Genomic DNA, 57671 nt, shown 5'->3' on the forward strand with positions numbered 1-57671 from the left:
TTAAATTATAATATCTTTTATCTCCCCACTTTTTGTCCATAAATAAAACTCCATTTCTGCTATATAGTAAAATACCCATAAACATTATAGTCTACGGGCATTTTTCTTTCAACTTTTATACTTTTTTAACTTTAAACTCCTTTAAATCAATTTGCCATCTACCTATATATTTACCAATACTTTTATCCGATGCTTCTTTAGGGAGAACCTCAAAATTTAATATTTCTTTATCAAAAGATGAGAATACTATATCAACCTTATCTATAGGGTAGTTTTGTTCAAATACATATGGGATTATATTTCCACCCTCCGTATTATAAACTCTTATACATCTACTTTTATTATTCTTTTTATATTGAACTAAAATAAATTTTTCATCCTGGGAAAATGTCATATATTCTATTTTAGAATTTTTTATTAAATCAAGGCTTACAATCTCTTTACCTACTGGTTTTTCTTTTATATTCATTTCCCCTTGATCTTGACTTCCTCCTCCATCACTTGGTTGCTGTTGTTCATTTTGATCTTCCCCTTGTACTGCCATACTTTCATCAATTTTAACAATTCCAGCAAAAGCATCTTGATTATAAGTACTTATAGCTAGATTATATCCACTATATGAAAAAATCATAGCTCCAAACTCTTTTTTAGGTACAGGCAATTTATTTGTATTAGTTTTATCATCTTTTGAGAATATATAGCTAGGAATTCCATTAGTGTCTATAACTAAATTTGTATCCGCATTATTTTTAGACTTCATTCTTATTTGATTCTTTTTTGGGAATGCCTCCCTATCTACTACATTATTAACATCACTTAATTTGTAATCCACCCCTTCTTTTTCTACCTTAATTGAGTATTCATCTAAAGAAGTGAAGGATTGGTTCATATTAACTCTAGTCACCTTTATTTTAAACAAACCAGATCTCCCTACTTCATTTATTTCGCTTATATTAAAACCTTTTATTTTAAGTGGTTGTTCTTGTATCTTAGGAGAATTTTTTGATAATTTAGTAGAATATAATTTATTGGCATTTTCATAATCTTCTTGCATTAAATATTGCATATAACTTGTGATTACATTTTCCGCTGCCTTTATGTCAAATCCTTTTTCAATTTCATTTTCAGCGGTTAACTTTTGCTCTGATTTTTTACAACCAGTAAATGAAAAAACTAAAATTGCAATTAAAATATATAATAAAAAACTTTTTTTTCTTTTCAATATCTTCTCCTCCATTCTCTATTTATATTTATTTTGCCTCAAAATCAAAATTTTAATTTGTAAAATCATTATTTTATAAATTCTTTATATATTTATATAGAATAGACTTTTATTAAATAATAGGAGGAGAATAACTTTGATAAAAAAAATAAAATTTATATTACAAATTTCTGCTGTTTTTATAGGTACAATTGTAGGTGCTGGACTTGCCTCTGGTCAAGAAATTACCCAGTTTTTTTCTACATATGGCTACAACAGTTTTGGAGGGATACTAATATGCTGTGTTCTATATATACTTACAGCATATACTATAGTTTCTATAAGTATAAAATATAAATTAAATTCTTATAATGAATTAATAAGATTAGTTAGCCCCGGTTTTCTTGGCAAAGTAACAGATGTACTTACCAGCTTATTTCTCATAAGTGGTTCAGCTATTATACTAGCTGGTAGTGGAGCTTTAATTCATCAATATTTTAAAATCAATAAATGGTTTGGAATTTTAGCTATGGCCCTAATTTCTATTTTTGTATTATTAAGAGATACAAAAGGCTTAATAGAAATAAATTCTTTTATTGTTCCTACTCTTACTATAGTCATTTTAACGATATTTATACTGTATCTGTTTTTCTGTGAAAATATGAGTATTTCATATGTAAAAGCTGTACCCTATTATAAAAAGAATTGGTTGTTGTCTGGTATTTTATATGGAAGTTTCAATATTTTATGCTGTAGCGGTGTACTTGTGCCATTTAGCAATGAGGTAAAAGATAAAAAATCTATGGTTAGTGGTATAATAATTGGTGCAATAGTATTAACCATTTTATCTTCAATAATAAACCTATTACTAATTTTAAACATTCCATATATATTTGAATACGAAATTCCTCTTTTATATGTATCAAACAGATTTGGAACAATAATTCAAATAATGCTCTTAATAATAATATGGTGTGAAATGTTTTCTACAGAAGTATCCGATATATATAGTGTGAGTAAAACTTTTGAACAAATTTTTAAGATTTCTTATAATAAATGCTGTGTTATAATCCTTATTATTGCAATTCCAATATCTCAAATTGGTTTTGTAAACTTAATTACATTTTTATATCCAGCCTTTGGATTAATAAGTCTTATTTTTATAATACAATGCTTTATTTTTTATATAAAAGATAAAAAGTAAGGTAATCTACAAATGAGGTGTTATTTTGTTACAGACATTAAAAGAATGTACTCTATGTCCTAAAAATTGCAAAACTAATAGATTAAATAATAATTTAGGTGTATGCAAATCCGGTAATAATGTTAAAATATCCCTAGTATCACTACATCAATGGGAAGAACCTTGTATATCTGGTACTAAGGGGTCAGGAACCATTTTCTTCTCTAACTGTAATTTGTCTTGTGTATTTTGTCAGAATCATTTTATAAGTCAAGAATCTAATGGAAAAGAGATTTCTATTAAAAGATTAAGCCAAATCTTTATGGAACAGCAACAAAGGGAAGCTCATAATATAAACTTGGTTACACCAACACATTATGTACCTCAAATTATAGAAGCTTTAAAGTTAGCAAAACAAAATGGGTTAACTATCCCAATTGTATATAATACTAATAGTTATGAAAATATTGAAACTTTAAAATCACTAAGGGGTTATGTAGATATTTATTTACCAGACTTAAAGTATTTTAGTAATAAATATAGCGAAAAGTATTCAAATGCAAAAGATTATTTTAAATACGCATCTTTAGCAATAAAAGAAATGGTAGATCAAATTGGCCCTCCTGTGTTCGATAATGAAAGCGGACTTATGAAAAGAGGAGTTATAATTAGACATATGATGCTTCCAGGGCTTTTATTTGATTCAAAGAAAATAGTAGATTTTATATATAATACTTTTGGAAATTCAGTTTATTTAAGCATAATGAACCAATATACACCTTTAAATAAATCTAACTTGTTTCCTGAAATAAATATGCCTCTTAGCAAAAAACATTATGACTCTCTTATAAACTATTGTATATCTCTAGGTATAGAAAATGCCTTTATTCAGGAAGATGGTACCGTAAACGAAAGTTTTATTCCCAATTTTGATTTTAAAGGCGTATAAAAAGCTAACCCTATTAATAATTGGGTTAGCTTTTTATAAATATTATATTTTATATTTCCCCAAATCTCCTTTAAAATACTCCGTCATGTTTTTAAACTCATGTATATTGTTTACTAATTTTTTCAATTCATTAGTATAGTTTGTTACATTGGCACTTACTTCCTCAGATGAAGCAGAATTTTCCTCTGCTATGGCTGCCAGAGATTCTATATTCTCAAATATACTTGAAATAGAATCAGCCTCATTATTTAAATCATTTATAGTTTTTATCATAGAAGATGCAACAGATTGTACTGATGTTGTTGCTTCATAACTAATATCCCTAACATTTTCTAAATTCTTAGTTTCCCCTTCTAACACATTATACTGAGTATCTATTTTATCAGATAAAATCTTGGTTTCTTGTGCAAAAGTTACTAGATTTAAATTAATTTCTTCAACTGCACTTTTAGTTTGTTCTGCAAGTTTTCTAACTTCTTCTGCTACTACTGCAAAACCCTTTCCCTGCTCACCTGCACGTGCTGCTTCTATGGAAGCATTTAATGCAAGTAAATTGGTTTGTTCTGATATTTGAGAAACTATTGATACTATGTTAGTTATATCTTTAGCCTTATTTTGAAGATCCAAACCTTTATCCCTTACTTCTTGGAATTTTTCTAAAGTATTTACTATGTTTTTACTTGTACCATTAACATTTTCATAGCTATTATTGATTTTATTTAGAGCAGTTTCTAATTCTGACTTATTACTATTTTCACTATCCACTATATTTTTTAAGTTTTCTATATTATCATTTAAAACCGCTACAGCATGTTCAGTATTTTCAGCTTGATTAACAGCACAATTTGCCACTTGCTCAACAACACCAGATATGTCCTCAGAAGTATGACTCATCGAATTAGAAATGTTATTTATGTTATCAACAAAAGTATTCATTTCGTCTGTTATACCTTTAAATCCAACAAAATCAGTTCTAATATTACTCTTATATTTTTTTATCAACTTGAATAAATCTTCAAAAAAGTCATTGGTAACAATCTCACCATCCTCTAAATACTTATTATCTATTATTTTCTCTATCTCTGATTCTATAATACGTTTAGGCATCATAAGTAAGTGAGCTGATATATATGCCGCTACTGTAGGTAATATAGTACACACCGTAAGTTTAACTATACTGCCTGTCCCTATTGTAAATAAATTAGTTATTAAGGATACTAAAAATACTAATGATGTTATTTTTCCTCCAATGCCCTTAATAAACCCAAAAGATAATAATTTATTAAAGGTAAATACCTTTTTATAATATATTTCTTTTTCAAAAGTTAATTTCAACTTCAATGAATTATCCGTTCTTTCTAATTGGTCTACCTGTATATTTTCTTTAAAATGACTTATACTTCCCTCCGTTAAACCTAGAAAATAATCAAACATTCCTCTATCAGATTTATAATTAAAGATTGCTTCTTTACTAGATATGGGTTCAATTGTTAACAATGGTGGTTTTGCTCCTGGAAATTTTTTAGTCATAACAACATGTACGTCAAACATAGATTTATAAAATGAGTATAAATTCTCATGTTCGAAGAAAGCAGGGTAATCATTGAAAAATGTAATTATATTATCTTTACCTATTTCTTTCCATAAATCTTTAACATCAATGTTTTTTATTTTAGCAATATTGGCTACAACATTTTTAACCTCTTTATCATCTATATTTTCTATAGGAGTAAATATTTTATTACAATCCCACCCTATATCTTCCATAGCTTTGTCTACTACTTCATCATCATAAAGTTTTCTGCATGTTTTCATCCATGTAGAAACTACTGTTCCCTTCATATTTTATCCCCCTTTATTAGTATTGATTTTATTAAAACGTTAAGTTCATTCCACTTAAAATAAAATTGTTATTAATATATAAATTATACCTTATAAGAAATGTTTTTACAAAATATAAATGTTATAATTTACTTAAAATGTAAATATGTTTAAAGTAGTATTAGTTTTCCCTGGAGGTTATATATGAAAAAACATATCTTAATAATTAATATTCTTGTTTTAATTTTATTAAGTATTTTATTCCTTCCTAGAAGAGTAGAACATGCAGTAATATATGGCCATAATTCTAAATATACAAATATATATATTAAAGACAAAGCAGAACAAATTAAACTTCCTACAAAATGTAAAGTAGGCACCGTTATAAATTACAAATATAATTTTTTTAAGATATTAGATTTTAGTGAAGTAAAACCTATAAAAGAAAGAGTTCTCATAAAAAATAAAAATTTTTATGATTTAGAAAAAACGGGTAAAATATTATTGTCAAAATCACCTACTTATTATTATTTAAAAGATAATACTATTTCGGTATGTACTGCCAAAAACTTAATCCTTGGGAAATATAATGTTAAAAATTATTTAGATGAAAAAAATAATTTAAATACTTTTATTATTACTCCAGAAGATTATTCTTACATGAGAGTTGGAATATCAAATTCCAATTTTAAATCCATATATCATAATAAAATTCAACTTACCACCTTAGATGAGTGCTCTTTATATAGTTTAAAAGATAATTTTTACCTTAATATCCCTAAAAATTGTAAAATAGATATATTCAATACTACTACTTCGATAAATGTAAAAATAAATAATACCACAAAATCTTTTAAAAATCGTATTTATATAAAAGGCAACCGTATAAAAACAAATAGTATATCTAGAGGTAACCCAAAGTTCACTCCAATATATTCAGGAATTTTAGAACTATACCAAATGTCTAATGGTATTGTTTTGATAAATGAAGTAAGTTTAGAGGATTATATATCAAAAGTTGTTCCCTCTGAGATGCCTTCATTTGGAGGTGTAGAAGCTTTAAAATGTCAAGCCATAGCTGCTAGAACTTATGCCATTTCAGATATGTTGGCAAATAGATTTTCACATTTAGGTTTTTACGTAGATGATAGTACACAAAGTCAAGTTTATAATAATACGGAAACAAATTCCTTAAGTGAAGAAGCCGTAAACTCAACAAAAGGATTAATAATGACGTATAAGAACATACCTATAGATGCTAAATATTATTCCTCATCGGCTGGGACTGCTGCCTCCTATAAAGATATTTGGTTTAAAAGCGATGGTTCCAGTGATAATAAACCCTATTATTATAAAGGTAGTTATATAAAATCTTTAAATACATTACCAAATACAGAAAAAAGCTGGTTAGAGTTTTATAAAAACACTGATCTAGAAAGTATAGATAAAAGTTCACCCTATTTTAGATGGAATATTGAGTTTCCTAAAAATGTGCTAGAAAAAAGTTTAAAAAAATCTTTATATAATAATTATGAAAAAAGAAAGGACTTTATAAGTATATCCCATAATAAAAAAACAAATAGTATGCCTGAATTAAAAACTCTTAAAGATATACAAGTTAAAAAAAGAGGTGCCGCCGGGAATGTAATAGAAATATCTTTCATCTTTAGTAATGCTACAATTAATGTAAAAGGTGACTTAAATATTAGAAGTTCAATAATATGTAGTAAAGATTTTACTGGTGTAATAATACCTATATTAAGATACAAAAAGGAACCACTTATTAATAATAAATTTCTGCCATCTTCCTTTTTTTCTATAGAAAAAATCCATAATAAATTTAAAATTTGGGGTGGTGGATATGGTCATGGAGTAGGAATGAGTCAATTCGGCGCTATGGAGTTATCAAAACAAGGCATTAAATACACTGACATATTGAAAACTTTTTATAAAGACATAAAAATTAAAAATATTTACTAAAATAAATGGAGCATGTAGAATAATATACTACATGCCCTTTTATTTAAATTATAATATATCATCAATGTAATTAGTGGTAGGCATTGGTCCATCCCTTAGTATACTAGGAACAGGAGGGATAAAAACCTTATAATTTTCTTCATTATCATCTTCAAATGATCTTAATTCAGCAATTTGAGTTACTGCAACATAAATATCTGATATCCTATACCATGTAGCATAATCTATATTTCCCGTTTGAGGCAAGGAAAAAACTGACTGAAATACTTTTACTGATTTTTGAGTGTCCTCCCCATATATACCATCTACGGCCATCTTTGGTATTGCCGGATAATTTACAGATATTCTATTTAAGTATGTTTGAGCCGTTCTTACATCTGGTCCTCTACTTCCAACTGTTAATGTATATCCAGGATATGATTTTGGTATACCAGATACCTTTCTTGCAGTATTTAAACTTAAATCAGGGCCATAAAAATTTGTTAAAATTTCATAAGGAGTTTTGCCTTGATCACCCAAATATTTGCTTCCCCATTGAGTTAGCCAACCAGGACATTGGACCTTTACCCCATCACAATATTGAGTAAGTAGTGGTTGTTTTCTATCTGATCTTTTTACATATGTTGAAAAAATATCATCAACTATTCTACTTATATTATCATATATATTTCTTCCAAAAACAAAAGCATGATCGTAAGCAGTAGAGTTAGTTATATCAAAATTTTTACCCTTCCCTCTGTACCACTCTGTGTAGATCCTATTTAACGTAAATGATATTATACAAAACACATTTGCCCTTATAGTGGTTTCTGGCCATGTTGAAAATATCTCAGAGGAAGCAACATTTTTTACATAGTCTTTATATGGTATTGTGTAATTTGGTGCTGATGGATTATCTGGTAACCCCGTATGCACCACTATAAACTGAGGAACCACTGGTTCTGGCAATACTACAAGGCCACTTGGTATTGGAGGATCTTTCTTATTAGGGTCCTCAGGTATTTTGGGTGGAAAATTACCAACCAGTCTATTAGGTTTTATATCTATTACCTCTTCTGTCTGCCTTACGTTACTAAGATTTAAATTACACTGTTGAAGTGCCACCTGGTCAGGATATACCTGACATCCATTTACCTTTATGGGTGTATACCCTGGTGCTTCTATTAATAAATCATAAAGACTATATGGAAGTTTATCACTAGGCTGTTGAGAAATAGCTAACGATGGCGCACTTAATTCCACTTCTTTAGTTAATCCAGATGAATCCGTTGTTAATGTCCCACTAGATTGTCTAGTGCTTGTATCCTTGGAGGTTGATATAGTTACTTTGGCGTTTTCCACTGGTATATAAGAATTACCTTTAAATACTTGAACTTTTAATCTGCCTTCTGGCATATTAATTCTCCTTAATAATTTATTCATTATTATAAATATGATTATAAATTAAAATGGTTACTTTTATTTAGACTGTTTTTTCATATACTTAGGTAATCTTATATATAATCTACTATTTTCTAAATATCTGATATTTTCAAAAACACCCATTAAATTTAAAATACCATATCCCCACTCTCTATTAGGATAAGCATCACCTGGTCTCTTAGTTGCACCTCTAATTAGATAAGTTTTAATTTTAGGAGCATACAAAGTCTTATCATTTCCATCAACTATTCCCCATTGAAATAATAATGCCACGGCACCTGCTAATACAGCCGCTGCTGCACTACTTCCTGAGATTACTTGGGTGCCGCCACCTACTGCAGTTGTTAATACACTTACTCCTCCTGCAGCTATATCAGGCTTTATTCTTTCATCTCTAGTGTATCCTCTTCCCGATGCAGCTACTATCCTATTATTATTTTGGTCATAAAAAGCAGAAGATAATATTTGTCTTCCTGTTGAAGGTATCGTAAGAGTGGTATATTGATTTGGATTTAAAAATCTCGTTCCTTCTCTTATTAAAGCCCTTTGTGGTAACCAAGCATCATATCTACCATCTACCACTAAATCACCTATCAATTTAAATTGCCATATTCCCTCTCTAACATTATTAATCAATATATTTATTAATTCATCCCCAGTACTCTCTTCAGGAATAAAATACTGAATGGTTAAAAAACTACCTTCAAATACAAATTGGATTACTTCAACTTCCTTAAGTTTTGCAGATATTTTCTCAATTACTTCTCCAGAAGGTGATACTATACTTAAAGAAAACTTATCAGGCTTATTACCCCAAATTTGAAAACTAATATTTTTTTCATTCTCTGCTACCTTAAGCTCAATAGTTTTTTCGTCACCAGTCTTACCTAACCTACCAGATGTATGTGTATCACTATCACCCTCATTACCACAACCCGTAACTACACAAACTCCTCTAGTCTTTGAAATCTCATCAACATACCTTTCTAAAATAGAGTTGCCATCATGACTTCCCATATTAGTCCCTAAAGGTATTAATAAAACTAAAGGTCTTTTATTTTTCTTTGCTAAATTATATAAATACTTTATTCCAAGTATAACTTCCGTTATATTATAAGATGCACAACTAGAAGATGTTACTCCCTTTAGAGCTAATGTATTCTTCTTTGCCTCTTTTAATTTTACTATTCCGAATTCACAATCCGGAGCGGCCCCTACTATCTCAGGGTTTTTCCCCCTGGCTCCTACAATACCTGCCATAGCTGTGCCATGACCTATAGTATCTTTACTAGGAACTATAGAATAAGGATCACCTCCTGATTTTGATAATTGAATTGCTTTATTTATAACCTCTCGTGAATATTCTGTACCAAGTTCAAATTCCTCTGGACTTTTGCCAGTATTAACTGTTTGATCCCATATTGAAACTATTCTTGTTTTATCGTTCTCATATATAAACTCTGTATTTAGGTAATCTATACCACTATCAATTATACCTATAATCACCCCTTGACCTGTAAGATTAAGAAATTTATTCTGGTGAAATTGTGATATATTTGCAGCATCAATAGGAGATATATTACAATTAGTAAATAGTGTTGGCATTTCTACATAGACTATCTCTTTAGTATTTTTTAATAATTCATTTAATTTATCAGATCTTACTGTTATTATTGCATAATTATCATCTAGTATATTTATACATGCAAAATCTAACTTATCAATCACAGCCAATATATCCCCATTGTATTCAACAAGAATATTATAATAATTTTCATCTATATATTTTTCTTTACAATCATTTTGTCTATAATATCTTATATACTCCTCTATATCCTTAAAACTATTATTTCTCATATAAGAAATCTCAGCTATATCAATAGAGTTTCTCAAACATAACGTCCCATAACCCCAAGTATTATTGGGATACTGTATATTCTCCCTCCCCCTTTTCGCTCCTTTTAAAAGAAAATATTTCAACCTCTCACCATACATAAACCCATCTCTATAATATTTATATGCCCACTGAATCATTAATGCACAAGCACCGGCAACATGCGGTGCAGCCATAGATGTTCCAGTAAGTGCATCTATTATTCCTCCAGGTATAAATCCTTCTATTTGCTCTCCTGGAGCTACTATATTAGGCTTGTTAGAATCTTTGGCACCTCTTCCCGAAAAACTAGAAATAGAATTATTATTATAATTATAACTTCCAACAGATATAACATTATCAACTGTAGCTGGTATCCCCAATGTATTTGCAACATTAGGCTGTAAAAATTTTGTATCTCTACTTAATCCTTCTGATATTGGCATCCAAATATTATATCTTCCTGGTTCACTGCTTGAATTATATAAAGTGATTTTCCATTGACCAGATAATAAAAAATTTGCAGTAGGAATAAAAGCTATAACTATCTCTCCATTTATACTAATAGGCTTAGGCCCACTATTATATATATAATATTTATCCCTTCCTATATTCCCTTCCTTATATCCAGCTTCCAAATTAATTTTTCCAGTAGTAATTCCACTGGAATTTACTATTTCAATACTTATGTCACTTAATATATTCCTATATAATTGAAGAATTAATGATTTTTCTCCCCCTGCTATGTTAAAATTAATATTTTGTGTTGGTCTAAGTGGTCCTCCTACATGGTGGGCCATATCACCCTCGTTTCCTGATGCCACAACAAAAGTAATTTTTTCAAGATTACAAATAGTATAGATATACTGTTCTAATAAACTACTACCATCATGGGCGCCATCATTAGTACTGAAGCTTAAATTTATGACCAAAGGCATATTTAACTCCCTAGCCTTATCTACAATAAATTTTACTCCTCTCATAATCTGGGTACTTTTTGAAAAGTTTAGACCTCCTTCAGATGCTAATTTTACCATTATTATTCTACTTTCATAAGCTACCCCATAATATTGTTTATTTATATCCCCTCCTGCACAAGCTATTGATGCCACATGGGTACCATGACCTGCATTATCCATATGTGGCACTATATCATAAGGATTAGAAGATTTTAATGCTCTATTTATATCATTTTTATCCCACACTTTATTATTTATCCCTAATTCACATATATATTCTATTCGTGTTTCTCCATTTTCACTTATAAATGCTGGCACTTTATAGTCTATACCTGAATCTATAAACCCTACTAAAACCCCCTTTCCAGAAACTCCATATACATCCTGAGCTTCCTTTATGCATGCTGCCTTATTACTTTCTAAAGATGATAAATATACATCCTTAGGCAATTCTAGATACTGTATTCCCGTAATACTAGAAACCTGTTTAATTTTATCTATTGGTATAGTAACTATGCCAAATCCATATGATAAATCTTCAAAATTTCCTCCTAATTGTTCCACACCGCTTCTTACCTGCTTCACATTTTGACCACACAAAACTACTAGTTCAATTTTAGCTTGTTGCCCAATTTCTTCTTGAGCCAAAGAAATTACTTTGTACTTTACACTATCTGGTAAGTTTAATAATAGATTTATAGAAGTATCTAAATTGTCCAAAAAATCACCTCAAAAAAAACATCTCTGTTACATATATTATGCATCAGAGATGTTTTTGTACCCCTTATTTATAGCTTAATTTCTAATTTATCAAGTTTTGCTATAGCCTTTATATTTTTTATTTCTACTGTCTCAGTTAATAAGCTACCTGAATTACTCACAAGAAGTACTTTATTATTATCCAATTTTTTAATTTGTCTTATCTTTCTCTCACCTTTATATTCTATCAAACATATTGCATTATTTTCTATTTCATGGATTATATGCGCAAAAGCTAAATCTCCCTTACAAATTCTAAATCCTGTCATATCATCATTTTCTACTTCTATGTAAAAAACTTTATCTTGAGGATATCCCTCTATTTTATTTGAAACTATTGGTAACTGTTTATTTCCTATAGGTTTATTTAAATCGTATTTATAAATGCATATACTTTTTAATACAGAACCAAATGCCTCATTCCAAACATCATTTGTTTTTTGTTTTTTAGGTTCATAACTAAATTTTTGTTCTTCTTTATACACTTCTTCCTCAAATGACATCGTTAAATCATTTAAATCCTTACCTAAAATTTTAGATATCCTATCTATTAAATTTTGATTTATTATTTTTTTCCCAGTTTCTACTTCATTAATGAATGTTTCTGATACTCCTAACTTTTTCCCCAATTGTTTTTGAGAAAAACCAGCTTCATTTCTTAATTGTTTTAATTTAACCCCTATTCTACTCATTTCATCCACCTCTTAAGTACTTAGTTTTATTTCCCTTGATTTCTAAACCATTCTCTTTCTTCTATTAAGTGTTTTAGTAAATCTTTAAATATCCATTCAATTGATATATCCGTTACCACTGCTAATATTGGCATTGGCTTTATAAACATCTTTATTAAAGTTATAGCCTTATCTAACTCTTTATCTGGTAAATTATTGAATAAAATAACTTTTTCATTTATTACATCAGTATTTAATATAGGCAATTTAATACGATTTAAAATATCCTTTACTTTCATATTAACCATATCATTTTCTATAGTTAGATAATTAGGAAGATTATTCTGTTTTATTAAATTTTGTAATATCTTTTTTTCATCCCCATTGAAACCATATATCAATATTACTTTATCATTTTCCACTCTCAAAACACTCCCTTCCCTTTCATTTATTACCTTCAACTATATAATTATACATCATTCTTTATCAAAAATAAAAATTATTCCTCAGCTTCTCTTTTACTATTATTACTATTTAGCTTATCTATCTCCTGTACAAATTCATTAATCTCTAATTTCCCATTTCTATATTGATTTAATATATCTGATACCTCATTTGTGTTAAAGCTTATATTAAATTTCTTCTTAAAAAATGTCTGTAAAAGTGCTATAGCTATTATTTGCAATAAAGCTGAAATTTGCCCTGCAATTTTAGTAACTCTTCCAGATTCCTCACTTAAATCTGCAGTTTTTTCCACTAACAATGTCCATTGCCCAATATCTAATAAAAAGTAGCATCCATAAACATCTTTTCCCATATAATTTTTATAAGTATTGCTATTAGAATAATCTATACTTAATTTTATGTTTTTTAAATCTACAGCCTTATTTCCAACTGCATCCGGAATAAACTTAGATTCTGTTATAAATTTCCCTTCTTTATCTACCACATAACATTCAGTACCCTCATCTACTCTCATATTCTTCATCATATCATTTAATTTAGAAAGTAGTAGTCTAAAAGATATTATTCCTATTTGCTTGTTTGATTTATTTTTTATAGGACATGCTATATCTATATAATAACTATCCCCTATATTTATAGCCTCTGAAGTAGTCAACTGACCTGCAAAGGCCTCTTTTATATAACTCTTTTCCAAAAGAGCTTCTAAATTTTCTGAGAACCCATATATGATTTTTTTATTATTATCTAATACTAATACACTTGTATATCTATCCTTATATGCCCTAATAAAGCTTAACCGATCACTTATTCTGGTTTTATCCAAACTTACAACTTCTTCCATGGAACTGTATAATTTTATTTCATATTTTATATCCTCCAAAGCTTCTGATATACTATTTTTCTGTCTTTTCCCCAATACATACAGATTATCAAGTAAACTTCTATTATTATTTTTAAAATTAACACTATAAATAGTTATATAAGATGGTATCATTATTATCAACGATACCAACATTAATGCTATAGTATTAATGGTATGCACAGAATTAACCTTTTTCATAATTCCAACCTATCTATACTTAATTCTCTAATAATTTATTCATTATAAGTAAGAAAGGTGAATTAATTTAGATGTATAAATCCACTTGCTCCAAATCCCATGAATATCACAGCTATAAAATTATAAATTATATGTTGTATACTCCATATTGTTATATCCTCTGTCTTAATATAAATTATATATGGTATAGTGAACATGAAAGCTTGACATACTAAAAATGTCCAAGTATTTACAACAGGTGTTGGCATAAATTCACTCCAAAATAACATATGTATTAATCCAGTATAGATAAAGGATGCTATAAATCCATTAATCTTTATCTTGCTCCCTGCCAAATCAAATATATTTATCCAAACTAAATGTTCAAAAGTTCCATTAAGAATAGCAAATAAAAATATATTAATAGCCATATCCTTAAGGTTTGTATGTTGTGGTACTGAATTATTTACATATAAATATCCACATAATATAGTAGATAAAAATAAAATTATTGTCTCTTTTTTAACCTTTTTCCACTGTGGTTTAAAATATGGTAACTTTCCTCCAATAGTAAATCTTAATAGAATTCCACATACAATCCAATAGGCTAATGCTGCTAAGAATGGACTTTTAGTTAATTCCATTATTTCTCTAACTGCTAGTGGGAAAGTAAAAGTTATAAACCACCCTAAATATTGTTTTACCCTTACATTTTGTTTTACAGGATTAATTGGTTTATTCATTTCCATCACTCTCTAAATCTATTTTATTTAATTACTTCAAATAAATTATACCTTATTTTTAAAAAAATAATAGTATAAAATATATATTATATAAAAAACCCATATAATTTTATCTCATTTAAGTTCTATTTTTTATTGACAACAAAGTTTATTAATTATAAAATCAAGCATATATATTTTAAAAAATTTCTACATTCTAAATAGACATATTTTATATGTTCTATTATTATTTATAAGGAGGTTTAATATGGTAAAAGACTTAATTTACTCAATACCAACAAAACAGCATTCAGAAAATGCTATACATTCACTACTCCTCTCTCATCCAGAAATAAAATTTGTATCTTTTATCGGTGTAGATTTATCTGGAAATGATACAGATGAAAAAATACCAGTTTCACTTTTTATAGAAGATATATCTACCTTTCTAAAAGGTTCTGTACAAACAGACGGTTCTTCTGTGTACTTTCCTGGTATCGCAACATTAAATAATGCTAAGGTAGATATGATTGCGGATTTAGATTCTAACTGGTTCGTAGATTATAATTATGAACATATAGATTCTGAAACTAAAAAACCTATAGGAACTTTACGTATTCCTTGTTTTTTATATCATGAAAATAAACCTATTGACTCAAGACATATTTTAAAAAATTCCATTGACCACTTTAAATCCTCTCTTCACAAACTATTTAAATCCAATCCATCTTATTTGTCACATTTTAATTTAAATTATGATGATATATCCCATTTAGAAGTTACCTCTGCAACTGAATTAGAGTTCTGGGTAAAAACCCCAAATGATAAAGCGGAAATTGAGGAATTATCAACCTCTCAAGTTTTACATGAACAATATTGGACTAGAACTAAAGGTGTAGTTAGAACCTCTCTAGAACAATCTCTTTTAGTTTTAGAATATTATGGTCTTAAACCTGAGATGGGTCATAAAGAAGTTGGGGGAGTTAAAGCCAAATTAGATGATACAGGTAAATTAACTCATATAATGGAGCAGCTTGAAATAGATTGGAAATATTCAACTCCCCTTCAGGCCGCTGATAATGAACTACTTGCTAGAAACATTATAAAAGAAACTTTTAGAAGGAATGGGTTAGATGTTACATTTTTAGCAAAGCCCGTAGATGAAGTTGCAGGTAGTGGGAAACATATTCATATAGGTATTGCCGCAAAATTAAAAAACGGTGAAAAAGTTAATTTATTTTCTACAAATAAAAAACATTTTTTAAGTACATTAGGTTATGCTTCACTTATGGGTGTACTTAAAAATTATGAAGTTATAAATCCCTTTATAGCTTCTTCAAACGATTCTCTTAGAAGACTAAAGCCTGGATTTGAAGCTCCTGTTTGTATAGTAACATCAATCGGGCATTCAGTAGAAGTCCCATCTAGAAATAGGACTGTATTAGTTGGAGTAATAAGGGATTTACAAAATCCTTTAGGGACTAGATTTGAATTAAGATCTCCAAGTCCTCATACTAATACTTATTTAGCTATATCCACATTGTATCTAACTATGCTAGATGGTATAAAATATGCTATTTTAAATAATAAATCTGAGGATGATCTTCTTGCTGAATTATCTAAAAAACCTAATGAATCATATGATTATTTAGAAAAAAATAGAGCTTATAGAACAGAGGCAGATGTCTTTGAAGATTTCACAGAGAAAGAACGAGAATGTTTCTTTGGAAAAGCACCTGCAACAGTATATGAAAATATAATTGCATTTGATAAATATCCTGAAAAACTAAAAACATTACAAGATGGTAACATATTAACAGATAAAATTATTAATAGTTATAAACTTACTACAATAGATAGATGGGTTACAGAAATAACAACAAGACTATTAAATAATTATTCCGAAGAAATAAGAAGTTTTAAAATGCTTCATTCAATAGACAGAGCATTAGACTTAGATATATCAAATTGGATGTTAATAAACGATCTAAGACAATATATTATGAAAGATACTTATAATAGAAAAAGTTTATTTACTAAAATCAAGGAATCTGCAGATACAAAAAATTATTCTAAGTTATCTAATCTTCAATTAGAGTTAGATGAAAAAATGCAAAATCTAAGGAAACTTTATTCAACCTATAAAAAAAATCTTTTAGATATTTAAAATAAAGGGAACTGCTTTAGCAGTTCCCTTTATTTTTTCCTTTTTATAATAAATAAACTGGCAGAGCTTACTACCAGTTAAAAATCTCTTAATGGGAAACTCTTAACTACCATTTCCTTTTTATTATTAATAGGTTTCCAAAGTTCTATCGCCTTTATTGTTGCCATTCTATTTATACATTCTCTCTTCATCCATTGGCATGCAGCAACATATTCTCTATTACTCCATTCTCTAGCTGCATAATTGGTATTAGCTAAAGAAACATGTAAATCCCAATTCTCTATATTATCTCTTACTTTAAAACCTCTTGATTTTAAATTATCATTTATGTTTCTTGATAACCTTGTTATATATCCTTTATTTGATATTTTTAAATTAACAGACTTATATGGTGGATCAAAACAAATTGTTCCATCTAACATAACTTTAAATCTTTTATAAGGCTTTATGATGTCTGTAACAATTTTTGATAATTCATGTATATTAGGATCATCTATTACCTCTAAAGTTATATGTAACATAGGAAGATTTCTATATGTTCTATATCTTTTACAAATCTTCCTTTGTATATTTTCTATATAAGAATAAGATTTATCATCAAATAAAGCAACCAAATAATACTTCATTTCTATCCCCCAAATTCCTATTTACTTTTTTCAATAAAATTACTAGAATATATAAATTTATTTGTGGAAAAATAAAAATGTTCATAAACAAATATATATGATAAATTACAGGAGGGATTATTTATGAAACATAATAATAGTATAGCATGTACAGTTGATGAGTGCAAATATCATTGTAAAGAAGATAACTATTGTACCCTTGAAAAAATTCAAGTAGCAAAACATGAATCTGTAGCACATTCAGTAGAGTGTACAGATTGTAATAGCTTCGAAAAAGAAAATTAATTCCAAAAAATCCAAATGGGTGAAAAATTCCCTTTGGATTTTTTATTTATTTTTAACTCTACCTATTCACATTTTAAAATTTAATGTTAAAATAGTATGGAATTATGTTATAATAAGGTTTGTAAATATTCAGATTTAGAATTAATTCCAGAAAACAACAAATATTATATATATAAATCTATAGATAAGGATGGATGCGGGGAATGGATAAGTTAGTTATAAATGGTGGTAAATCCCTACATGGTAATGTAGATATCAGTGGAGCAAAAAATGCTGCTGTAGCTATACTTCCAGCAGCTTTAATGGCTAGTAAAGATGTTTGTATTATAGATAATATTCCTGACATAGAAGATGTTCATTGTCTTGAAAGAATAATCGAAAGTTTAGGATGTGAAATAAAAGTAAATAAAAATTCTGTTACTATTGATAGTTCAATATTAAATAGCCACGATGCTAATACAGAAGATGTTAGAAAAATGAGAGCTTCTTACTATCTTATTGGAGCACTATTAGGTAGATTTAAAAAAGCTAGAGTTGAAATGCCAGGTGGGTGTCCTATAGGGGTTAGACCCATAGATCAACATATAAAAGGCTTTGAAGCTTTAGGTGCAAAAGTAACTATTGAGCATGGTGTAGTTATTGTAGAAGCAGATAAGTTAATTGGAACTAGTATATTTTTTGATGTAGTGAGCGTTGGAGCTACTATTAATGTAATGCTTGCAGCAACATTCGCCGAAGGCACTACAACATTGGAAAACGTAGCAAAAGAACCTCACATAGTTGATGTTGCTAACTTTTTAAATTCCATGGGCGCTAATATTAAAGGCGCAGGAACAGATATAATAAGAGTTACAGGTGTTCAAGAACTAAAAGGTTGCTCTTATAGTGTAATTCCAGACCAAATCGAAGCGGGAACTTATATGATTGCCGCTGCTGCTTGTGGTGGAGAAGTTACTATAACTAATGTAATTCCAAAACACTTAGAATCTATTTCAGCAAAACTTATAGAAATGGGTGCTGAAATAATAGAAAATGGTGATTCTGTTACAGTAAAATCAAATAAGAATCTAAAAGGCGTAAATGTAAAAACTTTACCATATCCTGGGTTCCCTACTGATGTACAACAACCTATGAGTGCATTGTTATGTGCTTCTAAAGGAAGAAGTCTTATAAATGAAAGCATCTGGGAAAGTAGATTTAAGCATGTAGATGAATTAAAAAAAATGGGTGCCAATATAAAAGTTGAGGGTAGAACTGCCATAATAGATGGTGCAGACAGACTTACTGGTGCTACAGTAAAAGCTACTGACTTAAGAGCAGGAGCTGCTATGGTAATAGCAGGATTAATTGCAGAAGGTACTACTGAAGTATTAAATATAGAACATATTGATAGAGGATACCCTCATATTGAAAATAAATTTAATTCTCTAGGTGCGAACATAAAGAGAATTACAGTAAAATAAGGTGGAGAAACCATATGTTTTTTTATTCTTTATATAGTGGAAGTAGTGGTAATAGTGTATTAGTTTCCTCTGAAAAAACAAAAATTCTCATAGATGCTGGTCTTCCAGGTAAAAGTATCGAAAAGGCTCTACATACCATAGATCAAAAACCTACTGAAATAGATGCGATTTTTGTTACTCATGAACATACAGACCATATTAAAGGTGTAGGGGTTTTATCTAGAAAATATGATATTCCTATATATACAGATTCTCTTACATGGGAAGCTATGCTACCTAAAATAGGTAAATTAAAGGAACACAACATAAAAATTATAGAAAATAATTACAGTAATGTTAAAGACCTAGACATTATAAGTTATAATATACCCCATGATGCAGTTTCACCTCATGGTTATTCAATCTGTAATAATAAAAAGAAATTCTGTTTAGCTACAGATTTAGGATATTTCACAGAAGAAATTCAAAGTATACTAAAAGATGCCGATGCAATTTTATTAGAAAGTAATCACGATGAAGAAATGTTAAAATTTGGTCCCTATCCTTACGTACTAAAAAGACGCATATTAAGCGATATGGGACATCTATCTAATGAAGCCTGTGGTAAAGCTATACTTAGTATTTTAAATAGCTATAAAAAAAAGATAATGCTTGGACACCTTAGTAAGACAAATAATTATCCAGATCTAGCATATCAAACTGTATTAAGCTTACTAACAGAAAATGAAGTAAAACTTAATGAGGATATAGAACTTTTTATGGCAAATAGAAGTATCCCTAGTAAGATTGTAGAATTTTGAAGAAAGGTGAAAAAAATGAAAAAAAGTTTATGTGTATTTATGTGTTCACTCTTAGTTTTATCAACTACTACTTTTATTGGTTGCGAAAAAAAAGATAAATTGAGCTCACAAAATAAACAAAAAATTGAGAAGATTACTCTTCCAAATTCAGATATCGATTCTATAGATTTACAACTATATTTTGATTCATCTCAAGATAACAAAAAAAGTGATGTAGCTATAGAAGAAAGATTAATTAAAACAGATGAACTTCTTGGTGAACTCATAATGCATGAATTAATTAAAGGACCTTCGGTTAATAGTAAATTAAAACCAGTATTACCTAAGGAAACCAGGCTTTTAAGCTTTTCTACTAAAGACAAAATAGCATACATAAACCTTAGTAAAGATGTTTTTGTTAAAAATATGCCCTCAACAAAAGAAGAGGCATGTTTAAAAAGCATAATTTGGTCCTTAACTTCACTTCCTTCTATAGAAAAGGTGAAAATACTAGTGGAAAACAAAGACATTGATACACTGAACGGAAATTTTGACATTTCAAAACCATTAGGAAGGACAGATTTAGAAAATGCACGAAAAAAATAAATTTAGTTGTGAAGAACATATAGATATAGCTATAGATGACTTCTTAGTAGATTATGAAACTTTCCCTATATTAACTAACATTGATAATTCTACTAATAAAAGTTGTAATTATTGTGCTAAAAATGCCTTATATGAATTGAAAACTAATTTGTAAAAATATAAGATAACACGTAATTTCTTTTAGGTATTTTATTGAAGATACCTAAAAATTTTATTATAATTTATATATTAAAAAAATACTAAAGGAGAATTGATATGAGTTTATATAAAGCTTGGACAGATATGGTTGTTGATTATGTAAGAACAAAAGGAGAAGCTGCCTTTTGGAATGAATATGGTGCTGTTGAAAAAAGCATCTACAGTAAGATATTAGCAAAACATGGTACAGAAATAAAAGGTAACATTAATAGCTTATCCACAGAATTTGAAGTTTCTTCTATATTTTTTATGGGATTTCTTGATGGTGTAAATGAGAGTTTAGTTGAAACAATAGATTTAGAAAAAGTAGAAGAGGATACAGACATCAGTCTAAATATAGATTATGAGAAATTATATTTTAATATGTTAGATGCAAAAGCTGATTATCTTTATAATCTTCCTCAATGGGATGCTATATTCTCATTAGAAAAAAGAAAAGAAATACATACTAAATGGAAAGACTCAAAAACAGTTGTTAATACTAATAAAATTGGTAGAAATGAGCCCTGCCCATGTGGTAGTGGGAAAAAATATAAAAAGTGTTGTGGTAAAACCGCATAATCTTTTTTAGTTCTTTCTCATCTCAAAAATAAACCTTACATATAATATGTAAGGTTTATTTAGGTTATATATAAACTGAAAGGATGTGAAACTTAGTAAGAGCAATTTTTGCCTTCTTACTAAAACATTATATGAATATAAGCATAATTTGTGTAGGTAAATTAAAAGAAAAATACTTAAAACAAGCTATTGATGAATACTCTAAGAGATTATCTAGGTATTGCAAATTAGAAATTATAGAATTGCCAGATGAAAAAACCCCAGATAACGCTTCATATAAAGAAGAGTTACAAATAAAAGATAAAGAAGGAAATATGATACTTAATAAAATAAAAAATAATAGTTATGTTATTGCTATGGATTTATCGGGCAAAGAATTAAATTCAGAAGAATTTTCAGGATTCATTTCAAATCTAGGTATCATTGGAGAAAGCAACTTATTCTTCGTTATAGGAGGAAGTTTGGGTCTATCCCAACAAGTCATAAAAAGAGCAAATTACAAAATATGTTCTTCAAAAATGACATTTCCACACCAATTATTTAGAGTTATGCTTTTAGAGCAAATTTATAGAGCCTTTAAAATAATGAAAGGAGAACCATATCATAAGTAATAAAAATGGTGGTTAATCCACCTTTTTTTAAGTTTAACAATAAGCTTATAATCCTACAATTATACAGGATAAAAGTTTATTATAGTAGCACTTACAATTCCTATTCCACTATTAACATATGTATGTTCACCTTCTGCTAAAAAACTTACTGAATCATTAGGCATTAATTTATGGATGCCATTACTTATCTTTAATGTTAATTCCCCTTCTAAAACCATAATATATTCTTGTGATTTTTTAGAATGGCCAATAGATTTATATGAAAAACCTTCATCAATTTCTATTTGAAAAAACTCAAAATTACGAAAGGCTGTAGAAGTATAATAACAATACACTCTATAATGTCCCTCTTCATTATACTGAGTTTTTATTTCACTCTTTCTTATAACATGAGTATTATTTTCCTTTTCATCAAGTAATGATGTATAAGGAACCTTTAATCCCTTAGCTATTTTCCAAATAGTATTTATAGTTGGATTAGTCTCTCCCTTTTCAATTTGAGATAACATAACTTTACTTATGCCAGATAACTTTGAAAGATTGCCTAAACTTAAGTTCCTTTCATTCCTTAGGATTTTTAAATTCTCTGCTATAATAAAATTTATATCCATTTCAATAAACCTCCAAAAATATATTGACAATTATAATTTACGAATGTAAAATATAATTAACATAAAATATATTTTACATTCGTAAATTATTATATTATATTCATATGAAAGAAACAAGAAAGTTAATATTTAAAAATATTAACTTTCTCTTTATAAACAACTAATCTATACATAATATGATTTAATTTTAATTTAAGTTATATGATTTAAAAGGAGGATATTTTTATGATAACACGAGACTATGCCTGGAACTTACTTAATGAATACAACAAGGAACCTTTTCATATACAACATGCTTTAACAGTTGAAGGATCTATGAAATATTTTTCAAAAAAATTAGGTTACGAATATGAATCAGAATTCTGGTCTATAGTTGGTTTGCTTCATGATTTAGATTATGAAATGCATCCAGACCAACACTGTAGCAAAAGCCAAGAAATTTTGAACTCTCTAGGTGTAAATAAAAGGTTAATTAGGGCAGTAGCTAGTCATGGATACGGACTTTGTTTAAATGAACAACCAAAACCAGAACATAATATGGAAAAAATATTATTTGCTATAGACGAACTTACGGGTCTTATTGGTGCAGCATCAAAAATGCGCCCATCTAAAAGCGTTATGGATATGGAGCTTTCAAGCCTTAAGAAAAAATTCAAAGATAAAAAATTTGCAAAAGGATGCTCCCGTGATGTAATTAAGCAAGGTGCTGAAATGCTTGGGTGGGAATTAGATAAACTACTTAAAGAGACAATTTTAGCTATGCGCTCTTGTGAGTCTTATATTATAAACGAGATGAAAATATACAACAATTAAAATTTGGTGCTACTGAATATATTCAGTAGCACCATTTAAATTTAATAATAAATCAACTAGTACCTCCTATTAAAATTCTAGTTCAATTTTCTTTCGAAGTGGTATGACCAGTGCTTTTTTTATTGTTTTCTCTCATTTTCTTTAATATGCTCTTCTATTATATCCAAGTAGTAAATTGACCAATTCATTTTTAATATTTACTATATGTATATAATTAAATGTTTTGGTTAGACTCTACAAAAAAGTACTTAGAGGAGATATAGCAATGGAAAAACTATTTTTAAAAAAATTTCTAAAAAACATTTTTTCAGATACTTTTGAAGTTCAATTTTGGGATGGTACTACAGAAAAGTTTGGAGAAGGAGATATAAAATTTAAAATACTAATAAATAAACATTTATCCAAAAGTGATATAATAAAAGATCCTTTTTTAACCTTTGGAGAAGCATACATGAACAATATAATAGACTTTGAAGGAAATATCCAAGAAATAATAGAATCTGTTTATAAAAACAAAGATAGCTTTTTACATAAAGCTTCACTTTTTGAAAAATTATATAAAATAACCCCCCACTCCGTTAAAAATAGTAAAAAAGATATTCAATATCACTATGATCTTGGAAATGATTTTTATAAATTATGGTTAGATGAAACTATGATTTATTCTTGCGCCTATTTTAAAACCAGAAAAGATTCTCTGTATCAGGCTCAATTAAACAAAGTTGACCATATACTAAAAAAACTAAATCTACACCCAAATGAAACTTTATTGGATATAGGTTGTGGTTGGGGAGAACTTATAATAACAGCAGCAAAAAAATATGGAGTTAAAGCTCTTGGAATAACTCTAAGTAATGAACAATTCAATAAAGTAAATCAACGAATCAAAGAAAATAATTTAGAAAATCAAGTAAAAGTTAAATTAATGGACTATAGGGAATTGTTAAAAACAGGTGAAACATTTCATAGAGTTGTAAGTGTCGGTATGATAGAACACGTAGGTCAAAAAAATATTCCTATTTACATGAATACAGTAAGTAAATTACTTAAGCCTAATGGAATATCTCTACTACACTGTATAACTGCTCAAATAGAAAGTGAAGCAAACCAATGGATTAAAAGGTATATATTCCCTGGAGGATATATACCATCTATTAGAGAACTAGTTCATAATATGCCAGAAAACGATTTACACTTAATTGACGTAGAAAGTTTACGTCTACATTATTGTAAAACACTAGAATCTTGGGCTAAAAATTTTGAACAATGTTTGGACAATGTTAGAAAAATGGGTTTTGATGAAACTTTTATTAGAATGTGGCGGTTATACCTAAATTCTTGCGCTGCTTCATTTCATTATGGGGTCATAGATTTACATCAATTTATATTCACTAAGGGATTAAATAATGAATTTCCTATGACAAGGGATTATTTGTATAAATAAATTAGTTCCCCTATAATATTAAAATAATAATTATAAGTTATTATATTACTTTTAATATACCTATTTCCATAATAGTTTACACTAAAAATCAGAAGGATGTTCTCCTTCTGATTCCCCCTATATATTAAAACCTAATTTTCCCTTATTAAATCTCCCCTTGGGAATTTGCCCCCAAAAGAGCTACTACAGCAGTTCCAATAACATTTGTTGCAGTTCTAGCCATATTAAATATGGTACCGATTCCCAATAACATAGCTATACTTTCCATGGGCAATTCTATACTAGCAAGCAAAATTGTTGCCATAATAGATGCTGTTCCAATTGATGCTATAGTTGTAATTAATACTAACTTAAGTTTTCTGGTTCCTCTATTGATGTGATGCTAGATATAAGAGTTGATACTACTAAAGGAATTACTAACATCTTAATTAGATTTATATACATCTTTCCTATTAGTTCTATTATCTCCATATTTAAATAAGGTAGTGAACACATTTTAATACCTATAATCATTGAAATTAGTACCCGATTTTAAAACTAATATTTTTAATTTTTAGTATATATAACATCACTAAAATTATAATTAGTATAAAAATACTAATATCTTCCTTACCCAAAAATATAAAATACTATTACTATATTTTTAATATGAAAATAATCATAAATATACTCTCTATTAAAATAAAAATCAATAGTTTTTTCCATAATAAATAAAAAACTGCTGTCTTATTACAACAGACTATAAGTTATAGTTATTTATTTTATCTTCTAAATATTTTATAAGACTTACATATTTTCGTTGCAATTCATTTTTTGATGCCATGCTCTCTATTTTACAGCACTCAAAATTTAATCGTTTTTTATTTTCTGCTGATAGGGAAGCTTCTGAAAATTTATATATGGTATTATTTTCCTTATATATGTGCCTATTTAATAAGTTGGTATATGAAATAGAGTTAGCTATGATATCCAACTTTGCCTCTTGGTTACCTTTTTCCAATTCTTTTAATGCCTCTTCTAAATTATGAATATACATTCTTCCCATATCGTGTTCTATAAGCATACCTGTTAAAGGTCCATTTTTAAGCATATTATACTGTTCATCCATTATAGTAAATAGTATATTTTCCTCCTTACTATGATGATGTCTGTCGGCATAAAATCTTACAAAATCTATTATCTTATAAAAATCTTTATAATCCACATACTCATCTTTTAATATCTCATAACAATACTTCCTTATAATTTTAAGCATTCTTCTTATATTATCATGTTCTTTTATCATGGTTTCTATAGCATTCACACTATTTTCCCCTTTATCTAATATTTTTTATTCCTTATATCCCCATAATTAGTATCTCAAATAATCCAACAATTAATACTTTGTGTATATTTCTTTTTTATATTAACTATACTAAATTTTATTAAATATATAGGTAACATACGTTACCTATGTAATATTTACACTTAAACCATATTGGGATATAATGAATTTTAATATATTTAAAATTTAAAAGGGGGTTATCACTTGACTGATTTGATAAAAAAGAAGGGTCTAATAGCAGATTTATCATTATTAATTGTCACAATAATTTGGGGCAGCGGTTTTGTGGCTACTAAAAATGCATTAGATTCAGTCTTACCATTTTTTATTACTACATTAAGATTTTTTATAGCTTCTATATTTATAGGTATGATATTTTTTAAAAATATTAAAAAATTAAATATAAAAGATTTAAAAGCAGGATTTATTATAGGTTTTTTTCTATTTTTAGCATTTTCTACTCAAACAGTGGGACTTCAGTATACCACCGCTGGTAAACAAGCTTTTTTAACTGGAACAAATGTAATAATGGTTCCATTTATATACTGGCTTACATCAGGTGAAAAACCTGATATTTATAATATACTATCTACTTTTTTATCCTTTATAGGAATATCCTTATTAACCTTAAATAGTTCTTTGTACATAAATTTAGGTGATTTTCTTACATTACTTTGTGCTTTATTTTTTGCTTGTCATATTGTATCAATAAGTCATTTTACTAAAAACCACGACCCTATAATCCTTACATTTGTTCAGTTTTTAGTAGCAACAATTTTGTCTTTAATATGGATGTTTATTCTTGAAGGTACTCCTAAATCTATTCCTTTAAAAGGCCTTGTTCCCATAGCCTATTTAGCCATATTTAGTACTTTTATCGCATTTTTGATTCAAAACATTGCCCAAAAATATACTACAGCCACACACACAGCCGTAATATTAAGTTTAGAATCAGTATTTGGCAGTATCCTATCATGTATATTACTAGACGAGTTATTTACTTATAAAATGTGTATAGGATGTGTTATCATATTACTAGCAATAATAACAGCAGAAACTAAATGGAATTTTCTAAATAAAGATCATAAAAAATTCATTTCTTAAAATAAAAGCTTATAAATATTAACTTAAATAAATTTATCTTATTTATTATAAAAATAACCTTTCTTCTGGTTTATTAATATATATATTACAATACTTTAATAATAATAGAGTTATTATATATAGTAGCTTAAAGATTTATTTAAAATAATAATATGGAGGTATTTTATGAAATTACTTTTGACAAATGATGATGGAATAAACGCATTAGGACTGCATATACTAGCTAAAAAGCTTGAAAAAGAACATGATTTAATAATAGCTGCCCCAAGTCTTCAAAAAAGCGCTAGTAGTCATTCCATAACAATTTTAAATCCTATTTCAATTAAAGAAGTAAAATTACCGGGAATAAAATCCAAATCTTTTAGTATAGGGGGAACTCCTGCAGATTGTGTCAAAGTAGCAATAAATAAACTTTTGGATGATGAAATCGATATGGTTATTTCAGGTATAAACGCTGGGACAAATCTTGGTATGGATGTTTTGTATTCTGGTACAGTTTCTGCAGCTATAGAAGCTGCAATAAACAAAATTCCATCTATAGCTATGTCTTCAGAAATTAGAAATAATTTAGTTTATTATGAATCTGCAGCTGAATATGCTGCTATGATAATAAGTAAATCTAAACAAAATTTTACAAAAGAAGATTTGGTGTTAAACGTTAATGTACCTTGTGAAAACTTAGATTCCATAAAAGGGTTAAAAGTATGTCAATTAGGTGGAAGAATATATAATACTTATTTTGATGAAAAAATTAATGAAAACAATGAAACCTGTTTTTATTTAAATGGAAACCTATATAATAATCATAAAGAATCAACAGATGCATATTTACTGAGACAAGGATATGTTACCTTAACCCCTCTTCATTACGATTTAACTAATTTTAAAATATTAAATGATGTTTCAAATTGGTTTTAAGGGTACGTCTCAACTTTTGAGACGTACTTATTTTTTTAAATTTTTCTATTTTATATCTAATTTCTCCTTCATCATATTAAGATTCATAAGTCCCTGTACCCCATTATATACGTAACCCTGTTCATCTATAAATAAAGATGTGGGAAACCCTTGAATGCCATATAATTCCGTTATTTTACCATCAATATCTAAAATTGTTGTGAAATTATACCTTGATTCATCTAAATACTTTTTTACCGTTTTTTTATCCTCTCCAACATTTATAGCTAATATAACTATATTTTTATTCTTGTACTCATTATGAAGAGTTTGTATATCATCCAATTCCTCCTTGCAATATCCACACCAAGTTGCCCAAAAATTCAAATATACTTTTTTACCTTTTAAATTACTTAAAGTTATTTTATTTCCAAATACATCCTCCAGTGTAAAATCAATAGACTGAGTTTTTTTTACTTCGTCTTTATTTTTAATAGAAAAATTTTTATTATTTTGTTTGTATGTATACAATTTGGCTCCTCCTATGCCTATTATAAGAAGAGCTATTAAAACTATAAATAATACTTTTCTTTTCATACCATATCTCCCTCATCTGAATATATTATTTAAAATATAAGTTTTATTTGTAAAAGTCATTATTCCCATAATAATAAGTAAAATTCCGCTTACTATAGATGTTATATTAAAATACTTAGAAAATTTAAAAATATATTTAGATACTCCCTCTATTAAAAATGCTGATATTACAAATGGTATAGCCAAACCTAAAGAGTAAACTAATAATAGTAATATGCCCGCATTAATAGTTGCAAAGCTTCCTGTATATATTAAAATAGATGCCAATATAGGCCCTATACAAGGAGTCCAACCTATTGCAAATGCCATGCCCATAAAAATAGAACTAACCCCCGCTCTTATTTTACTTACATTAATTAACCTTTTTTCATAATAAAATAGTTTAATTTTTAAAAGCCCTGTGGTATGAATTCCAAATAAAATTATTAAACTACCCCCTATTTTCATAAATATACTCTTATAATTTATAAACAATTTACCTAATGATGTAATGGATACACCCATCATTATAAAAATCAATGAAAATCCTATAGTGAATCCTATAGATTTATAAATTACTGTAGTATTTTTGTATTTTAAATCCTCTATACAAGTTCCAGCAAGATAAGACAAATACATTGGAACAAGAGGCAAAACACAAGGTGAAAAAAACGAAAGAACCCCAGAAGAAAAAGCCAGTAGTATAGATATATTATTTTGCAAACTATAACCTCCTATAAAATTTATTAATTATCTATTATATTATAACTAACATTTATAAAGATATTATTAAAAAAATAAATATTGAAGTAAATTATACTTTAATATATAATTTATAAAAATTCAAACATTAAGATGGGGGTGTATATTATGATTAAAATATTTGAAGATTATTATAAATCTCCTATAGGATATATTAAAATAACTTCATCTGACAACACTATTTTAGCTGTTAATTTTATTGATTCTATAAACAAAAAATCATCTAATAACTCTATTACTTCTATGTGTATAAGTCAGCTAGATGAATATTTCAAAGGTATAAGAAAAATGTTTAATTTACCTATAAGTCCAAACGGAACAAATTTTCAAAATAGGGTTTGGAATGAACTTACAAATATTCCATACGGAACTACAGTATCATACAAAGACATTGGTGAAAAAATTGGTAATAAAAATTATTCTAGAGCAGTAGGTAATGCTAATAACAAAAATAAAATAGTAATAATTATACCTTGCCATAGGATTATAGGTTCTAATAAAAAGCTGGTTGGTTATGCTGGTGGACTATGGAGAAAACAATGGCTTATAGAACATGAAAAAATACATCTAACAAAATAATCTAATTTTTCTAAGGTTTATTTGAATATTTTACCTTTAATAATTTAATATACTTTAGTTAAAACTATAATAATAATATATACACAAACAATGAATATATTTCAAAATTAAATATTTTATTCTTGACATTAAATCTTTAAACTATTATAATATTTAGATAAAAGTATACAAAAATACTATGACGGGAAGAGTAGTTAAAGGTCGTAACCTAAGCGAATTGATGATGGTGTAAGATCAATGTGAAACCTTTATTGAAGAACATCCCAGAGTTTCTAACCGAAATTAGTATATAAGAGTAGGCTTAGAGGTAACCAAAACCTTATATTTGGTACATATAGATTTATTCTGTGTGGATAAAAGTGGCCAATTTTGGCAAGTTGGGTGGTACCGCGAATTCAGTCTTTCGTCCCTTTATTTAGAGGATGAAGGGCTTTTTTTATAGTAATTTAAAATTTAAGGAGGTCAAATTAGTAATGGAAAAGATATTTATTAAACAACTTTATAGAGAAACTGAAAAGTTTACAGATAAAGAAATCAGTATATCTGGTTGGATAAGAACAGAAAGAGTATCTAAAAACTTTGGTTTTATAGAACTAAACGACGGGAGTTTTTTTAAAAACGTACAGATAGTATTTGACGATAAGTTAGATAATTTTAAAGAAATCTCTAAACTTGCAATTAGTTCATCCTTAACTGTTCAGGGTAAGGTAGTAACCACCCCTAATGCAAAACAACCTTTTGAAATACATGCATCGAATATATTAATAGAGGGGCTTTCTTCTTCAGATTATCCTCTGCAGAAAAAAAGACATTCACTTGAGTATTTAAGAACTATCGCTCATTTGAGACCAAGAAGTAATACTTTTTCAGCAGTATTTAGAATACGTTCATTAGCTGCTTATGCTATACATAAATTTTTTCAAGATCAAAACTTTGTATATGTTCATACTCCAATAATTACAGGCAGCGATTGTGAAGGTGCAGGTGAAATGTTTAAGGTTACAACTTTAGATTTAAATAATGTTCCTAAAAATGAGGAAGGTAATATTGACTACTCTAAAGACTTTTTTAACAAGGAATCTAACCTTACTGTAAGCGGTCAGTTATCAGCTGAAACCTATGCTCTTGCTTTTAGAAATGTTTATACTTTCGGGCCTACATTTAGAGCAGAAAATTCTAATACTGCAAGACATGCTGCTGAATTCTGGATGATAGAACCTGAAATGGCTTTTGCAGAGTTAACTGATTATATGGATGTTGCAGAACAAATGGTTAAATATGTAATAAACTATATTATGGAGAATGCACCAGAAGAAATGCAATTTTTTAATAATTTCATTGATAAAGGATTATTTAATAGATTAAAAAATGTTACAGAATCTAGTTTTGCTAGAATAACATATACAGAAGCTGTAGATATATTAGTAAAATCAGGTGAAAAATTCCAATACCCTGTAAAGTGGGGTATAGACCTTCAAACTGAACATGAAAGATATTTAACAGAAAAAATATATAAAAAGCCTGTATTTGTCACTGATTATCCAAAGGATATAAAGGCATTTTACATGAGACTAAACCATGATGGCAAAACTGTTGCTGCCGCGGATTTACTAGTTCCTGGTATTGGAGAAATAATAGGTGGAAGCCAAAGAGAAGAAAGGCTATCTATTCTTGAATCTAGAATGAAGGAACTAAACTTAAATAAAGAAGATTATTGGTGGTACTTAGAATTAAGAAAATATGGTGAAACAAAGCATTCAGGATTTGGTTTAGGTTTCGAAAGAATATTAATGTATATTACAGGAATGTCAAATATAAGGGATGTTATACCATTCCCTAGAACAACAGGTTCTGCGGAATTTTAAAGCTAATAAATATACAAAAAAGCCTCAATATGAGGCTTTTTTAAGCTATATTAGATTTTTTAAATCTTCTATGTTGAAACTCTATTATTTTTTTATCTAAAACTTCTCCATCTCTTATAATTATAGAATCTGATAATACTTTATTGTCATCTTCTCTGCCGTCAATTAATATATCAATATATTTATATATTTGTTCACTAATAGATTCAGTTGCAGTTTTATAAAATAGTGAAGGAGTATGATCAACTACATAATGCATAACTCCATCTACATAATAAGTAGGGTTTTCTATTGTTGTAATTTTACTGGTTTCTACACCCTTATTAGCATCACAACTAACATCTATTATAATAGCATCCTTTTTCATTTTATTTAAATCTTCCCTATATATTAAATGATCTTTTCTAGTGGTATCCCATAATATAGCATTTACAATTACGTCATATTTTCCTATTTCCTTTCTCAATAGCTTTTCCATATTTCTACTATATACAGTTATATCTGCTCCTAATCCATTTAGTATTCTATAAGCACCTCTTGCAGTGTTCCCTCTTCCTAAAATAGCTACCTTAGCTTCATAAGGGAACTTACCATACTCACAAAATGCTTGCATTATAGCGGCTTCTCCTGCTATTTCATTATTTCTCCAAAAGACATGTCTTCCTCCTTCATACATATCTTCCCAAGCAATAGCAGTTAATCTCTTTTCTAATAATAAATCTGTAAGCTCTCTATTTTGAACTGCATGTACCCATCCAAAAATTATTTGTTCATCATCTAAGTCCTTAATGTAATCTCCATCTCCTATTTTAGGATCACAAACTATATCTTTTTTTAAAGCCTCTTCTCTACTAACAATATTCGCTCCTAATTTTATATATTCCTCATCATCTATTCCAAATTTTTCACCATACCCTGTTTCAAAAAATAACTGCTCTGGATAATTCAACTTTTTAATATATTTAGGAAGTAACGCCGTTCTCTTTTCATTTTCTTTTGGACTTAATATAAATCCAATAGTTCTCATTGAATACCATCTCCTTAAACTTCTTACAATCGCATTACGCATTACAAGTTGTTACTTTCCTTTTTAAAACTTTAATGCATATTATTATTATAGTACATTTTCTAAACAATCTACAACCTACAACTTATAGATTAAACTCAAGTTGTAGGCTGTAAAATCAATTTATTAACAATTACTCCACACTTTCTTATCCATCCTATGTAATTCTCATCATATCTAAAGAATATGTTTAATTGAAATTTGAATTATACCTTTCATTCCTTAATATAATTAAATTTATAGAGTTTAAATTATAAATATTATGAACTTATTTTGTTTTACATGAATTAAGTTCATATAAATCGTTTCCATCTCGTTATTTATAGGTTTTTCTAGTACATGTTAACTTTTTTTCATGTAACCGATTCCAAAATCTTTCAATATTTTTTAAATTTAGATAAAATATATATATAGTATTATAAAGAACTATGTCAAATTATTTGTTTTTATAAAAAAGTATACGGAAAGGCGGCTTTTCATATGAATCTTCAAAATCTTTTTGCAATGCAGGAGAAATTAGACCAACATATTATAGAACAACATGGTTTACATAACGAACCCTTATTGTCTGAAAAACTATTAGCACTCCAAGTTGAGATTGCTGAACTTGCCAATGAAACTCGTTGTTTTAAATTTTGGAGTAATAAAGGACCCTCATCTAAAGAAGTTATTTTAGAGGAGTATGTCGATTGTCTTCATTTTATACTAACAATAGGTATTGATGAAAAGTACACTGATTTTAATCCCAATATATCAAATGATATTATTAAATCTAATACTACTGATCAATTTTTAAATTTATATATAGATTTAAATGACTTTATAATATGTTCGTCAAAAGATCATTATGAAACCTTATTTGAAGATTTTTTGTCTTTAGGAATATCCCTTGGATTTTCTGAGGAAGATATTGAAAGAGGATATTATAAAAAAAATATGATAAATCATGAAAGACAAGTAAGTGGATATTAAATAAAAAGATAGGGAATTCTCTATCTTTTTTTATTTTTTTCATAAATATTTTTACTATGGAAATACTAATTCCGGGAAGGTGATTATATATGCTTGGAATTATTTTTTCAATTTTAGCAGGAATATGTATGAGTGTTCAAGGTGTATTTAATACTCGTGTAGGAGAGAAAATAGGAATCTGGGAAACCAATGTAATAGTTCAAGGTACAGCTTTTTTATTAACTTTTATAATAGTTTTATTTTTAGGTGATGGTAGTTTTAAAAATCTAAAACATACAAATAAATTGTATCTTTTAGGTGGAGCTTTAGGCGTTATAATAACTTTTACAGTAATGAAAGGAATATCATCACTAGGTCCTACATACTCTATTGCAACTATACTTATTGCACAACTTACTGCAGCAGCTTTAATCGATGCTTTTGGTTTATTTGGTTCCGAACAAATAAGCTTTGGTGCTACAAAAATATGTGGTGTAATAATTATGATAATAGGTATAGTAATTTTTAAATGGAAAAGCTAATAAGACATGTAATAAGCCCTTACATGTCTTATTATTTATTATATAAAATTTTTATTCATATGAGTATATGCCTTCCATGGTATAAAATTAAACATTCCATAAAAATCGTACAAATCTGTCCAGTCTATACACATTGCCTTAGTGCCTTTATCCTTTAATATCTCTAAAGATTTCCATAATAAAGTTATTCCTAGTCTTTTTTTTCTATATTCTTTATCTATACCTATAGGACCTAAGCCTCCATAATTTTTTCCTAAAAGCTTTCTCCAATATATAGGGGGACCTATTATAATACTTTCCTTATGATATATCCTACTAAAACCTATTATAGTATTTTTATTTAAATCCTTAAGTATTATAATTTCATTCCCATCTATACCCTTATTCAAATCATTAACTATATCCCCTAACCATCTACCTGGAAAATTTTTCTCAAAAAAAATTTCTAGCTTATTCCGTTCATTACTATTATAATATTCTATTTTAAACTCCTCATCTGAATTTAATTTTATTTTTTTTAATCTCTTTAACTCCGTAAAATCAACTTTACTTATATCATTTATAAGATCAGATGATATATTACTATCTTTATAACCATTATTATTAAAAAAATTTTTGCACTCTATAAACTCCATGGGCATTCCAGGGAAAAAATGAGATGAATCTCTTCCTAATTCTATACGTTTTACACCTCTTGCTAAAAGTATATTTTCTGCTATATACAAAAGTTTACTTCCAATACCTTGGTTCCTATATTTAAAGTCAACTACTATAGAGTTTATATTACCTTGAGTCTTATCCGGCTCTATAATACCATTCTTATATATCTGTTGCTTGAATATTATAAAACCCAGCAATTTATTCTCTACAAATGCTCCTATAATATCTTTTCTTAATAGATTTCTATCTTTAGTTATATTTTGATGAAATAAGCCATTATCCAATGGAAAAATATTTCCTATGTTATTATTCCATAACCTAACTATCTTAAATAGTTCTTGTGACTCTATCATTCTATAACATAGGCTCATCATATCACCCACTTTACATAAAAAATTTCATTTAACTTAATATTCTATAGTAACTGGGCATTTTCCTTTACATTTTATTTCTCCTGTAACAATTTTTATCAAACTTTTTATAGAATTAGGGGTATATTCATAAACAAGTATAGCACCTTTAACAAATTTAAATTCATCTATATCATAAGGATTCCTCATAACAATAGCCAAAATATTTTTGTTAACCTCATATATGCTTTTTATTAACTCTACTTGTTCCTTATTAAAACATGCATTATAAGTACATACTATTATTTTATCCTTCACTTTACTTTTGTTAGTTATATTTTTTATAAAGTTATCATTTGGTTTTAAGTCCATTATGTTTGTATCATAATTAGGATATTGTTTTTTAAAAGCATCTACTATATCAATATTTTTTATTTCATCATCAATTCCAACAAGTACTTCAGCTTTTGGCCCAACAACAAGATTATTATCTTGTGGATTAAGTGGTAAAAAATCCTTGCCATTTAATAAAGTTATGCTCTTTTCACTTAATGTCCTTGCAAATTTTTTATGAGCATCTTGATCTATAATTTTTTTAGCATCTTGAATAGAGGACTTCATAAATCTATTTACTTGTACCTTTTGTTTAAACTCCAATATTCTTTTTACTGAATCATTAATTCTCTCCTCTCCTATTTCCCCTTTACAAACTTTGTCTAGAATAATATTAAAAGCACCTATCTGCTTTTCGAAGGTATGTGATATGCAAACTAAATCTGCCCCTGCATTTAATGCCATATATGCAGCTTTTTCAGTACCAAAAAAATCATCTATAGCTTTCATCTCCATACAATCTGTTAAAATTAATCCTTTAAATCCTAAATTATTTCTTAATAATTTAGTTATAACCTGGTAGGATAATGTAGCTGGAAGTCTTGCTTTCTCATATGAAGGGAATAAAATATGAGCAGTGGTTATAGCCTTTATACCACCTTCTATAGCTTTTCTAAACGGATATAATTCAATCTGTTCTAATCTACCTAAATCATAGTTAACACTACTTAAGTCTATATGAGAGTCAATGGATGTATCACCATGTCCTGGAAAATGTTTTCCGGTAGCAATCACTCCACTCTCTTGGATTCCCTTTATATAAGCCCTTCCTAATTTAGCAACTCTACAAGGATCCTCACCATAACTTCTTACACCGATAACTGGATTATTCCTATTATTATTTACATCTAACACAGGAGCTAAATTAAAGTTAATTCCTAGTGCCATTAATTCTTCCCCTGAATATTTTCCACATAAATAGGCATCCTTTTCATCCCCACCTGCAGACAATGCCATATTTCCCGGGAAAAATGTAGCCCCTTTAGTTATCCGAGTTACCATTCCTCCCTCTTGATCTATTGCTATGAAAAGAGGATGTCCATTTTCACTTATGGATAAATTCTGTAACTCCTTATTTAGTCCATATAATTGTTCTATATTTTTAAAATTTCTTGTAAATAAAATTATATTTCCAATATTATATTCTTTTATTGCCCTCACTATATTAGTATTTAATTCATAGCCATCGAATCCTATCATAAGCATTTGACCTATCTTTTCACGTAAAGACATCTTATTTATTTCCATTAAATACACTCCTCAATATTAATATAGGTGATATTTTTCCTTTATAAGCTTAAATTTCTTACTTTCTTTCCTCCACTTAGATATAATTTCCTCTAAACTTAGAACCCCATCCCTTATATATTCACAACCTGTATTATAATCAACTAGTGATTTTTTGTTTACAGTAAAAGGCTTTATAAAGTAAAAATTTTCTTTGCTAAAATGTCTTATATAATAAAATAATGTTAATCCCGTTTCTAAGGAGTTAAATTTAATTCTATCTAATACATGTATCTGCACTCCCTTACATAATTCATTTTTATATTTTGAAAAAGTAGGAATAAAATGTGCTGGGGTAAATTTTACCCCAGGAAGATTTAAACTATTCATCTCTTCTGATAATTCAAATGAATTTAGAAAAGGAGCTCCTATAAGTTCAAAGGGCTTTGTAGTTCCCCTACCTTCTGATATATTTGTCCCCTCAAATATACATGTTCCAACATAAACTAAGGCTGTATCAATGGTTGGTATATTAGGTGATGGCATTACCCATGGTAGCATTGTATCCTCAAAATACATTTCTCTTTTCCATCCTTGCATTTTTGCCACAATTAAATTACAATCAATTTTAAATTCTTTATTAAAAAGCGTAGCAATTTCTCCAATAGTTAATGCATATCTTTGAGGTATTGGATATAATCCTATAAAGGATTTAAAATTAATATCTAAAATATTACCCTCTACTTTGACACCTCCAATTGGATTAGGTCTATCAAAAATGACAAATGTTTTATTATAATCCTTGCAGCTTTTCATTACATAAGCCATGGTATATAAATAAGTATAAAATCTCGCTCCCACGTCTTGAATATCAAAAGCTATTATATCTATATCTTTAATCATTTCATAAGTTGGCTTTTTATTTTTACCATAAAGGCTAAACACGTTTATCCCAGTTTTATCATCAATATAGTCTTTTATAACTTCTCCTGCCTGTATATCTCCTCTTATTCCATGCTCAGGGGAATATAGTGAAACCAAATTAGTGTTTTTATTTAAAATATCTATAGTACTTTCAAAGGCACTATCTATCCCTGTAGTATTAGTTACAAGTCCTACCCTTTTTCCCTGAAATTCGTTAATGTACTTATTTAAATTATCTATGCCCAACTTAACTTTATTCATAAACTTCCCTTCTATTAAATTTTATTTAATTCAGCAATAACTGAGTTATGAAATACTCTTCTAAACCTTATGATTTTATTATTTTCCCTTGAAAAGTGTACTCTATTAGTTAGTAGTATTATATATACTCCAAGCCTTCTATCTATCCATATGGAGGTACCGGTAAATCCAGTATGTCCAAATGCTCCCTCACTTATTAACTCTCCTCCCGAGCTATTTTCTCCATGGGCTTTTACACAAAATCCTAATCCTCTACTTTCCCCTAATGTTTTAGTATAATTATTAATCATACACTCTATAGTATTCTCACTAAAAAGATATTTTCCGTATTTATTATCATTATCCTTAAAATATAGTAAGCTATCACAGTATTTGCATAAATCCTGTATATTAGAAAATAATCCTGCATGCCCAGATATCCCATTTAAATATCTAGCATTCTCATCATGAACTATACCCTTTAAATAACTTTTAGACTCATTATCAAACTCCGTAGAAGCAATATTTTTATTATTTTTTGGATTAAAACTGGTGTCATTCATACCAAGAGGTTTAAAAATATATCTATAGCAACTCTTATCAAACCTATCTTGTAAAACTTTTTCTGTTATATATCTTAATATTATAAAATTACTATCACTATAAATTACCTTCTGTCCAATATCACATTGGAGCTTTGAATCAGCTATTACATGTAAAATGTCATTAGATGTTTTACATACTTTATATAATGGTATAAAAGGCATAAATCCCGTGGTGTGAGTTAAAAGATTTATTATTTTTAACTCATTATGTTTTTGAAATTGTGGTAAATAAAATCTTACATTATCATATAATGATATCTCTCCCATTTCTATTAATTTCATAATAAGGGGAGTGGTTGCTACAACTTTAGTAAGGGATGCTAAATCAAATAGTGTATTTATCATCATCTTTTGCCTTTTAGGATATATCTGACTATAACCACAAACAAACTTATCTACCACGCCAAATTTACTACCAATTAGAACCGCGGCACCTGGGAATACTTTATTGTCTATTCCTACATTAAGCATTTTAAAAGATTTTTTTAATATCATGATTTACTTCACTGGAAAATAATCAAATATTTGTTTTATGCCTAATGGTTCTATAGCAAAAGTCTCTGCTCTTTCTCTCCTACATTCTGCACCTCTAACTATACTTAATGCATTATAATAATCTAAATATTTAAAATAAGGACTATTACCTATAAATTCATAGCTTTTTAAAGCTTCAATCCATATATTATAAGTCTCAGAAACATCTATATATATATATGGTTTAAAATCTTCAGGATCCTCCCAATTCTCTGCAAAATATAATGCCCTTATACAGTGTGGAGATAAATCCCTTTGAAATGATTTTATTGATGCATAAAAAACTGCATCCTTAACTATTTTGTAAGTAGCTTCATGATCTTTGTGTATACTATTTTTCCAATGAGTTATTAAAATATCTGGCTTATATTGTCTTATTAAATCACATACATAAAATTTAACCTCTTCTGAATCCAAGAGTTCCCCATCCTTATAAGGTAGTATCATAGCCTGGGCCCCTATCTTTCCAGCAAACTCATTCGCCTCTTTATCCTTTTGTTTTTTATACACATCCCCACTTAGGATAGGGTGACCTTTCTCTCCAGAAGTCATATGCACTAATGTAACTTTATGCCCATTCATAGCATATTTAGTTAGTACAGCTCCACAGGTTAGTTCCATATCACCTGCATGAGCTCCTATTGCCATTACATGTATCTTCTTATTATCCATACCTATACCTCCTTTTCAAATAAAGCCCATTGCCTAACCTCTGTAAAACCTGCATAATCATATATATATTTCGCATTGCCATTTATTGACGTAAAAAGTGACATAAACTTTGCTCCTTCATTCTTAAAATTTTCACATAAATTAAAGAACAAAACTTTTCCTATACCATTTCCCATATAATCCTTTTTTACCCCTATTCCAGAAAACCTCCCTCTGCCGCTACGTTCTATATCAATAGGTCCTGCAAATCCACATACACTATTTCCATCTATTGCAACTAAAATTGGAGTAGAATTTTCCTTCTTTAAATGTTCCTTAATTTCTCTTCGCCAAAGCTCATTCCCTAAACTGTCAAATAATTCATCTAATCCACTATGTTTATCTGAATTATAAGCTTCAATAAATATATTCTTATTCTTTAATCTTTCCTGTTTCATTTTTATCTTTTCATTTATTTTGAAATTCCTTAGCACTCTATACATGGATACTTCCTTTGTTCTTTCTCTATACCCTATAGACTTAAAGAATTTATATCCATCTCCATTCACATCTACTCCTGGTGCATTAGGATGATCATGTATACTACTATTTGGTATATACCATGGTATATTTATAGGATTAAAGAAATCTATTCTTATAAACTTCTTACCTTGTCCTATAAAATAATTTTCTAAATTGTTCACTAGAGCTTTGCCATAACTCATCCTTCTAAAATTCTCTTTTACAATAATCATAGTTATATATCCTGTTTTTAAGTCATCTATTTTATCTAATAAAAATTCTTTTCTATTTACGCCGTTTATAAACCCTATAATCTGTTTATCACAAATACATACAAAAGTGCTGTCTAAACTAAAATATGGACTATCAATAAATATTTGTCTAAAAGTTCGTAAATCCATTGGTTTATAAATAAAATTTTCATTACAGCATTCATTCCATAATTTGATCACATCTTTAGTATACTCACATTTGAATTTATCAATAAAAACTTTTTTATTCTCCATGTATCTACATTTCCTCCGCTTCTTTATATTTTGAAAGTACATTTTTATATATATTTATAAGTAATACAGATAATACCCCAAAATATAATAAGGGTAAACTCACTACAGTTAATATAAGAAGTATTAGAATAGCTAATATCTGGATAAAAGTTCCTACAGTATATATAGGATTATCTAAAAATAACCTTATAGATGTTTTCATTGCCACTGAAAGTTTTATTCCCTCTGTCATTAGTATTGGAATAGTATAAAGTTGAGATAGAATAACCATTATAAAAAAGTAGGTCTGAAACATAGCTATAGTAAATGAACCTACTGTTTTTATCTTTAAATAATACCACCAAGATGATGATACTATAAAAATATTTATCCCTAATATTAGTCCATATAATAATCCTTTTAGGTAAAATTTTTTTATCCCTTTAAATACTGTAGTATATTTAAAGGGCTTTCTGTTTAATTTGATATTCATAGCATAATAAGCCCCCATAAAACAAGGCATAGCAACTAGAAGTAAATATAACATACCTACCGGTAAAAACATAAACAAGCAGGGCAATATAGGGATGGAAGTTAGTAAACTCACAACTACTATTTCTAATATATTTTCATAAATATCATGTCCACTTTTTTTTAATACATTACTTAAAGTATTCATAAACTCCTCCTAATTTATATAAAATTAAGCTTCAAAAATATAATATCTTTTTAGATATTAATTTTTGAAGCCACACTTATAATTTATAAAGCCATTTCCGTTTCTTTATCGAATATATGAATTTTATCTGCATCAAATACAAGAGTAGCTTTATCTTTATATTCTAACTTACTTTGTGGAGAAACTCTTGCAGTAATTGTGGTTCCCCATTTATCAAAATATAAAAGATTTTCTGATCCTAATTTTTCCACAACTTTTATATTTCCACATATCTCAACTTTACTTTTTACAGTTTCACAGTAATAGCTATCATGAATATCCTCTGGTCTTATACCTATAATTATATTTTTTTCATTATATTCAGAAATGATATTTTTATATCTTTCTGGTAATTGGATATTTAAATCCTCTGCTACAAGCTTATTTTCTTCAATCCTACACTCTATAAAATTCATAGAAGGTGCTCCAATAAATCCTGCTACAAACATATTTTTAGGACTATTATAAAGTTCATCAGGTGAAGCTATTTGTTGAATAACTCCATTATTCATAACAACTATTCTTTGTCCTAAAGTCATAGCCTCAACTTGATCATGAGTTACGTAAACTATTGTAGTCCTAAGTTTCTTATGAAGCTCAGAAATTTCTATCCTCATTTGTACCCTAAGCTTGGCATCTAAATTTGACAAAGGTTCATCAAATAAAAATACTTTAGGATTTCTAACTATTGCCCTTCCAACAGCAACTCTTTGTCTTTGTCCTCCTGAAAGTTCTCTTGGTCTCCTATCCAATAATTCCTCTATACCAAGTATTTGAGAAGCTCTTTTAACCTTTATTTTAATTTCTTCTTTAGGTACTTTTAAATTTTTCAATCCAAAAGATAAATTTTCATATATAGTCATATGTGGGTATAATGCATAGTCCTGAAAAACCATTGCTATATTTCTTTCTTTTGGATGTAAATCATTTACAAGCCTATCTCCAATATATATATTACCTTTAGTTTGCTTCTCAAGGCCTGCAATCATTCTTAAAGAAGTAGTCTTCCCACATCCAGACGGTCCTACAAACACCATGAATTCTTCATCTTCTATAGTAAAATTAGCATCATTTACCGCCAATACCTTGCCCCTTTTTTCATCCTTGAACTCCTTTGTAACATGTTCAAACATTATTTTTGCCATTTAAATTCCCCCTTAACCTTTAATAGCCCCTATAGTTATTCCTTGTAGAAAATACTTTTGTAATGAAAAAAACAATATAAACATTGGTATAGATGCAATTACTGATCCCGCCATCATTGGTCCATACATAGTAGAATCTACAAATCTAAAAGAACCTAGCCCAACTTGTATAGTCCTCATAGTACTCGATTCCGTAACAAGTAATGGCCAGAAAAAATCATTCCAATGGGCAACAAAAGTAAATATTCCCATAACAGCAAGTCCAGGTTTAGCTAAAGGTAATATAACTTTTCTATATATCCCAAATTCACTACAGGCATCTATTCTTGCTGCATCTATAAGTGTAGTTGGTATTGATGTCATATATTGTTTCATTAAAAATATATTGTATATAGAAACTAGGGACGGAATTATAAGGGCAAAGTAAGAATCTGCCATATTAAATATATTTTTTATTAATATATAAAGAGGTATTAAGGTTACTTGCCCTGGAATCATTATTACACACATTAGTGTCCAAAATATTGTATTTTTACCGGGGAATCTTAGTTTAGAAAATGCATATCCTGCCATTGATGCAAACAATAAATTAGATAGTGTTATTATTCCTGAAACAAGCAATGAGTTAAATAACCATCTTAATACATTTTTATTGAATGTAAAAAAATATTTATAAGAATTCAAAGTAAATTCAGTTGGTATTAAACTAAATTGCAAACTGGCAGATGTACTTGGGTCTGTAAAAGAAGTAATTACCATGAAATATAAAGGTAAAATTGTTAATATACACCATACTATTAAAATAGCGTATGTTACAATCCTTTTAATATAAAAACACTTATTTTTCTTCTCTATAATTACAGGTACTTTCCCATCCTGCAACTTTATTTCTGACATACTTCTCCCTCCCCTAATATTCAACATCAGATCCTAAATATTTGAATTGTAATACAGAAATAGTAACTATTATAATTGCTAAAATAAAAGACTCTGCAGCTGCCATTCCAAACTCAAAATATGAAAAAGCATGATCATATATTAATAAAGCTATAGTAGTTGTTGCATGGTCTGGTCCACCCCCTGTCATAAGATAGGCATTCATAAATACCTGAAAAGAACCAATTATTCCCGTAACAAACATATATAATGTAGTAGGTTTTAGTAGAGGCCAAGTTATATTTTTAAATTTTGACCATGTTCCCGCAGCGTCTATATCTGCTGCCTCATATATTGTTTTTGGTATTCCTCCCAAAGATGCTAAGTATAAAATAATTCCTCCACCATGCCCTCCTAAATAAGTCATAAACATTAATGAAAAAAGAGCTGTGCTTTTTTGACCTAACCAGTTCATATTAGAATATCCAAACCAACTTATAAATCTATTTATTAAGCCTTCTGGCATAGGATCATACATACATAACCATACAAGCGACATAGTTACACCAGAGGTTACAGCTGGTAAATAAAAAGCTGCTTTAAAAAAGGTTTGCGATTTTTTATTTAATTGAAATATAAGTAATGCTATAAATAAAGAAATTAATACGTTAATTGGAACAGTTCCGAATGTATATACTAATGTGTTTATTAGAGATTTTTTAAATAATTCACTTTTAAAAACTTGTCTATAATTATTCAATCCAACCCATATTGACTGTGATACATTATATTCCTGAAAGCTCATTATAAATGCCCTTATTAAAGGGTATAAAGTAAAACAAACAAATAATAATACTGGCAATGCTATAAATACATAGCACCAACCATAATCAGATAGGAATCTTTTAAAGTTTCCAGGTCTCTTTACTGTTTTTGTTATACTCTCCATATAATTAACACCCCTTAATTCTTAATATGGCTTAAGGAAATTAATCCTTAAGCCATTATATTTACTTCTCCTTAAATATCTCTAAAGCTTTTTCTTTTAAAGAATTATACATCTGTTCAGGTGTTATATCCCCTCCAAGAAGAGCAGAGTATTTTGGTATTATAACCTCATCCTTAATTTTACTAGCTTTCTTAGCTATTTCTGGACTAATTTGTGCTGGTAAAGGTACATTTTTAAATAATTCATCTACTAATAATTTATTTTCACTTTTCATTGTATATTTATCTTTCCACATAGCTTCTCCTGACTTTGTTACCTGTGGTAAACATAAAACTTGTGCAGATGCACCTGCTTTTCCAGACGTTAATGCAAGTAAAACCTTTGCAGTATTCTTTAAATGATCCTCCTGAGATATATCCCCTTTATAGCTCTTTTGCTTATACATTGTATAACCATCTACCCCACCTGAAGATACGGGCTTTTCTATCTTATTATGAGGTTCTGGAAGTAACACAAAGTCCACTTCTTTTTGTCCTTTTGGCGCAGTACCATTCTTAACTTTAAGATTATTATCCCCAATAGTTACTTCATAATATGGCATGGCTTTTCCTATAATCATAGCTTGTTCTGTATATAAATATTCCATTCTCTTTTGTGGAGTAATTTGATTAGATTCTTTTGGCATAACTCCTTCATCTATTAATGATTTTATAAACTTTATAGTTTCTAAAAACTTAGAGTTTAAATAAGTATACTCATTTTTATCATTAACGGCATCAACTAAACCATTATTTGCAAGCATGTGATCTAATAATTCTGCTGACATAGAGCTTCCTCCCGCTCCATGGAATACAAAACCATACTGCTTTTTTCCTTCAGAATTTATCTTTGTACCTTTTTTAGTTGCTTGTTTAAATTCATCCCAAGTCCAACCTTCCTTCTGAATTTTTTTCCAATTAACCCCTGATTCCTCTAGTAACTTTTTATTACCACCTATAGTATGAATCTTCATATATAATGGTAGACCATATAATTTATTATCCACCTTCATATACTCAAGGGTATTAGTATAATAATCCTCTAACTGTTTTTTGTCTAAATACTTTTCTATATTAACAACTAACCCTGTTTGTACATATTTAGCAGATGGAACTACAAACATTAAATCCGGTGGTGTACCTGCATTGATTGCAGTATCAAATTTTTTCATTCCTTCTTGCCAAGAAAGCTCTTCAACATCAATTTTTATATTTGGATTTTTATTTTCAAATTCTTTTTTTATATTATCAAAATTTTTCTTATAATTTTTTTCTACCGGGAATGTCCAAACCTTTACTATGTCTCTATTTTCACTAGTAGTTTTATTTGATCCACACCCTAAAAACATAGAAGTTGATATAATAACAGATAGCGCCATAATAAATATTCTTTTATTATTTTTCACTTATACCCCCTCCTTAGGATTATAAAAAGCTCATATTATTACCACTTTTTATATAAAAATTCCATTAAATAACATGATACATTAATTTAAATAAACTTTCAATATTTTTTTATTTTGGTAAATTTATTTCATTTCATTTGCTAAATATTTGTTTTTCCTTATCCAATAAAGCATTATACATCTCATCTGAGGTTATATCTCCTCCTAAAAGTCCAGAATATTTAGGAACCATAACTTCATCCTTTATCTTACTAGCTTTTTTAGCTGCAGCCGGATCACATTGCACCGGTGATATAAAATTCTTAAATAAAGTATCTACAACTATCTTATTTTCAGGTTTCATAGTATATTTGTCCTTCCACATAGCCTCTCCTGATTTTGTTACTTGTGGAACACATAATACTACAGCTGATGCTCCTGCTTTACCAGAAGTCAAAGATACTAAAAAATTACTAACATTTTTTAAATGATCTTCCTGTGAGACTTCTCCTTTATAGGTTTTCTGCTTAAACATAGAGTACCCATCAACCCCACCAGCTGTTACAGGTTTTTGTCCCTCTGCATGTGGTTCTGGTAATAATACAAAATCCACTTCTTTTTGCCATTTAGGAGCTTTATTAGCTCTAACTTTAGCATTATCATCTGCTATTGTTACTTCATAATAAGCCATTGCCTTTCCTATAATCATAGCTTGTTCTGATGACAAATATTCCATTCTTTTTTGAGGAGTTATCTGGTTTGACTCTTTCGGCATAATTCCTTCATCTATTAATGATCTTATAAAATTTAAGGTCTCTAAAAATTTAGCATCTTTATAAGTATAGTTATTTTTTTCATCTACAGGATATGGTAGTCCATTATTTTTTAACATATGTTCTAATAATTCCGAAGACATAGATGGCCCTCCTGCACCATGGAATACAAAACCATACTGTTGTTTTCCCTCTAAGTTTTTCTTTGTACCTTTTTTAGCTATACTTTTAAATTCATCCCAATTCCAACCATTTTGTTGGATGTTTTTCCAGTCAACTCCTGCCTCTTCTAATAGTTTTTTATTGCCACCTATAGTATGAGGTTCCATATACAAAGGTAAACCATAGAGCTTACCCCCAACCCTCATATAATCTAATATATTAGGATAATAATCCTTTAAAGTTTTCTTGTCTACGTAATCTTCAATAGGTACAGCCAAACCTGTCTGAACATACTTTGCAGATGGAGCTACAAACATTATATCTGGTGGTGTACCTGCATTTATAGCAGTATCAAACTTTTTCATACCTTCAGACCAAGATAGTTCTTCCACTTCAATAGTTATATCTTTATTTTTCTCTTCAAAACCCTTTTTTATGTCAGCAAACGTTTTCTTATATTCCTTTTCTACAGGAAAAGTCCAAACTTTTATAGTATCAGTTTTCCCTGTTTTCCCATTAGCTGCATTAGTAGCTTTAGACCCGCAACCTGCCATTAAAGATATTGACATTACACTTGTAAGAAGAACAGCACATATTCTTTTCACATTTAACATAATAAACCCTCCATCTTTTAACATTTAAATATTAAATATTACCTAAACTTTTATATTTTTTAAAATAAAGAAACTTAATAGGGTATAGGTGTTATCTCTCCCAATATAACCGTTTTTTTAGCTCCAGTAGCATTTTTTACATTGCTAGGGATATTATTTATAGTCTCATTTGCTAAAATTGCAAAAGCTATAGCCTCTTTTGCATCAGATGAATATCCAAGCTCCTCCTGTATTAAAACCCTATATTTAGGTAATAAATCTTTTATCATAAATATTAATGTTCGATTATAACTTCCTCCACCTCCTAATATTATTTCCTGTATATTTATATTAGGAAATATAAATTTTTCATAATTATAAGTAATGGACTTGGCTGTAAACATAGTTAACGTGCATATAAAATCATTATCACTTATAGAATTTTTAAATCCCATTAAATAATCAACAAACTGACATCCGAAAAGTTCTCTCCCTGTAGTTTTAGGAGGCTTATGTCTTATATAATCTATCTTCATAAGTTTTTGTAATAGATCATAATTAACATTACCCTTTGATGCAAAGTACCCATTTTCATCAAAGGATTTTCCTTTTAATCTAAATACCACTTCATCTATAATCATATTCCCAGGCCCTGTATCAAATGCATAAACATCATCTATAGTACAATTAGCAGGTATTACTGTAACGTTAGCTATTCCCCCTATATTTTGTAGTAATCTATTTTTATCACTTCTATAAATTAAATATTCTGTGTATGGAACCAGTGGTGCCCCTTGTCCGCCTGCTGCCATATCCATAGCTCTAAAATTTGATACTACCTTAATACCAGTCTCATAAGCAATTATGGCAGGTTCCCCTACTTGAAATGTAGACTTAACAACATTGTTATTCTCATATGGAATATGATAAATAGTTTGACCATGACTGCCTATAAAAGATATTTTATTTAAAGGTATGCTACCCATATGGCATACTTCTTTTACTGCTTCTGCAAATATATATCCTAATTTAAAATTTAAACTACATATCTTTTCAACACTAGATTTTTCTTTATTACAGCATTGATTTATTTCTTCTTTTACAACAGTTTCAAATTTCTTTTTTATATATTTTATTAATCTAACCTTTGTAGTATTACCACACCCTTCTATTTTAACTAATGCTGCATCTATACCATCCAAAGATGTTCCAGACATTAACCCCACTACGTACTTTTCCATGAAGTTCCCTCACTTATTAACATTTTTTCATTAAATTATGATAAACACAAAAAAAACTTTCAACCTTATTATACCAAACTTTCTCAAATAATACCAATTTTTATAATAATTAAAAATTCCTTAAGTTTCTTAATTTCCATCACATTTAATACCATAAATGCTTATAATATATAATGGAATAATTTATAAGGAGTACTCTATGTTTGGATTTAAAACTAGAATAAGTGCTGATTTGAAAAAAATAGTCCATAATAAATACTATAAACATATTAGAGTTTTAATTAGCTGTAAAATCTTACAAGAAAAAATCAAATCCAAAATTAAAGGAAATGGTGGAGAAGTCATTTATTGTATAGACTCTATAAGTTGTATATGCGCTATAGTATCCCCAAAAATTATAGAAAGACTATTAGAGTTGCCAAGTATAGATTATATAGAATTAGATGATTTTGCTTTTTTATGCAATGATAACACTGATGGAATGGGCGTACTTAGATCTAATAAAATTATGTATCAGGAAAGATATAAACTTACGGGAAAAGGTATAGGCATTGGAATAGTAGATAGCGGCGTTTACCCACATCCTGATTTAATCCATCCTCATAGCAAAATAAAAAAATTTTTAGATTTAATAAATGACTATAAATACCCTTATGATGATAACGGTCATGGAACTTTTATATGTGGTTTAATTTGTGGAAATGGCTACTGCTCAAAAGGAATATATAAAGGTATAGCAGAAAATGCCTCTATCTTTGCCATTAAAGCCTTCAATAACATTGGTAGAGGATTTATATCAGACATATTATTTGCTATTGATATTCTAACAAATGAACAAGAAGATTTTAACTTAAAGGTAATTTGCTTACCTTTTGAACTTACTACTAATAATAGTTTTATATTATCCTTATTTAATAAACTATTTTCCATAGCCATAAATAAAGGTATGGTTATTATTGTTCCTTCAGGCCATAATGGAAACAGTGAATGTTCCATGCAGGGCATTGCCACACTAAACACTTGTATTACTGTTGGTGGGTTAGATACCACTTCTTCTATTATAAAACCTTATCCTAACTCATCTTCTGGTCCAATAAATAAAGTGGAAAAACCAGATTTATCTGCAGCCTGCGTGAATATTTATTCATTAAACTCAAACACTAATTATATATCCCAAAAAAATGGCGTCAAACTATACCCTAGGCCTTTGAATACACCTTATACTTGTTATACTGGTACTTCCTGTGCTGCAGCCTATATATCAGGTGTGTGTTCTTTATTATATGAAAATAATCCTAATCTAACATTTACAGATATTCTATCTTTATTCAAAATATCTTGTGAAATGCTAGATATATCTAAATGGGTTCAAGGGCGTGGAATGATAGATTTAAATAAATTGCTCCCATAAGACAATGTAAATTATTAAATAATTTTAATTACTATTAGAAATTAATTATATTATACTAATGTATATAAACAAAAGAGAGTTAAATTTTATGTTAAGTAATAATTTAAATAGAGCTATGAATGATGAAATAAACTTTCAAATGTTTTCTGAAAATATATATTTAGCTATGCAAGCTTATTTTTCATCTATAATAAAAAAATTAGAACGAATAAAAGATAATTCCTCCGGTATATTCATGTTAGATTCAGAACTATCCAAAAGAACATTTACCCCTCCAATAAATAGATAAGTAGAAAAAGGTCATAAAAGTGACCTTTTTCTACTTATCTATTTCTTTTTTTGCAAAATCTATAAAAGTCGTAATGAGTTTGGATAAATATTTATCTCTATGATATATTAAACTAAACTCTCTTTTTATATTTATATCCTTTATTTTCACCACATTAATTTTTCCTAACTTTACTTCATCCTTTACACATCTATAAGAAATACATGATATTCCTAATCCTGCCTCCACAGCCTTTTTAATAGCCTCCGTATTTCCCAATTGAAATGCCATATTGTATTTTACATTATTAGTAATTAAAATATTTTCAAAAACTTCTCTTGTACCACTTCCATTTTCTCTCATTATAATTTTTTCTTTTCCTATTTCATGTATATCTATCATAGGATTTTTTGTCCATAAGTGGTCCATAGAAGTTATAATAACTAGTTCATCTTCACAAAAACTATTTATCTTTATATCCTGTTCATAGATAGGACCCTCCACTAATGCAAAATCTATTTCATTATTAACAATCATATCTGATATAATTTTAGTATTCTCTATGGCAATAGAAACATCTATATTTTTATAATTTTTAATAAATTTCCCTATAACTTCAGGTAATATATATATACCTATAGTAGTACTTGCTCCTATTTTCATTTTACCATTTTCAAGAGAGTTATTATCTCTTAGTGTATCTACTGCTTCATCATATATGTTTAATATCCTTCTTACATAGCCTAAAAATATATCTCCTTCATGAGTTAGAAACAATTTCCTTCCTATTCTGTCAAATAATTTTAAATTTAATTCTCTCTCCAGCTCTTGTATAGTCTGACTCACCGCCGGTTGACTTATATAAAGTTTTTGTGATACTTCCGTCATATTAAGTTTTGTTGCTACTTCATAAAATACTTTTAGTTTTCTATCATTCATTTCATCACCACTATAAATAAAAGTTAACAGATACTCCTGTTAACCTTCTATATATTTTCCTATTTCCCTATACTTATTATATCTTTTATTTAATAAATCATCCATATTTAACTTTAATAATTCATTAATAGAAGTAACTAAGTTACTTTTTATAATAGAGGACATAGTAATTTTATCTTTACTGGCATCTCCATAGGGCTCTTTTATTACCTTATCTATTATACTAAACTCTTTTAAATCCTCAGCAGTTATTTTCATTATGCTACAAGCTTCCTTTGCCTTTGTAGCATCTTTCCATAGTATACTAGCAAAACCCTCAGGTGATAAAATAGAGTAAACAGCATTTTCTAACATACATATTTCATCTGCTACAGTTAATGCCAATGCACCCCCGCTTCCTCCTTCTCCTATAACTATAGATACAATTGGAGTTTTTAAAGATGCCATAGAAATTAAATTTTTCGCAATAGCCTCCCCTTGTCCTCTCTCCTCAGCCCCTATTCCACAAAATGCACCCGGCGTATCTACAAAACAAACTATTGGTCTATTAAATTTTTCAGCTTGTTTCATAAGTCTTAAAGCTTTTCTATATCCTTCTGGATTTGGCATTCCAAAATTTCTATATATATTCTCTTTTAAATCCCTTCCCTTTTGTTGCCCAATTACAGTAACGGGCTTACCATTTAAAAACCCTACTCCACCCACTACACATTTATCATCTCCAAAATATCTATCCCCATGTAGCTGTATAAAGTTATCAAAAATACTATCTATATAATCTAAGGCTGTAGGTCTTTCTATCTTTCTAACCATATTTACTTTATCCCATGGTTCTAAAACTTTATGCTTAATGTGATTTAAACCTACACTATCTTTATTTTCAAATTTATTTAAACTTATATTAGGTGGTTTCCTCCTATGTATGGCTATTATATTCGCTAATATATGTTTCATATCTTTTCTAGGCACAATCTTGTCTATAAAACCATGATCTAACAAAAATTCTGCACTTTGAAATTCCTCAGGAAGTTTTTGCTTTATAGTTTGTTCTATAACTCTTTTTCCTGCAAAACCAACTAAAGCTCCCGGTTCAGATAATATTAAATCACCAAGCATAGCAAAACTAGCTGTTACTCCTCCTGTTGTTGGATCTGTAAGTACTGATATATATAAAAGTCCTCTTTCATTTAATTTGGAAAGTGCTGAACTAATTTTCGCCATTTGCATCAAGGAATACATTCCTTCCTGCATTCTTGCTCCACCAGACGCAGTAAATATTATTATAGGTAGTTCTTCTTCTGTAGCCTTTTCAATAGCTCTAGTTATTTTCTCTCCAACCACAGATCCCATACTTCCCATAAAAAAATTACTATCCATAACACATAATACTATTTTTTCTCCCTTAATCTCTCCAATACCAGTGACAACCGCCTCTTTTATCCCTGTTTTACATTCTAAGTCTTTAATCTTTTTTTCGTATCCTTTAAAACTTAATGGATTACCGGATATAATATCCTTATCTAATTCTATCCATGTATTATCATCAATTACCTGCTCAATCCTTTCCTTGGCAGACAATCTAAAGTGATGTTTACAAAAAACACAAACATGATTATTTTTTCTAAGGTCTTTAGTATATATTATCTGACTACATTTATCACATTTCACCCACATTCCATTTGGTATATTGGGCTTTTGAACTTCTTGTTTAGGTATATAAGTATTTAATTTTTCGGCACTTACCGTCATATACTTTGTCTTTTTAAAAAGTCCTCTAAACACCTAATCATCTCCTAATCATGATTTCTGCCAATAAAACCAGTATCATAAATTCCTTTTATAAATTCCTCATTATTTATTATAGTAAAATGATAATCTATATTTGTTTTTACACCTTCAATCAAAAACTCACCCAAAGCCCTATTCATTTTATTAATTGCTTCTTCTCTATTCTTTCCGTGAACTATTAATTTAGCTATCATTGAATCATAAGTAGGTGGTATTGTATAACCATCATAAAGTAAGCTATCTACCCTAACTCCTAACCCTCCAGGAATAAATAATTCACTAACAGTCCCTGGGCAAGGCATAAATCCCTTACTAGGATCTTCTGCATTTATCCTACATTCTATAGAATGCCCATTAATTTTTATGTTATCTTGTGTTAATGTCAATTTATCTCCTGCTGCTATTTTTATTTGCTCTTTTATTAAATCTATACCTGTAATAAATTCCGTAACAGGGTGTTCAACTTGAATCCTTGTATTCATCTCCATAAAATAAAAATTGTTGTGTTTATCCAATAAAAATTCTATAGTTCCTGCATTTCTATATTTTATATATTCAGCTGCTCTTATTGCAGCCTCCCCCATACTTTTTCTTAATTCATCCGTCATTATAGGACAAGGTGCCTCCTCTAATACTTTCTGATTTCTTCTCTGTATAGAACAGTCCCTTTCACCTAAATATACTACATTGCCATAATTATCAGATAATATTTGAAATTCAACATGTCTAGGATTTTCTAAATATTTTTCCATATACATTGTATCATCCCCAAAAGAAGCTTTAGCCTCTATTTTAGCAGTATGATATGCATCTAGAATTTCATCTTCATTTTTTACAATTCTTATTCCTCTACCACCGCCCCCAGCGGAAGCTTTAATCATAATAGGATACCCAATTTTTCTAGCCATATTTATAGTATTTTCATCATCTTGTAATGTTTCTTCGGAGCCAGGTATTACAGGCACCCCTGCTTCAATCATCATAGCTCTTGCATTTGATTTATTACCCATTTTATCAATAACGTTGGAACTAGGTCCAATGAATGTTATATTACATTCCTCGCACATTTGTGCAAATTTACTGTTTTCTGATAAAAAACCAAACCCTGGATGTATAGCTTCTGCACCAGTTAATACAGTGGCACTTAGTATGTTTTTTATATTTAAATAACTATCCCTAGGAGCCGAGGGTCCCACACATACAGATTCATCAGCCATCTGTACATGCAATGCATCCTTATCTATTGTAGAGTAAATAGCTACAGTTTCTATCCCCATCTCTCTACATGCTCTTATAATCCGAACTGCAATTTCTCCCCTATTTGCAACTAATATTTTTTTAAACATTTTATCACCCTATCATAAACATAATTTCTGCCTCTGCTGCCTTTTCTCCATTAACGGTAGCCACAGCACTTGCTATACCAGCTCTTCCTCTAGCTTTGATTAATTCTACATCTAATTTCAATGTATCCCCTGGTACAACTTTTCTTCTGAATTTTGCTTTATTTATTCCTCCAAAATAAGCAATTTTACCTTTAAATTCATCTAAGCTTAATATGGCTATCGCCCCAACCTGTGCCAATGCCTCTATTATAAGAACACCAGGCATAACAGGTTCTCCTGGAAAATGACCTTGAAAAAAATATTCATTTATTGTGATATTCTTATACCCAACTGCTTTTATCCCAGGTTCTAATTCTTCAACTTTATCTACTAATAAAAATGGGTATCTATGAGGTAATATATCCATTATTTCTTCAATATTTAAAGAACTCATCTTATTCACTCCTACTAATCTTTTATTATTTTAAATAATTCTTGACCATATTCAACCATCTCACCATCTTTAACTAATATCTCTACTATTTTTCCATCTAAATCGCATTTTATCTCATTCATAAGCTTCATAGCTTCTACTATACAAAGAGTATCCCCTTTTTTTACAAAGCTTCCAACTTGAACAAAATCATCTTTATCAGGAGCTGGAGCTGCGTAGAATGTTCCAACTATTGGTGATATTATGCTACCAATACATTCTTCCCCTTCTATATCCAACTTATCTTCTATATGTTCTTTATAAATCTCACCACCTTCTTCCAAACTATTGCTTATATTTTCTTTATCCCTTATAACGTAGTCTAATTCATTATCTATATTATTAGTCTTCCTAATACTTATCTTATCAATAGATTTTTCCATTTTGATAGAAATTCCATTTTCTTCAATTTCTAATTTGTTTATTTTTGACTCACTCATAACCCTTATTAATTCAGTAATTTCCTTAAAATCCATTAACATTCACTCCATTTTTTAAATAGAATAACCGCATTATGCCCGCCAAATCCTAAAGAGTTGGACATAACGTAATTTAATTCCTTTTCTCTACCTACGTTAGGAATATAATCTAAATCACATTCTTCATCTATTACAGTATATCCTATAGTAGGTGGCATAAATTTATTCTCTATAGCTTTTATTGATGCTACTGCTTCTATTGCCCCTGAAGCTCCTAAAAGATGACCTGTCATTGATTTAGTTGAACTTATAGGTACACTCTTGGCAAAATCTTTAAACACTGATTTTATAGCCTGAGTTTCAAATTTATCATTATACTCTGTACTCGTTCCGTGAGCATTAATATAAGAAATATCTTTAGGTTTTATTTTAGCTTCATCTAAAGCTATATTCATAGCTCTTGCTGCTCCTTCTCCATTCGGAGCTGGAGAGGTTATATGATAAGCATCACAGGTAGATCCATAGCCAACTATCTCTGCCTGAATTTTTGCATTCCTCCTTTTAGCATGTTCTAGTGATTCAAGTATTACTATGCCAGCCCCCTCTCCCATTACAAATCCATTTCTGTCTTTATCAAATGGGATAGATGCTCTTTTAGGATCCTTACTTTTACTTAAAGCTGTAAGAGAAATAAAACCCGCCATAGATAATGGAGTTATTGAAGCTTCAGCCCCTCCCGCTATAATAATATCTGCAATACCATTTTGTATCATTTTATATGCCTCACCTATACAATTAGTTCCCGTTGCACAAGCTGTAACTATATTCGTACACACTCCTTTAGCACCAAACTTTATAGCTATATTTCCAGATGCCATATTACTTATTATCATAGGTATAAACAAAGGATGAACTCTATTAGGACCTTTTTCAAGCAATACTTTATTTTGCTTTTCTATAGTTCCTATTCCACCTATTCCTGATCCTACTACTACTCCAAATTTTTCTTTATTAATCATGTCTAATTTTAAATCTGCATCTTTTACTGCCTCTGTAGCTGCTGCTATAGCAAATTGACAATATCTGTCCATTCTTTTTGCTTCTCTTTTTTCAATAATTTCTTCTGGATTAAAATCCTTTACCTCTGCAGCAAGTTTAGCTTTAAAATCTTCTGTATCAAAACATTTTATAAAATCTATCCCATGAATCCCATTTTTTAAACTATTCCAAAAACTTTCTACACTATTTCCTATTGGAGTTATAGATCCAAGTCCTGTAATAACAACTCTATTTTTCACCGTTAACACCTCTTTTTAATAAGTTATTTAGATAACCATTCCTCCATCAACATTTATAACCTGACCAGTTATATATTCTGAGCTATCTGAAGCTAAAAACCCTACTACTTCTGCTATATCCTTACCTTTTCCAAACTTTTTTAGTGGAATATTATTTAATGCTAACTGTCTAACTTTATCAGATAATACTTTAGTCATATCCGTCTCTATAAAACCAGGAGCTACAGCATTAACATTTATATTTCTTGAAGCTAATTCCTTTGCTGCGGATTTTGTAAGTCCAATAATACCAGCTTTTGCAGCAGCATAATTGGCTTGCCCTGCATTTCCAGTTATACCAACTACCGATGATATGTTAATTATTTTACCTTTCCTTTGCTTTACC

General features: G+C 28.8%; 58 protein-coding genes and 1 other annotated feature (2 of these 59 cut by a window edge). Of the genes, 21 read left to right on the top strand and 37 right to left on the bottom strand.

Annotated elements, in window-relative coordinates; translation table 11 throughout:
* Together mnmL and EJL03_RS11570 are read right to left on the bottom strand one after the other, a co-directional pair.
* A protein-coding gene (gene mnmL, locus EJL03_RS11565; RefSeq protein ID WP_125154128.1) for a tRNA modification radical SAM protein MnmL/YtqA crosses the window boundary here: on the bottom strand, positions 1 to 40 show its beginning. It extends 908 nt beyond the left edge of the window; 40 of the gene's 948 nt are visible here — the first part of the coding sequence; its start codon is at positions 38 to 40; its stop codon lies off the left edge, out of view.
* 75 nt (positions 41 to 115) lie between these two features.
* Positions 116 to 1222, bottom strand: a complete 1107-nt coding sequence (locus EJL03_RS11570) for a hypothetical protein (RefSeq protein WP_243108709.1) — start codon at positions 1220 to 1222, stop codon at positions 116 to 118.
* Positions 1223 to 1358: 136 nt separating this feature from the next.
* On the opposite strand from EJL03_RS11570, the gene EJL03_RS11575 reads away from it, so the two are divergent.
* Entirely contained in the window at positions 1359 to 2405 is a 1047-nt protein-coding gene (locus EJL03_RS11575) for a YkvI family membrane protein (RefSeq protein WP_423243348.1), read from the top strand.
* A 25-nt stretch (positions 2406 to 2430) separates the two neighbouring features.
* Positions 2431 to 3333 (top strand): radical SAM protein, encoded by a 903-nt coding sequence (locus tag EJL03_RS11580; protein ID WP_125154130.1) that lies wholly within the window; start codon positions 2431 to 2433, stop codon positions 3331 to 3333.
* A 42-nt stretch (positions 3334 to 3375) separates the two neighbouring features.
* Here the strand turns inward: EJL03_RS11580 and EJL03_RS11585 are convergent, their stop codons facing one another.
* Positions 3376 to 5175: a heme NO-binding domain-containing protein gene (locus tag EJL03_RS11585; protein ID WP_125154131.1), complete on the bottom strand. Its 1800-nt coding sequence runs from the start codon at positions 5173 to 5175 to the stop codon at positions 3376 to 3378.
* Positions 5176 to 5358: 183 nt separating this feature from the next.
* On the opposite strand from EJL03_RS11585, the gene EJL03_RS11590 reads away from it, so the two are divergent.
* Positions 5359 to 7134, top strand: a complete 1776-nt coding sequence (locus EJL03_RS11590; protein ID WP_125154132.1) for a SpoIID/LytB domain-containing protein — start codon at positions 5359 to 5361, stop codon at positions 7132 to 7134.
* A 48-nt stretch (positions 7135 to 7182) separates the two neighbouring features.
* Here EJL03_RS11590 and EJL03_RS11595 read toward each other — a convergent pair whose 3' ends face one another.
* From EJL03_RS11595 to EJL03_RS11620, 6 genes are all read right to left on the bottom strand, one after another.
* Positions 7183 to 8529 (bottom strand): peptidoglycan-binding domain-containing protein, encoded by a 1347-nt coding sequence (locus EJL03_RS11595; protein ID WP_125154133.1) that lies wholly within the window; start codon positions 8527 to 8529, stop codon positions 7183 to 7185.
* Between the two features lie 63 nt (positions 8530 to 8592).
* On the bottom strand, positions 8593 to 12108 hold the full coding sequence (locus EJL03_RS11600) for a S8 family serine peptidase (protein WP_243108710.1): 3516 nt from the start codon (positions 12106 to 12108) through the stop codon (positions 8593 to 8595).
* A gap of 68 nt (positions 12109 to 12176) precedes the next feature.
* A complete protein-coding gene (locus EJL03_RS11605; protein ID WP_125154134.1) occupies positions 12177 to 12839 on the bottom strand; it encodes a helix-turn-helix domain-containing protein in 663 nt (220 codons plus the stop codon).
* A 26-nt stretch (positions 12840 to 12865) separates the two neighbouring features.
* Complete coding sequence (locus EJL03_RS11610) at positions 12866 to 13240, bottom strand: DUF3783 domain-containing protein (protein WP_125154135.1); 375 nt, start codon at positions 13238 to 13240, stop codon at positions 12866 to 12868.
* A 77-nt stretch (positions 13241 to 13317) separates the two neighbouring features.
* A complete protein-coding gene (locus EJL03_RS11615) occupies positions 13318 to 14343 on the bottom strand; it encodes a cache domain-containing protein (protein WP_125154136.1) in 1026 nt (341 codons plus the stop codon).
* Positions 14344 to 14405: 62 nt separating this feature from the next.
* Positions 14406 to 15065, bottom strand: a complete 660-nt coding sequence (locus tag EJL03_RS11620) for a hypothetical protein (protein ID WP_125154137.1) — start codon at positions 15063 to 15065, stop codon at positions 14406 to 14408.
* A gap of 247 nt (positions 15066 to 15312) precedes the next feature.
* Here EJL03_RS11620 and EJL03_RS11625 point away from each other — a divergent pair, with 247 nt between their 5' ends.
* Positions 15313 to 17211, top strand: coding sequence for a type I glutamate--ammonia ligase (locus tag EJL03_RS11625; RefSeq protein WP_125154138.1), 1899 nt, complete (start codon positions 15313 to 15315; stop codon positions 17209 to 17211).
* A 77-nt stretch (positions 17212 to 17288) separates the two neighbouring features.
* Here the strand turns inward: EJL03_RS11625 and EJL03_RS11630 are convergent, their stop codons facing one another.
* A complete protein-coding gene (locus tag EJL03_RS11630) occupies positions 17289 to 17837 on the bottom strand; it encodes a 2'-5' RNA ligase family protein (RefSeq protein ID WP_125154139.1) in 549 nt (182 codons plus the stop codon).
* 123 nt (positions 17838 to 17960) lie between these two features.
* On the opposite strand from EJL03_RS11630, the gene EJL03_RS11635 reads away from it, so the two are divergent.
* The 7 genes from EJL03_RS11635 to rlmH all read left to right on the top strand — a co-directional run bounded on the left by EJL03_RS11635 (position 17961) and on the right by rlmH (position 22340).
* A complete protein-coding gene (locus EJL03_RS11635) occupies positions 17961 to 18122 on the top strand; it encodes a DUF1540 domain-containing protein (protein ID WP_125154140.1) in 162 nt (53 codons plus the stop codon).
* A gap of 203 nt (positions 18123 to 18325) precedes the next feature.
* A complete protein-coding gene (locus tag EJL03_RS11640; protein WP_125154141.1) occupies positions 18326 to 19585 on the top strand; it encodes a UDP-N-acetylglucosamine 1-carboxyvinyltransferase in 1260 nt (419 codons plus the stop codon).
* 14 nt (positions 19586 to 19599) lie between these two features.
* Positions 19600 to 20385 (top strand): MBL fold metallo-hydrolase, encoded by a 786-nt coding sequence (locus EJL03_RS11645; RefSeq protein ID WP_125154142.1) that lies wholly within the window; start codon positions 19600 to 19602, stop codon positions 20383 to 20385.
* A gap of 15 nt (positions 20386 to 20400) precedes the next feature.
* The gene (locus EJL03_RS11650) at positions 20401 to 20970 is read left to right on the top strand and encodes a GerMN domain-containing protein (protein ID WP_125154143.1); all 570 of its coding nucleotides are present in this window, start codon (positions 20401 to 20403) and stop codon (positions 20968 to 20970) included.
* Positions 20954 to 21124, top strand: coding sequence for a CxxH/CxxC protein (locus EJL03_RS11655; protein ID WP_125154144.1), 171 nt, complete (start codon positions 20954 to 20956; stop codon positions 21122 to 21124). The genes EJL03_RS11650 and EJL03_RS11655 overlap by 17 nt, the downstream gene beginning before the upstream one ends.
* A 101-nt stretch (positions 21125 to 21225) precedes the next feature.
* Positions 21226 to 21729, top strand: a complete 504-nt coding sequence (locus tag EJL03_RS11660) for an SEC-C metal-binding domain-containing protein (RefSeq protein WP_125154145.1) — start codon at positions 21226 to 21228, stop codon at positions 21727 to 21729.
* Between the two features lie 131 nt (positions 21730 to 21860).
* Positions 21861 to 22340, top strand: coding sequence for a 23S rRNA (pseudouridine(1915)-N(3))-methyltransferase RlmH (rlmH, locus tag EJL03_RS11665; RefSeq protein ID WP_125154146.1), 480 nt, complete (start codon positions 21861 to 21863; stop codon positions 22338 to 22340).
* A gap of 59 nt (positions 22341 to 22399) precedes the next feature.
* Here the strand turns inward: rlmH and EJL03_RS11670 are convergent, their stop codons facing one another.
* A complete protein-coding gene (locus EJL03_RS11670) occupies positions 22400 to 22951 on the bottom strand; it encodes a helix-turn-helix domain-containing protein (protein ID WP_125154147.1) in 552 nt (183 codons plus the stop codon).
* A 225-nt stretch (positions 22952 to 23176) separates the two neighbouring features.
* Between EJL03_RS11670 and EJL03_RS11675 the strand changes: the two genes are divergently transcribed.
* Positions 23177 to 23764: an HDIG domain-containing metalloprotein gene (locus tag EJL03_RS11675; protein WP_125154148.1), complete on the top strand. Its 588-nt coding sequence runs from the start codon at positions 23177 to 23179 to the stop codon at positions 23762 to 23764.
* Positions 23765 to 24029: 265 nt separating this feature from the next.
* A complete protein-coding gene (locus EJL03_RS11680; RefSeq protein ID WP_125154149.1) occupies positions 24030 to 25208 on the top strand; it encodes an SAM-dependent methyltransferase in 1179 nt (392 codons plus the stop codon).
* A gap of 145 nt (positions 25209 to 25353) precedes the next feature.
* On the opposite strand, the gene EJL03_RS11685 is transcribed toward EJL03_RS11680, so the two are convergent.
* The 3 genes from EJL03_RS11685 to EJL03_RS11695 all read right to left on the bottom strand — a co-directional run bounded on the left by EJL03_RS11685 (position 25354) and on the right by EJL03_RS11695 (position 26511).
* Entirely contained in the window at positions 25354 to 25512 is a 159-nt protein-coding gene (locus tag EJL03_RS11685; RefSeq protein WP_243108711.1) for a cation:dicarboxylate symporter family transporter, read from the bottom strand.
* 41 nt (positions 25513 to 25553) lie between these two features.
* The gene (locus tag EJL03_RS11690; RefSeq protein WP_279222080.1) at positions 25554 to 25727 is read right to left on the bottom strand and encodes a cation:dicarboxylate symporter family transporter; all 174 of its coding nucleotides are present in this window, start codon (positions 25725 to 25727) and stop codon (positions 25554 to 25556) included.
* A 220-nt stretch (positions 25728 to 25947) separates the two neighbouring features.
* Positions 25948 to 26511: a hemerythrin domain-containing protein gene (locus tag EJL03_RS11695; protein ID WP_125154152.1), complete on the bottom strand. Its 564-nt coding sequence runs from the start codon at positions 26509 to 26511 to the stop codon at positions 25948 to 25950.
* 225 nt (positions 26512 to 26736) lie between these two features.
* Between EJL03_RS11695 and EJL03_RS11700 the strand changes: the two genes are divergently transcribed.
* Together EJL03_RS11700 and surE are read left to right on the top strand one after the other, a co-directional pair.
* Positions 26737 to 27636 (top strand): DMT family transporter, encoded by a 900-nt coding sequence (locus tag EJL03_RS11700; protein WP_243108713.1) that lies wholly within the window; start codon positions 26737 to 26739, stop codon positions 27634 to 27636.
* A 165-nt stretch (positions 27637 to 27801) separates the two neighbouring features.
* Positions 27802 to 28554: a 5'/3'-nucleotidase SurE gene (gene surE / locus EJL03_RS11705; protein WP_125154153.1), complete on the top strand. Its 753-nt coding sequence runs from the start codon at positions 27802 to 27804 to the stop codon at positions 28552 to 28554.
* 45 nt (positions 28555 to 28599) lie between these two features.
* On the opposite strand, the gene EJL03_RS11710 is transcribed toward surE, so the two are convergent.
* Together EJL03_RS11710 and EJL03_RS11715 are read right to left on the bottom strand one after the other, a co-directional pair.
* Positions 28600 to 29130, bottom strand: coding sequence for a TlpA disulfide reductase family protein (locus EJL03_RS11710; RefSeq protein ID WP_125154154.1), 531 nt, complete (start codon positions 29128 to 29130; stop codon positions 28600 to 28602).
* 12 nt (positions 29131 to 29142) lie between these two features.
* A complete protein-coding gene (locus tag EJL03_RS11715; RefSeq protein ID WP_206427366.1) occupies positions 29143 to 29832 on the bottom strand; it encodes a cytochrome c biogenesis CcdA family protein in 690 nt (229 codons plus the stop codon).
* Between the two features lie 147 nt (positions 29833 to 29979).
* Between EJL03_RS11715 and EJL03_RS11720 the strand changes: the two genes are divergently transcribed.
* Both EJL03_RS11720 and asnS read left to right on the top strand, forming a co-directional pair.
* Entirely contained in the window at positions 29980 to 30450 is a 471-nt protein-coding gene (locus EJL03_RS11720) for a methylated-DNA--[protein]-cysteine S-methyltransferase (RefSeq protein WP_206427367.1), read from the top strand.
* Between the two features lie 169 nt (positions 30451 to 30619).
* Positions 30620 to 30864 (top strand) — a binding site (T-box leader).
* Between the two features lie 59 nt (positions 30865 to 30923).
* Positions 30924 to 32315, top strand: a complete 1392-nt coding sequence (gene asnS, locus EJL03_RS11725) for an asparagine--tRNA ligase (protein ID WP_125154155.1) — start codon at positions 30924 to 30926, stop codon at positions 32313 to 32315.
* Positions 32316 to 32355: 40 nt separating this feature from the next.
* On the opposite strand, the gene EJL03_RS11730 is transcribed toward asnS, so the two are convergent.
* Complete coding sequence (locus tag EJL03_RS11730; RefSeq protein WP_125154156.1) at positions 32356 to 33342, bottom strand: N(5)-(carboxyethyl)ornithine synthase; 987 nt, start codon at positions 33340 to 33342, stop codon at positions 32356 to 32358.
* Between the two features lie 519 nt (positions 33343 to 33861).
* Between EJL03_RS11730 and EJL03_RS11735 the strand changes: the two genes are divergently transcribed.
* Both EJL03_RS11735 and EJL03_RS11740 read left to right on the top strand, forming a co-directional pair.
* Positions 33862 to 34353 carry a dUTP diphosphatase gene (locus EJL03_RS11735; RefSeq protein ID WP_125154157.1) on the top strand — a complete coding sequence of 164 codons (492 nt, stop codon included), beginning with the start codon at positions 33862 to 33864 and terminating at the stop codon, positions 34351 to 34353.
* Positions 34354 to 34442: 89 nt separating this feature from the next.
* Complete coding sequence (locus EJL03_RS11740) at positions 34443 to 34874, top strand: DMT family transporter (protein WP_125154158.1); 432 nt, start codon at positions 34443 to 34445, stop codon at positions 34872 to 34874.
* 38 nt (positions 34875 to 34912) lie between these two features.
* Here the strand turns inward: EJL03_RS11740 and EJL03_RS11745 are convergent, their stop codons facing one another.
* The 13 genes from EJL03_RS11745 to anmK all read right to left on the bottom strand — a co-directional run bounded on the left by EJL03_RS11745 (position 34913) and on the right by anmK (position 49345).
* Positions 34913 to 35887: a GNAT family N-acetyltransferase gene (locus EJL03_RS11745; RefSeq protein ID WP_125154159.1), complete on the bottom strand. Its 975-nt coding sequence runs from the start codon at positions 35885 to 35887 to the stop codon at positions 34913 to 34915.
* 54 nt (positions 35888 to 35941) lie between these two features.
* The gene (nagZ, locus tag EJL03_RS11750) at positions 35942 to 37525 is read right to left on the bottom strand and encodes a beta-N-acetylhexosaminidase (protein ID WP_125154160.1); all 1584 of its coding nucleotides are present in this window, start codon (positions 37523 to 37525) and stop codon (positions 35942 to 35944) included.
* An 18-nt stretch (positions 37526 to 37543) separates the two neighbouring features.
* Positions 37544 to 38689: an exo-beta-N-acetylmuramidase NamZ family protein gene (locus EJL03_RS11755; RefSeq protein ID WP_125154161.1), complete on the bottom strand. Its 1146-nt coding sequence runs from the start codon at positions 38687 to 38689 to the stop codon at positions 37544 to 37546.
* Between the two features lie 14 nt (positions 38690 to 38703).
* The gene (locus EJL03_RS11760) at positions 38704 to 39744 is read right to left on the bottom strand and encodes a serine hydrolase domain-containing protein (protein WP_206427368.1); all 1041 of its coding nucleotides are present in this window, start codon (positions 39742 to 39744) and stop codon (positions 38704 to 38706) included.
* Between the two features lie 27 nt (positions 39745 to 39771).
* Positions 39772 to 40479: a PIG-L deacetylase family protein gene (locus EJL03_RS11765; protein ID WP_125154163.1), complete on the bottom strand. Its 708-nt coding sequence runs from the start codon at positions 40477 to 40479 to the stop codon at positions 39772 to 39774.
* Positions 40480 to 40481: 2 nt separating this feature from the next.
* Positions 40482 to 41486, bottom strand: a complete 1005-nt coding sequence (locus EJL03_RS11770) for a GNAT family N-acetyltransferase (RefSeq protein ID WP_164509070.1) — start codon at positions 41484 to 41486, stop codon at positions 40482 to 40484.
* Positions 41487 to 41490: 4 nt separating this feature from the next.
* The gene (locus EJL03_RS11775; protein ID WP_125154165.1) at positions 41491 to 42144 is read right to left on the bottom strand and encodes a hypothetical protein; all 654 of its coding nucleotides are present in this window, start codon (positions 42142 to 42144) and stop codon (positions 41491 to 41493) included.
* A gap of 83 nt (positions 42145 to 42227) precedes the next feature.
* A complete protein-coding gene (locus EJL03_RS11780) occupies positions 42228 to 43328 on the bottom strand; it encodes an ABC transporter ATP-binding protein (protein ID WP_125154166.1) in 1101 nt (366 codons plus the stop codon).
* Positions 43329 to 43340: 12 nt separating this feature from the next.
* Complete coding sequence (locus EJL03_RS11785) at positions 43341 to 44225, bottom strand: carbohydrate ABC transporter permease (RefSeq protein WP_125154167.1); 885 nt, start codon at positions 44223 to 44225, stop codon at positions 43341 to 43343.
* A gap of 13 nt (positions 44226 to 44238) precedes the next feature.
* Positions 44239 to 45153: a carbohydrate ABC transporter permease gene (locus EJL03_RS11790; RefSeq protein WP_125154168.1), complete on the bottom strand. Its 915-nt coding sequence runs from the start codon at positions 45151 to 45153 to the stop codon at positions 44239 to 44241.
* 61 nt (positions 45154 to 45214) lie between these two features.
* Complete coding sequence (locus EJL03_RS11795) at positions 45215 to 46597, bottom strand: ABC transporter substrate-binding protein (RefSeq protein ID WP_206427369.1); 1383 nt, start codon at positions 46595 to 46597, stop codon at positions 45215 to 45217.
* A 133-nt stretch (positions 46598 to 46730) separates the two neighbouring features.
* Positions 46731 to 48125: an ABC transporter substrate-binding protein gene (locus tag EJL03_RS11800; protein ID WP_125154169.1), complete on the bottom strand. Its 1395-nt coding sequence runs from the start codon at positions 48123 to 48125 to the stop codon at positions 46731 to 46733.
* Between the two features lie 74 nt (positions 48126 to 48199).
* The gene (anmK, locus tag EJL03_RS11805; protein WP_125154170.1) at positions 48200 to 49345 is read right to left on the bottom strand and encodes an anhydro-N-acetylmuramic acid kinase AnmK; all 1146 of its coding nucleotides are present in this window, start codon (positions 49343 to 49345) and stop codon (positions 48200 to 48202) included.
* Between the two features lie 199 nt (positions 49346 to 49544).
* On the opposite strand from anmK, the gene EJL03_RS11810 reads away from it, so the two are divergent.
* Both EJL03_RS11810 and EJL03_RS11815 read left to right on the top strand, forming a co-directional pair.
* Positions 49545 to 50756: a S8 family serine peptidase gene (locus EJL03_RS11810; RefSeq protein ID WP_125154171.1), complete on the top strand. Its 1212-nt coding sequence runs from the start codon at positions 49545 to 49547 to the stop codon at positions 50754 to 50756.
* Between the two features lie 88 nt (positions 50757 to 50844).
* Positions 50845 to 51045, top strand: coding sequence for a hypothetical protein (locus EJL03_RS11815; protein WP_125154172.1), 201 nt, complete (start codon positions 50845 to 50847; stop codon positions 51043 to 51045).
* Positions 51046 to 51075: 30 nt separating this feature from the next.
* Here the strand turns inward: EJL03_RS11815 and EJL03_RS11820 are convergent, their stop codons facing one another.
* The 7 genes in view from EJL03_RS11820 to fabG are tightly spaced (at most 39 nt apart) and all read right to left on the bottom strand, a layout consistent with a single transcriptional unit that may run on beyond the window.
* Complete coding sequence (locus EJL03_RS11820; RefSeq protein ID WP_125154173.1) at positions 51076 to 51963, bottom strand: selenium metabolism-associated LysR family transcriptional regulator; 888 nt, start codon at positions 51961 to 51963, stop codon at positions 51076 to 51078.
* 39 nt (positions 51964 to 52002) lie between these two features.
* Positions 52003 to 53745 carry an acetyl-CoA carboxylase carboxyltransferase subunit alpha gene (locus tag EJL03_RS11825; RefSeq protein WP_125154174.1) on the bottom strand — a complete coding sequence of 581 codons (1743 nt, stop codon included), beginning with the start codon at positions 53743 to 53745 and terminating at the stop codon, positions 52003 to 52005.
* A gap of 11 nt (positions 53746 to 53756) precedes the next feature.
* The gene (locus tag EJL03_RS11830; protein WP_125154175.1) at positions 53757 to 55097 is read right to left on the bottom strand and encodes an acetyl-CoA carboxylase biotin carboxylase subunit; all 1341 of its coding nucleotides are present in this window, start codon (positions 55095 to 55097) and stop codon (positions 53757 to 53759) included.
* Between the two features lie 4 nt (positions 55098 to 55101).
* Complete coding sequence (fabZ, locus tag EJL03_RS11835; RefSeq protein ID WP_125154176.1) at positions 55102 to 55530, bottom strand: 3-hydroxyacyl-ACP dehydratase FabZ; 429 nt, start codon at positions 55528 to 55530, stop codon at positions 55102 to 55104.
* A 14-nt stretch (positions 55531 to 55544) separates the two neighbouring features.
* The gene (accB, locus tag EJL03_RS11840; protein WP_125154177.1) at positions 55545 to 56045 is read right to left on the bottom strand and encodes an acetyl-CoA carboxylase biotin carboxyl carrier protein; all 501 of its coding nucleotides are present in this window, start codon (positions 56043 to 56045) and stop codon (positions 55545 to 55547) included.
* Positions 56045 to 57286 (bottom strand): beta-ketoacyl-ACP synthase II, encoded by a 1242-nt coding sequence (gene fabF, locus EJL03_RS11845; RefSeq protein WP_125154178.1) that lies wholly within the window; start codon positions 57284 to 57286, stop codon positions 56045 to 56047. The genes accB and fabF overlap by 1 nt, the downstream gene beginning before the upstream one ends.
* Positions 57287 to 57313: 27 nt before the next feature.
* Positions 57314 to 57671 carry the 3' end of a 3-oxoacyl-[acyl-carrier-protein] reductase gene (gene fabG, locus EJL03_RS11850; protein ID WP_125154179.1) on the bottom strand. It continues 395 nt past the right edge of the window, so only the last 358 of its 753 coding nucleotides appear in the window; its start codon lies beyond the right edge, outside the window; its stop codon occupies positions 57314 to 57316.

The organism is Clostridium rectalis (genome assembly GCF_900626095.1).
Taxonomy (GTDB): Bacteria; Bacillota; Clostridia; order Clostridiales; family Clostridiaceae; genus Clostridium_AS; species Clostridium_AS rectalis.

Coding starts and splice junctions, on each gene's coding strand:
- EJL03_RS11585 (WP_125154131.1), bottom strand. CDS start 5,175: ATGAAGGGAACAGTAGTTTCTACATGGATGAAAACATGCAGAAAACTT.
- EJL03_RS11590 (WP_125154132.1), top strand. CDS start 5,359: ATGAAAAAACATATCTTAATAATTAATATTCTTGTTTTAATTTTATTA.
- EJL03_RS11595 (WP_125154133.1), bottom strand. CDS start 8,529: ATGCCAGAAGGCAGATTAAAAGTTCAAGTATTTAAAGGTAATTCTTAT.
- EJL03_RS11605 (WP_125154134.1), bottom strand. CDS start 12,839: ATGAGTAGAATAGGGGTTAAATTAAAACAATTAAGAAATGAAGCTGGT.
- EJL03_RS11615 (WP_125154136.1), bottom strand. CDS start 14,343: ATGAAAAAGGTTAATTCTGTGCATACCATTAATACTATAGCATTAATG.
- EJL03_RS11620 (WP_125154137.1), bottom strand. CDS start 15,065: ATGAATAAACCAATTAATCCTGTAAAACAAAATGTAAGGGTAAAACAA.
- EJL03_RS11625 (WP_125154138.1), top strand. CDS start 15,313: ATGGTAAAAGACTTAATTTACTCAATACCAACAAAACAGCATTCAGAA.
- EJL03_RS11630 (WP_125154139.1), bottom strand. CDS start 17,837: ATGAAGTATTATTTGGTTGCTTTATTTGATGATAAATCTTATTCTTAT.
- EJL03_RS11635 (WP_125154140.1), top strand. CDS start 17,961: ATGAAACATAATAATAGTATAGCATGTACAGTTGATGAGTGCAAATAT.
- EJL03_RS11640 (WP_125154141.1), top strand. CDS start 18,326: ATGGATAAGTTAGTTATAAATGGTGGTAAATCCCTACATGGTAATGTA.
- EJL03_RS11645 (WP_125154142.1), top strand. CDS start 19,600: ATGTTTTTTTATTCTTTATATAGTGGAAGTAGTGGTAATAGTGTATTA.
- EJL03_RS11650 (WP_125154143.1), top strand. CDS start 20,401: ATGAAAAAAAGTTTATGTGTATTTATGTGTTCACTCTTAGTTTTATCA.
- EJL03_RS11655 (WP_125154144.1), top strand. CDS start 20,954: ATGCACGAAAAAAATAAATTTAGTTGTGAAGAACATATAGATATAGCT.
- EJL03_RS11660 (WP_125154145.1), top strand. CDS start 21,226: ATGAGTTTATATAAAGCTTGGACAGATATGGTTGTTGATTATGTAAGA.
- rlmH (WP_125154146.1), top strand. CDS start 21,861: ATGAATATAAGCATAATTTGTGTAGGTAAATTAAAAGAAAAATACTTA.
- EJL03_RS11670 (WP_125154147.1), bottom strand. CDS start 22,951: ATGGATATAAATTTTATTATAGCAGAGAATTTAAAAATCCTAAGGAAT.
- EJL03_RS11675 (WP_125154148.1), top strand. CDS start 23,177: ATGATAACACGAGACTATGCCTGGAACTTACTTAATGAATACAACAAG.
- EJL03_RS11680 (WP_125154149.1), top strand. CDS start 24,030: ATGGAAAAACTATTTTTAAAAAAATTTCTAAAAAACATTTTTTCAGAT.
- EJL03_RS11685 (WP_243108711.1), bottom strand. CDS start 25,512: ATGGCAACAATTTTGCTTGCTAGTATAGAATTGCCCATGGAAAGTATA.
- surE (WP_125154153.1), top strand. CDS start 27,802: ATGAAATTACTTTTGACAAATGATGATGGAATAAACGCATTAGGACTG.
- EJL03_RS11710 (WP_125154154.1), bottom strand. CDS start 29,130: ATGAAAAGAAAAGTATTATTTATAGTTTTAATAGCTCTTCTTATAATA.
- EJL03_RS11720 (WP_206427367.1), top strand. CDS start 29,980: ATGATTAAAATATTTGAAGATTATTATAAATCTCCTATAGGATATATT.
- asnS (WP_125154155.1), top strand. CDS start 30,924: ATGGAAAAGATATTTATTAAACAACTTTATAGAGAAACTGAAAAGTTT.
- EJL03_RS11730 (WP_125154156.1), bottom strand. CDS start 33,342: ATGAGAACTATTGGATTTATATTAAGTCCAAAAGAAAATGAAAAGAGA.
- EJL03_RS11735 (WP_125154157.1), top strand. CDS start 33,862: ATGAATCTTCAAAATCTTTTTGCAATGCAGGAGAAATTAGACCAACAT.
- EJL03_RS11740 (WP_125154158.1), top strand. CDS start 34,443: ATGCTTGGAATTATTTTTTCAATTTTAGCAGGAATATGTATGAGTGTT.
- EJL03_RS11745 (WP_125154159.1), bottom strand. CDS start 35,887: ATGATAGAGTCACAAGAACTATTTAAGATAGTTAGGTTATGGAATAAT.
- nagZ (WP_125154160.1), bottom strand. CDS start 37,525: ATGGAAATAAATAAGATGTCTTTACGTGAAAAGATAGGTCAAATGCTT.
- EJL03_RS11755 (WP_125154161.1), bottom strand. CDS start 38,689: ATGAATAAAGTTAAGTTGGGCATAGATAATTTAAATAAGTACATTAAC.
- EJL03_RS11760 (WP_206427368.1), bottom strand. CDS start 39,744: ATGCTTAATGTAGGAATAGACAATAAAGTATTCCCAGGTGCCGCGGTT.
- EJL03_RS11765 (WP_125154163.1), bottom strand. CDS start 40,479: ATGGATAATAAGAAGATACATGTAATGGCAATAGGAGCTCATGCAGGT.
- EJL03_RS11770 (WP_164509070.1), bottom strand. CDS start 41,486: ATGGAGAATAAAAAAGTTTTTATTGATAAATTCAAATGTGAGTATACT.
- EJL03_RS11775 (WP_125154165.1), bottom strand. CDS start 42,144: ATGAATACTTTAAGTAATGTATTAAAAAAAAGTGGACATGATATTTAT.
- EJL03_RS11780 (WP_125154166.1), bottom strand. CDS start 43,328: ATGGCAAAAATAATGTTTGAACATGTTACAAAGGAGTTCAAGGATGAA.
- EJL03_RS11785 (WP_125154167.1), bottom strand. CDS start 44,225: ATGTCAGAAATAAAGTTGCAGGATGGGAAAGTACCTGTAATTATAGAG.
- EJL03_RS11790 (WP_125154168.1), bottom strand. CDS start 45,153: ATGGAGAGTATAACAAAAACAGTAAAGAGACCTGGAAACTTTAAAAGA.
- EJL03_RS11800 (WP_125154169.1), bottom strand. CDS start 48,125: ATGTTAAATGTGAAAAGAATATGTGCTGTTCTTCTTACAAGTGTAATG.
- anmK (WP_125154170.1), bottom strand. CDS start 49,345: ATGGAAAAGTACGTAGTGGGGTTAATGTCTGGAACATCTTTGGATGGT.
- EJL03_RS11810 (WP_125154171.1), top strand. CDS start 49,545: ATGTTTGGATTTAAAACTAGAATAAGTGCTGATTTGAAAAAAATAGTC.
- EJL03_RS11815 (WP_125154172.1), top strand. CDS start 50,845: ATGTTAAGTAATAATTTAAATAGAGCTATGAATGATGAAATAAACTTT.
- EJL03_RS11820 (WP_125154173.1), bottom strand. CDS start 51,963: ATGAATGATAGAAAACTAAAAGTATTTTATGAAGTAGCAACAAAACTT.
- EJL03_RS11830 (WP_125154175.1), bottom strand. CDS start 55,097: ATGTTTAAAAAAATATTAGTTGCAAATAGGGGAGAAATTGCAGTTCGG.
- fabZ (WP_125154176.1), bottom strand. CDS start 55,530: ATGAGTTCTTTAAATATTGAAGAAATAATGGATATATTACCTCATAGA.
- accB (WP_125154177.1), bottom strand. CDS start 56,045: ATGGATTTTAAGGAAATTACTGAATTAATAAGGGTTATGAGTGAGTCA.